The organism is Rhizobium sp. 01N447_2 (genome assembly GCF_056399245.1).
In genome coordinates, this window is sequence record NZ_JBFTQY010000003.1 from 115,096 (window position 1) to 172,766 (window position 57,671).

Genomic DNA, 57,671 nt, shown 5'->3' on the forward strand with positions numbered 1-57,671 from the left:
ATGCTTCGCATGATAAACCGGCAATGGATCCTGCCCTCCTCGCCAAGCTGACAGGCGGGCTTGGCGACAGAGGCAGAGTCGCCAAGATCTGCAGCTCCTTCGGGGAAATCTACAGCGAATTCTTTCCCGACGTCATCAAAAGCGAGACCGGCCTCGACGTGACGGTCAATTATCTCGGCTGCGAGATTGGCTACAAGAACCACCTCATCGAAGACCTGAGCGCGAACGTCACACTCGTCGACGCGACGCTGCGCAACTGGTCGCAGAACATTACGCTTGCCTGCGGCAACGGCTTCGTCATCACGCTGATGGAGCATCTGCTCGGCGCCACAGCCGATACGATCGAGGAACCGGCCGACCGGCTGCTGTCGATCATCGAGCTCGATCTGGCGGTCATGGTCTTCGACAAGATCGCCAAGGTGCTGCGCTCGGCCGTCAACGCGCCGGGCGGTTTCGAACCGAGCCTTTCGGCCCCGCACGCCCATGACATGCGCGCCCGGCCGCAGGAGGATCGTCCGGATGAATTCGCGGCCGCCATCAACATGTCGATCACGCTTGCCGGCATCGTTTCGGAATTTTCGTTGATCGTTCCGCAGACGGCTCTGCTCAAGACCAAGGTGACGCCGCCGAAGCCGAAACGCCAGGCCAGCAGCAACTCAGCGGAATGGACCGAACAGCTCGGCGACCAGGTCCGCCGCTCACATGTCACGCTCGAGGCCAAGATCAGGCTGCAGGACTTGACGCTGCGGACAATATCGAAGCTGATGGTCGGCGACGTCATTCCGTTCCGCGATCACGGCGATGTGCGCGTCGAGGTCAGCGCCAACAGCAAGGAATTGTATGTGTGCGAGTTCGGGCGTTCAGGCGAAAATTACATGGTCCGCGTCAAGGATACGATGAACTCGGATGACGAACTCATCCGTCATTTAATGAATTAATCGGTTCTCTGGCTTTTGGGCTGCAAAGGCAGTTTGAGGCAAGTTTCAACTGGAATAGTGATTTCATGGCTACGAAGAAAACACAGCAGAACAGTGACCTCTCCCAGGATCTTCCGGGCAGCGAAGCCGATCTCGACCAGGCGATCGAYGATCTGCGCGGCGTGCTGAAGCAGGATGCCGACGGCGACCTGTCGCAGTTTGGCGGCGACCTGCAGAGCGACCCCTTCGCAGCAGGAACGGACCTGGCGGCCTTTGGCGGCGAGACTTCGGAAACCCCCTTTGGCAGCGACGATTTCGGCGGCGACTTCGGCGGCGGCGATGCCAGCCCGGCTGCCGGCATGGATTTCGGCAGCAGCTCCTCCTTCGAGGCGTCGCCGGCCCCGCTCGGCAGCGCTTTGAATTCCAACTTCGACCTGATCATGGACATCCCGATCGACGTCCAGATCATGCTCGGCACCAGCCGGATGCAGGTCTCCGGCCTGATGAACCTCAATGAAGGGGCAACGATCGCCCTCGACAAGAAGATCGGCGAACCGGTCGAGATCATGGTGAATGGCCGCAGGATTGCCCGCGGCGAGATTACGGTGCTTGATAACGACGACACGCGATTCGGTGTGAAACTGATAGAAGTTTTGAGTACGAAAAAAGCCTGATCCCTGTGTGGGACGGAGAGGTTAGACCATGATGGACTTTGACGATTTCGGCGGCGCGCTAGCCGGGAAACCGTTGACCCAGGCTGAAAAGGCAGCGGCTGTTCTTCTCGCTATGGGAAAGGGAGTCGCCGGCCGGCTGTTGAAATATTTCACCCAGGCCGAACTGCAGACCATTATCTCTTCCGCCCAGTCGCTGCGCGCCATTCCGCCGGACGAGCTGCTGTTGCTCGTCTCCGAATTCGAAGACCTCTTCACCGAGGGCGCCGGACTGATGGACAATGCCAAGGCGATCGAGGCCATTCTGGAAGAAGGCCTGACGCCCGACGAGGTCGACAGCCTGCTCGGCCGCCGCACGGCATTCCAGGCCTACGAAACTTCGATCTGGGATCGCCTCAGCGAGGCGGAGCCGACATTCGTCGCACAGTTCCTACTGCGCGAACATCCGCAGACCGTCGCCTATATTCTTTCGATGATGCCCTCCTCCTTCGGCGCCAAGGTGCTGCTGCAGCTACCCGACAACCGCCGCGCCGACATCATGAACAGAACGGTCAACATGAAGGCGGTCAGCCCGAAGGCTGCGCAGATCATCGAAAACCAGGTCATGACGCTGCTTGCCGAGGTCGAGGCAGAGCGCAATRCGGCCGGTTCGACGAAGGTCGCCGATCTGATGAACGAACTCGACAAGCCGCAGGTCGACACGCTGCTCACCTCCCTCGAATCGATCAGCCGCGAGTCGGTCAACAAGGTTCGCCCGAAGATCTTCCTGTTCGAGGACCTCATGTACATGCCGCAGCGCAGCCGCGTCATGCTGCTCAACGACATCTCGACGGATGTGCTCACCGTCGCGCTGCGTGGGTCGCCGCCCGAGATCCGCGAATCGGTTCTCTCCGCCATCAGCCCACGCCAGCGCCGCATGATCGAATCGGATCTGCAGAGCGGCATGGGCGGCGTCAATCCGCGCGAGATCGCGATTGCCCGCCGCGCCGTGGCACAGGAAGCGATTCGCCTGGCCAATTCCGGCCAGATCGAGCTCAAGGAAAAGGAAGGCGACGCTTCGGCGGCCGCCTAAAGCGCGTCGCGATCTTTCAGATTCGCTCCTCACGCTTTAGGTCTCTATTTTACGCATGTCGTTGTCGCAAAACCGCTGCACACTTTTGCGCGACATGCTTTGGCTCTTCGAGACTGTTGACAAATCCGGCATGCCGAAAGGCCGCTGTTGATCGCCGTGCCACAGGCGGCTACCCTTCCCGCAACAGGCTGCGCTCTAAAGCGCGTCGCATAGAACTCGGTTCGTGCGACGCGCTTTAGGTCTTTGTTTGATGCGTGTCGTCATCCCAAAGCCGCTGCACGTTTTTGGGCGACATGCATTAGCTGCGGCCTATTTCTTTGACGGAGGGCCGCGACTTGGCAGACGATGACAAGGACAGCAAAACAGAAGCCCCAACCGCGAAAAAGCAAACCGATGCCGCGGAAAAGGGCAACGTGCCGTTTTCGCGCGAACTTTCGATCTTTGCGACGATCCTCGCTACCTTCATTTACCTCGTATTCTTCCTTCCCGACAGCGTCGGACGCATGAGTGAAACGCTGCGCGACATCTTCGAACAGCCCGACCAATGGAAGATCGAGACGGGGCCGGATGTCCTGGCCCTGTTCGGGCGGCTCGGCTGGGCAAGTGCGGCCCTGCTGGCGCCCGCGTTCATCCTGTTTATGGTGTTCGGCGTTGCCTCCTCCGTCTTCCAGAACCTGCCGACACCGGTGCTCGAACGCATCCGCCCGCAGGCCTCGCGTATCTCGCCGATCAAAGGCTGGTCGCGGCTCTTCAGCTTGCCCGGCCTCGTCGAATTCGGCAAATCGCTGTTCAAGGTGGTCATCGTCGGGGTGATCCTGTTCTTCGTGCTCAGGAGCGAATATTTCAGCTCGATCGACGCGATGTTCTCCGATCCGCAGACAATTCTCGTGCGCATGATGGCGGCGATGCGCAAGATCATCATCGTCATGCTGATCGCCACTGCGATCGTTGCAATCGCCGATCTTTTCTGGACGCGCCATCACTGGTTCACCGAGCTGAAGATGACGCGGCACGAGATAAAGGAAGAAAACAAGCAGGCGCAGGGCGACCCCTTCGTCAAGAGCCGGCAGCGCTCGCTGATGCGCGACCGGGCACGCCGGCGCATGATCGCCAACGTGCACCGTGCAACGCTGGTCATTGCCAACCCGACGCACTATGCGGTGGCGCTGCGTTACGCGCGTGAAGAGAACGACGCGCCGGTGGTGCTGGCCAAGGGTCAGGACCTCATCGCGCTCAAAATCAGGGAGATCGCCGAGAAGAACGGCATACCGGTGTTCGAAGATCCGCCCCTTGCGCGCTCCATGTTTGCGCAAGTCTCGATCGATAGTGTCATCCCGTCAGTCTTCTATAAGGCGGTTGCGGAGCTCATCCACCGGGTCTACGCTGCAGACGCCAAGAACAAACGGGTCAGATAAGCCGAATGAAAAAATGCCCTCACTCTACCCAGCGTGAAAAGATCCTCGCAGACGCGATCAGCCCGGTCGCCACTGAACTGCGCCTTCTGGATGCTTCTGACCTTATTTCACTGCTGCGCTTCGAGTATTACGGCAACCTTTCCGATCTCGTCGCTTCGGCGGCGGAGCTTTTCTTTCATCCAGGCACGGTGAATTTCGGCCTGGGCGGCAATTATACTCTGGAATGGGGCGGCAAGCCCGAAGTCGTTCTCGATCTGGAAATCAAGCCACGCGGCGTCACCGTCTACGCACAGCTCACCCTTGCCGAAGACCACGCCGGCATCGAGATCAATCATATCGCTTTCCAGGATCCCTCGGCCGATCCCGACGAGAACACCATCTTCCTCAAAAAGAGCCTTCGGGAAGCGCGCTACAGCGTGAACCAGCCGCCTCAGGCGCTGGCCGGCTGACTTTCTTCAAGGGAATCGCGCTTTCATTCGCTTTGGACTGCAAGTAAAGCGTTGCAGCGTTGCGCGTCTGTAAAGACGCGCGGCGATGTAACGGACCCTACGCGCGCGTTCAGCTGATATAGCCGAGCCGGATCGCCTTGGCGATCGCCTGAATACGGTTGACGGAATCGAGCTTGACGGTCGCCGAACCGAGATAGGCGTTCACGGTGTGCACGGACAGGCCGAGCTTGTCGGCGATCTCTTCGCTGATGCGGCCGTCGCCGGCAAGCTGCAGACAGGCGATCTCGCGCTCGCTGAGCGCCTCGGCGGCAGCCGAGCGGCGTTCGTCGAGCGAGAGCAGATCCATCATGATATGGCAGCAGCGACCGTGCAGCTCGACGATGGTATCGCTCGAGGGATCGAGCTCATCGCCGGTGAAAAGGATGAAACCATTGCCGACGGCGCCGAGCCGCACCGGAAAGGCAAGGCCGGAGAAAGGCAGAATACCGTCCTGCAGCCGCGTCATGAACGGCGCGAAGTCCGCCGGACCGGGTGCCGCACGGTCGTAACCGCCGGCCCATGACAGCGGCAGCAGCGATTTGTCGATATGGTCGAGAAGAATATCGCCATAAGCATCCGTGAAGGCCTTGCCGAAACCGGCATTGGAAGACCCCCAGTTCTCGAGCTCGCAGACAAGCCGCTGCTTTGCCGGAATGCCCGAGCCGCTGACGCGGAAGATTGCGAACCCTTGCGCATCGGCGAGCTTCTGCATCGCGATCAGCCGCGGAAAAAGATCGGACCGGCTGGAAATCCTGCTCACACGCACCATGCGCAGTTGCTCAGCACTGCTCATGGTCCTGCCTGATGGATACCCCATAGATCCCCCTATACGAGATTATTGCGGACGGCGAAGGCAATGGCCTCGGACCGGGTCTTGGTCGCCGTCTTGCGCATCACGCTGGTGATGTAGTTGTTGATGGTATTGCGAGAGATTCCGAGGATCATCGCGATCTCGTCGCTGGTCTTGCCCTCAGCGATCCAGAACAGGCATTCCAGCTCGCGGTCGGTCAATTCGAAATCGCGATCGACCTTCGTACCACCGCAGCGAAGGAAGCTCGCGACATAACCTGCAAGCAGGCCAACATCGCGCAGGCGCTCCGGTGAAAGGATGAACCCCTCGCCGAACAGGAACATGAGAGCCAGCCGCGATCGGCCGACGTTGAAGGTCACCGAACAATATTGGCGGCTGGCGCCGTCCGGAACTTCGGCACTGTCAGGCAGAAGAGCAAAATTCGGCTGGAAAACCTGCATGCATTTTTCCAACTCGGTCGAGCGGGCATAACCGCGGACCAGATCATTGGCGATATCCCTGACCAGGTCGAAGGGCCAGTCCGACGAGACGATGAAATCAAGGCCACTTTCCTGGAGGAGATCGCAGCGCGCCAGAAGGTAGTGCGAAGCACCCACGTAGTCCGTCAATGCGCGCAAGCCAGACTGCAACCTGCCGGTGCTAGCGACACCGTGGAGGCGATGGAGCAGCTCATCGCGTGGCAACAGATCCGGCACCACCGCACTCGCGAAATTCGCCATCTGCCTCTCGCCTTTGCTCGCCTGAATTACATTCATATCCATTGGCAATGTCCTGCGGCTGAGAAACGATCGAACTCGGTGCAACAGCAATTTTTCTGTAAGGGATTCAATTCAAGTCCCGCTCGAATCCCATTTCGAATCACCTAAGGGTAAGCCAGCCGATGCAAATCACCATCTCCGACTTCTAGGGATTTACTTTCGCTGTCGCCAATGCACTGATTCGATCACCCGTTCCAGCCTTCAAGATATAGGGAGGCTAAGGTGATTCTGGCGGTATCGCAACTTGCTTCGCGTTTTACGCGAGTCGATCTCATCATTTCTCCCTACAGCCGCATTTCGGTGCTCGGGTCTATCGTCTTATTCGAATTCCAGGCCCTGATTGTCGTGCCTAGTCTCTCGCAGCTCCCGTCACGGCTTTTCAGCAATGCGCGGTTAGGGAATCAAGCTTCGGTACCAACGTAAAAAAGGCCGGTTGCCCGGCCTTTCCTTTACGCTGCGTCGTCGATCGCCCATTTCCTGAGGATTTTCGCGGCGCGTTCCTCGTTGATCTCGACCATCCGGGAAAGCTTGCGTTCCGGGCCTTCCTTGACGCGCCGATTGAAGTTTCCATCGTCGTCGCCGAGACTGAGCAGGTCCTCGGTACTGTCGAAGCCGAAATCGGACCCGAAGCCGTCCATGAGAGCGCCCCCGGCAGCTCCTGATGCAGGCGCGAAGTCCGGAAGCTCGAGGCCGGCCGCTTCCGGCGTGGCGTCGCCGAAAGCCGTAGAGCTGCCGTTACCGCTGACGCTGCGCACCAGAGGCCGCAGGCCCATCCAGACGACCACGAAGGCGACCGCGACAAAGGCGAGCGAGTTGATGATGCCGGCAAGGTTGCGGCTCAGCATGTCCATGACGCGGACACCACTGGTGGCGTCTTCGAGCAGCTGGTTCTCGAGGAAGTCCATGGCCGTGACGGTGACGACGTCGCCGCGCTTGGCGTCGATGCCGGACGCCGAAGCGACGATCTTCTGCATTTCGGCAAGATAGGCATCGACCTTGGTCTGGTCGGCGGGTTCTCCGACCATCTTGGCGATGCGGCCCTTGTTGACCACCACGGCGATCGAAAGCTTCTCGACCTTGTAGCTGTTGCGGGTCGTCGCCGTCGTCTTGCTGTTGATTTCGTAGTTGGTCTGCTCTTCGCGCTTGTCGGATTTGTCCTGCGATTCAGGCCCGGCGGAACCGCCGGCCTCAGGGGCCGCCTGCGGAATGTTCTGCTCGACCGTCGTCGCGCTATCGGACTGCTTCTGCTGCGACTGCTGGGCTTCCTTCGTCGAGCGGACCGAACGTTCGACCTTGGATTCTGGATCGTAGGTCGTTTCCTGGATCTGCTGGGCGTCGGTGTTGAGATCGGCGGTGACGCTGGAGCGGAAGTTGTCCATGCCGAGGAAGGGTGCCAGCGCCTTGTCGATGTTGGATTCGACTTCCTGCTGAACGTTCTGGACGATGTTGAGCGAACGATTCAGCGAGCTGTTGCTCGCCTCGTCGCCGGAAGCGAGCAGCTGGCCGGCGGAATCGAGGATGGTCACGTCATCGACGTCAAGCCCCGGCACGGCCGAGGCGACGAGGTGGCGGATCGAGGTCGCTGCGCTGCGTCCAGTTGTGGCGCTGGCGCGAATCATGACGGAGGCAGTCGGTTTCTGCTCCGCCTTCCGGAAGTTTCCGACCTCCGGCATGACGATATGGACGCGTGCGGCCGTTATACCCGAGATCGACTGGATGGTGCGGGCGATTTCGCCTTCCAGAGCGCGAACCCGCGTCACCTCCTGCATGAAGGAGGTCAGGCCGAGGGAGCCGACATTGTCGAAGAGTTCGTAACCGGCGTTGGCGCTGTTCGGTAGGCCGCGCTCGGCAAGCATCAGCCGGGCCTTGCCCGTCATCCCCGCGGGAACGCTGATGCTGGAGCCGTCCGTGCCGACCTGGAAATCGACGTTGGCTTCGGCAAGCGCCATGCTGATCTGGTTGAGATCCGGCGAGTCCAGACCGACGTAGAGCGTTTCCTGTGCCGGCTTGTTGACGAAAAGGGCGGCCGCAAGGACGATTGCGATGGAGACGGCACCGACGCCTCCAAGAATCATCAGGCGCGTTCGGCCCAAGGCGCCGAAGTTCTTAAATATCTGAACTAATTGATTTAACAGATTCATTCTGTTCTCGCACGATCCGTCAAAGACAAAGCAGGCTTATTGCCTCATCTGACGAATAGTCGGCGAAACTTGTGCGAGCGTTTCGTGAAGCGCGTGCGGGCCGAAAAGACCCTAGAAGAAATCGAAGTCGCCGGCTGCCTTGCTCAATGGCTGGGAATGGCCGTGGCGTGTGGCGCCGCCCAATGCCTTCTGCATCTCTGCCAACTTGACGAGGCTGAGCGCGGTTGCGACGTCGACTGCCCAGCCGTGCGGGATTTCGCCGGTGATGGTATCGATAAATTCGGCAAGGCCGCGCGATTTCTGCACGGCCAGATCAATGCCCTGCATGACCTTCATGGCATCCGGCGAATTCAGGATTTCGGCGCCGCCGATTTCGAGAAGCTGCGGCTCGATGCGCTCGATGAGGTAGGCGACATCGTGCAGTTCGGACACGATGCGCATCAGGATGTCGCTCAGCGCTTCGACAGGCGCAGGCGGCTCCATCACCGGGTTAAATGTCATATGAAAATCCTCGCCATCAAAAAAATTCGATACTGGTTTCGACGGGCTTCTGCGGAGCGGCGGGGCGCTGCTCGAGAGCGACGGTTCTCTGCGTTTCGGCGCCGGTCAGGGGGTATTGCCGGGCACGACCGGAGACCGGCCAATATTCAAGCTTGCGTCCATGCTCTCCGCCGGTGCTGGAACCGACCACCGGAATGCCTTCATCCCTCAGGAACTGCACGGCGAAGGCCGCGTTCTGCTCACCGACATTGGAGAATGTCGAGATCGTCTTCGCGCCGCCGAAGATCTTTGCCTCCAGCCGGTCGCGCCGGGCGCCCTGCTTCAGGAGACCGTTGATCAGCAGTTCCATCAGATGCACGCCGTACCGCGTGGCATCGCCACCTGAAGTCGGCGACGTCGCCGAACCGGGCAGCAAAAAGTGGTTCATGCCGCCGACACCGGCGACAGGATCTCTGAGGCACGCAGCCACGCACGAACCGAGAATGGTCGAGAGGACCGCATTCGGATCGTTCAGAACCTTGTACTCGCCCTGAATGATATGCACGCGGCGGGCTGCCCCCTCAGTGATCATTTCAGGGCTCCAAACACGGCTTCGATGGCCGCTTTCATCTTCTCGATCGTGAACGGCTTGGCGAGCACGTTGTTGGCGCCGAGCTGGGCCGCCTTCTGCACCAGTGCGCGGTCGCCCTGGGCGGTGAGGATGATGAAGGCCGCCTTCTTGGTGTTCGGGTTGGTGCGCACGGCCTGAAGGAAGCCGATGCCATCCATCTTCGGCATGTTGAAATCCGAGATCACCAGGTGGTGCGGCTGCTCGGCCATGATCTTCATGCCCTGCTCGCCGTCGCCGGCCGACGTGATCTGCTTGAAACCGAGCTGGGTCAGCGCATCGCTGAGCAGCAACCGGCTCGTTACCTGATCATCGACGATCAGAACTTTGATTTTCTCCGCGATCGACATTTATTCGGTCCCTTCCTTTCGGGCGGCTGTCATTTTCAATATTTCTTCACCGATGGCAGACAGCGGAAGCTGCTGCTCAACGGCGCCAAGTTCGTGAGCAACCCTTGGCATTCCGTAAACGACACAGGTTTTTTCGTTCTGGCCGAGCGTTCTGGCGCCGGCGTGGCGCATTTTCAACAATCCAGCGGCGCCATCGCGGCCCATGCCGGTCAAAATCACGCCGACAGCGTTGCGGCCCGCCAGTTCCGCGACCGAATCGAAAAGTACGTCCACCGAGGGGCGGTGACCGTTGACCGGCGCCCGATCAATGAGACGGCAGCACGGCGCCGAGGCACCACTGACCTGCAGATGACGCTCGCCGCCGGGCGCCAGATAGATCTTGCCGATTTCGAGACGGGCACCATCGGTCGCTTCCTGCACCACCGGCGCACAGAGGCGGTTCAGCCGTTCGGCGAAGCTCTTGGTGAMGGTCGGCGGCATATGCTGGGTGATGACGGTCGGCGGGCAATTCGCCGGGAATTTCTGCAGCACGGCAATCAGCGCCTCGACGCCGCCGGTCGACGAGCCGATCGCGACGATCTTGCGGCCGACGCGGAAATCGGCGACCGAGGGCGGTGGCACGGMGGCAACAGGCTGGGAATACTGGCGTTGCGTGCGCGCGGCGGCCTTGACCTTCTCGGCGAGGTCGCCGAAGGGCCTGAGTTCGCCCGGCCCCGGCTTGCCGACGCAGTCGAACGCGCCGATCTCCAGCGCCGCAAGCGTCGCCTCGGCGCCGCGATGGGTCATTGTGGATACCATGATCACCGGCATCGGACGCAGCGTCATGATCTTTTCGAGAAAATCGAGACCATTCATGTTCGGCATCTCGATGTCGAGCGTCAGGACGTCGGGATTCAGCCGCTTGATTGCCTCGCGCGCCTCCAACGCGTCGCCGGCCTGGCCGATGACGTTGACCTCGGGGTCGGAACTCAGCACAGCGGTGATCAGGCCCCGCATCGTCGGGGAGTCGTCAACAACAAGAACCCTTGCCGGAGCGCTCATGCCTTCCTCCCGAGACCTTTGGCCGTATAGCGATAGGTCGTGATGCCGATATTGTCGAAGACGTGTTTTGCCTCACCCGAAACACGCTCGGAATGGCCGATATAGAGGTGACCGCCTTCCGGCAACAGGCCGGCGAAACGCTGCCAGATCTTCATCTGCGTCGGCTCATCGAAATAGATGACGACGTTGCGGCAGAAGATGACGTCGAACTTGCCCTTGAACGGCCATTGCGCCATCAGGTTCAGCTCGTTGTAGGTGATCAGCCGCTTGACGCGGTCGTCGACCTGGAATTTCCTGCGGCCCTGTATCTCGACTTCGCTGAACCATTGTTTGCGCATGGCAGGCGATACGGTTTCGAGCGCGCTCTCGTCATAGGCGCCAGCCCGGGCGATCGCGAGGATCTTCGGGTCGATGTCGGTTGCCAGGATCTTGAAGTCGTAGTCCGCGACATTCGGCATCAGCGACAGCACCGTCAGCGCGATCGAATAGGGTTCCTGCCCATCGGAGGAGGCGGCCGACCAGATGCGCACTCTGCCGCCCGATCTCGCCCGCTGCAGAAGTTCCGGCAGGACATGGTCGCGCAGGTGGTCGAAATGGTGGTTCTCGCGGAAGAAACGGGTAAAATTGGTGGTCAGGTGCGAAAGCATCTCGCGGCGCGGCGCGGCGCCGGCCGGTGAAGCGACGAGGTCGCAATATTCCCGAAAGCCGGACAAACCGAGATTGCGGATGTGCTTCGAAAGACGCGAATAGACGAGCGACGCCTTCGTCTCGTTGAGGAAGATGCCGGCATCCGAATAGATCATTGCGGCGATCTCCGTGAGGTCGCGGCGCGTCAGCGGATATTCTCCGCTCGCCAGGACCTCGTCGGATCCCTGTCTCTGATCTTTTGCGCCCATTACACTCATGCGGCTTCGCTTTCGGTCTCTGGAAAGAGGGATTCGAGTTCGATCAGGCAGATCATGCGCTTCTCGATCGCGAGAACGCCGCGGGCAAATTGACGCTCGAGCTCGGAGGAGATTTCGGGCGTCGGCTGGATGGTTTCGTCGGTCACCGTCAGGATATCGGAAACGGCGTCGACCAGGAGGCCAACGACCTTACGCCGGACCTGGGCGACGATGATGACATGACGGGCGGTCGGATCGGCCGGCTTCATGCCGAGCCGGGCCGCAAGATCGATGATCGGCAGCACCGCGCCGCGCAGGTTGATGACACCCAGCATATAGGTCGGCGAATGCGGCATCGCGGTCGCCGGGGTCCAGCCCCGGATTTCGCGAACCGACATGATGTTCACGCAAAATTCCTGATCCCCGATGCGGAACGCGATCAGCTCGCGATCCCCCTCGTTCAGATTTTTTACAGTGTACGACATTCCCTTATCCCACCGCTGCTAGCGACATTTCCGCTTTCAGCGACTGGCCGCGCGAAGCGCCGACAACCGCATCGACATCGAGGATGAGAGCGACGCGGCCGTCACCGAGAATGGTGGCGGCGGCAATGCCCGGCACATGGGTATAGTTCGCTTCCAGGCTCTTGATGACCACCTGGCGCTGACCCTGGATGGCATCGACCATCAGAGCGCGCTGGCCGCCGCCTTCGGATTCCACCAGAAGCGCCACGCCCTCGACCGGATTGGCCTGGGTGGCGCGGAAGTTCAGGATGCGGCCGACATCGACCAGCGGGCAGAAGCTGTTGCGGATCGAGATCAGCCGGTGGTTGGCACCGAAGGAGTGGATCGCGGCAGCTTCCGGCTGCAGGGTTTCGACGATCGCGGTCAGCGGCACGACCAGCGTCTGGCCGGCGACGGTGACCACCATGCCGTCGAGGACGGCGAGCGTCAGCGGCAGGCTCATGGTGAAGACCGAGCCGTGGCCAGGCTTCGAGGTGATGTTGATGCGGCCGCCGAGCGCCTGGATCGAGCGCTTGACGACGTCCATGCCAACGCCGCGGCCGGAGATGTCGGAGATCTTGTCGGCCGTCGAGAAACCCGGCAGGAAGATCAGGTTGTCGATTTCCTCGTCCGACAGATTGGAATCGGCCGGGATGAGGTCGTTGTCGATCGCCTTCTGGCGGACCTTCTCGCGGTTGATGCCGGCGCCGTCGTCGGCAAGCTCGATCAGGATGCGTCCCGAACGATGCTTGGCGGTGAGGCGGACAGTGCCTTCGGTGTTCTTCCCGGCTGCGGCACGCTTTTCGGGCGTTTCGATGCCGTGGTCGACGGCGTTGCGGATCATGTGGGTCAGCGGCTCGGCCAGCTTGTCGATGACCGTCTTGTCGACTTCAGTGTTTTCACCTTCGGTGATCAGGCGGATCGACTTGCCGGTCATGTCGGCGATTTCGCGGACGATACGCGACATGCGCTGGAAGACCGGCTTTACCGGCTGCGCGCGGATCGCCATGACCGAGTCCTGAATCTCGCGGGTGAGCTGCTGCAGCTCCTCGAGGCCCATATTGATCGAGGAGGTGCCGGTCGTGTCATTCTCGATGACGCTCTGCGACAGCATCGCCTGGTTGATGACCAATTCGCCGACGAGGTTGATCAGGCGGTCGACACGGTCGAGATCGACGCGGATCGTCTGGCCGGCGCCAGCGGCATTGTTCTGGGCGGCAGCACTTGCTGCGGCCGCTGCGGCGGCGGCCGATTCCTTCTTCTCGACGCGGGCGGCGACCATCTGCGTGACGTTGGAGGCGGTCTCCGCGGCGGCAACGGCGGCGGCCGTCTCTTCGGCGCGCGCGTCTGAGGCGGAAACCTCTTCCGTTGCGCCCGTTTCGTCCAGGATCGACAGATCGAAGGGAACCGGCACCATCGGCAGTTCGTCGTTGCTGGTCGCGTCGGCCCTTGCTTCTTCGACCGGCTTCACCGTCAGTTCGCAATCCCACTCGGCGAATTCGAAGACGGTGCGAATGGCGTCCTCGCCCTTGTCCGTCTTGATCGTGACGTTCCAGAAGAAATAAGCGCCTTCCGGATCGAGTTCCTCGAGGCCCGGCAGGTCATCCGTGTTGCAATAGATCGTCATTTCACCGAGGCGCGAGAGGTCACGCAGCAGCAGGGTGGCGTCATTGCCCTTGGAATAGAGTTCGTAGCGCGGCTTGAAGATGACTTCATAGGTCGGCATGTCGCCCGCATCGCCCTCGCCGCCGAAATCGTCGAAGGAAAAGGGGACTGGCTGGAAGCCGCTGTCGTCCGTCGGCTTGGGGGTCGGCGCCGGAGCGGCCTTTGCGGCGGCCCTCGGCGCAGGCGCCTCGACTGAGGCCGAGGGAGACGGCATCTCACCGTTGGCCAGCGCCTCGAGCTCCTTGACGAGGCCGCGGCTGCGGCTTTCATCGWCACTGCCGCCGTCGCGCGCAGCGTTCGTCAGGTCGGCGAGCACGTCGGCCGACTTCAGCATCACCTTCAGGACATCCTGGTTCGGCTCAAGCTTGTTGGATCGAACGCAATCGAGAGTGGTCTCGAAGACATGGGCGAAGGCCACCAGATCGTCAAGGCCGAAGGCGCCGGCGCCACCCTTGATCGAATGCACGGCACGGAACACCGCATTGACGGTTTCCGGATCGCGATCGCCATCATTCATTTTCAGAAGACCGGATTCCAGCTCGGCGAGCTGTTCCTCGCACTCCTGGAAAAAGATCTCTTTGATTTCGTTCATATCCATAGGAGCAAATCCTGGGTTTAAGCGGTTACACGCTCAATGGCATCGATCAGCTTGGCCGGGTCAAAAGGCTTGACGATCCAGCCCGTGGCACCGGCCTGGCGGGCACGGTTCTTCTTTTCCGCGTCGCTTTCGGTGGTCAGAACCAGGATCGGGATCGCCCGATATTTCTCGTTGCGGCGAACACCTTCGATGAAGCCGAAACCATCGAGGCGCGGCATGTTGATGTCGGTCACGATGACGTCAGGATTGGACTCTTCGAGAACCTCGAGGCCCTCGATGCCGTCTTCCGCCTGGATCGTCTCGAAGCCGGCATTGTTCAGCGTCACGAGAAGCATGTTTCGGATGGTGCGGGAATCATCCACGGTCAGCACTTTTTTCTTCATTGCCGAATCTCCTTGGCAAGCAGGTGGTCAATATTGACGCCAACCAGCTGCATGGTTTTCTGAAATGCGTCGGACACCTTGGAGAAGGTGAACGGCTGCTTGTCCTGCTCCCAGGTCTTCTCGGCGGACATCAGAACCTGGGCGCAAAGAGCACCGATCCGTTCAACGCCGGAAGCGTCTATCGAAAGACCGCTACCCCTGAGAGAGAGGAGTTTATCGCGCAAGGCGGAAGCCTCGTTGAGGTCGAGCACCGCTGTCAAATCCAGCGTCTTGCCACTCTTCTTTGCTGCCATCAGCTTTTCCTTGTCCCCTTATCCCCGGCCCGAGAAGACGAGCTGAGGCGATCATCCGATAGGTTAGTAAACATTCCGCCCACCTCCGACGCTTGCGAAGGGCTGCGGAAGGCCAAAATCGTCATTTTCGTATCCGTCCTCGGTGAGTGCCGGACGGGCGGCGACCTCGATGGCGCGCGGCGGCGTCACGCGAACCGGCGCAGGGCGCCCGGCAGTCGCGTTTTCCCGGGCGATGCGGAATTCGCGAATCGTCTGGCCGAGCTCGAGAATGACGGTGTGGAGGTGGTCGGCGCCTTCAGCCGAACGCTCCGCAAGGCCGGCACTGTCMGCCACCTCGCCACCCAGGCCCTTGACGTCTGATGTCACGCTGTCGAGGCTTGCGGCATGTTCGCCGGTTCGGGTGGCGATGCCGGCGATGGCGGCGTTGATGTCGGTGACCTGACGTACGATGCTGCCGATCGAATCCTGTGTGCGGCCGACCATCTGCACGCCGGCATCGACCTGCGCCTTGGTCGTCGTCACCAGCGTCTTGATCTCGCGGGCGGCCTCGGCCGAGCGCTGGGCAAGGGCGCGGACTTCCTGGGCGACGACGGCAAAACCGCGGCCGGAATCGCCGGCGCGAGCAGCTTCGATGCCGGCATTCAGCGCCAGGAGATTGGTCTGGAAGGCGATCTCGTCGATCGCACCGATGATCTGGCCGATCTTTTCGGCCGACTGCTCGATATCGGCCATGGCGCTGATCGCGCGGCCGACGACCTCGCCGCTTTCCTCGACCGCAGCGCGCGTCGTGGCGGCCGCTTGTTCGGCAGCGCGGCTGTCGGCGGCGCCATCGCGGACGCTACCGGCGATGCCGGCAAGGGCCGCGGCGGAAAGCTGCAGCCGGTCGGCCTGGCCAGAAGCCGTGCCAGCAAACTGCCGCGACAGACCGGCAAGCGAGCCCGTCGCCGCTTCGGCCTTGACCGTGCGCTCGGTAATGGCGGTGAACTCGGCCTGGAGGCCATCCAATGCACCGTTCAGCGCGACGGCGATCCCGCCATAGGCGCCATCGCCGTCGACAGGCGCGCGTCGCGTCAGGTCGCGTGCGGACAGGCCTTCGATGACATCGCCGAAGATCCGGGCGATCTCGGCCTCGTTGTCGGCGCGCTGATCGGCGAGCGCGCGCTGCTCCCCGGCGCGCAGCGCATTGAAGCGGAGCGAGACGGCAATTTCCACATCGACCATGACGATGCGGATGATCGCTGTCATCAGATCGGAGATTTCGCGGGTCCGGCGTTTGGCCGACGGCAGCAGCGGACGGCCGGCGATCTGCTCGGCAAGGCCGGAAACGACATGTTCCAGCATGACGCCATGGCCGGCCACGTGCCAGCGCGGGTCGAGGCCCATCTTGCTTTCAGTATCGGAGAGAACCTTGACGCGCTCGGCATAGAGGCTGTCGAACCGCGCATCCGTCAGCACGTCCCAATGCGAGGACTGCAGATCGTGCAGGCGCTCGACCTGGCGCTCGCTCTCGAAATTGCGCGAGGCGTCGGGGAATGACTGGAACCTGTGGAAGAGATCCCTGAGGCCTGCCTTCAGATGTGCTTCGAGGGCCGGCCGGTTGCGGCGCACCAGCTCGCACTGGTCGGCATCGAGACCGGCAAAGCGCAGACGGTCGCGCAAGCTACCTGCCTGCGCGCCACGAGCCTGATCTGATGGCATGTCCTGCCTCAACGCCTGTCCCCAACCACTTTCCGGGCGAACGCCCGGCCAAAAACTTGCGCAGCATCCGTTGAACGCGAAGCGTTGAGACGGTCCTCACCACCGGTTACAACCGGCGGATCGAGCCCCCTGATCAGCTATGTTTCGGAGCTGTCTGAAGAGATGGATACCGGATCAACCCGGTACGGCGGGACGGCGTCATGCCTGGTGGGAACGAGTGCATCTTCCCATTCCGACGTGTAAACCAATGTTTATGGTTAATTCCTTGCTTGAAGGTTAATAAGCCTTTCGCGGTGCAGGCTTTTGAAGCAATTCAAGGCCGTTCACAACAAATACTGCTGCGGAGTTGCACGGCTGCTACAAGGCACACGCAAGCTCCGTGTTATATGCCGGTCGATAACCAAGACATGACGTCGACAAGGACAGAGCAATGATTGTTCTCGGATTGGGTTCCTGCTTGATTGCAATGACGCTGCTTGCCGCCGTCGCCCGTCTCGATTTTCTCGCTGCAAACCGCGATCTCCGCGCACTTCGGGTGTTCTAAAGCGCGTCGCGATCTTTCAGAAACGCTCTTCGCGCTTTATTTTACATTTACGCATGTCGGTACCGCAGCTGCACAGTTTTGCGCGACATGCTTTAGACTGATCTCCACCCTTCCCCGTTGGCAGTCCGGCACCTTTGGTGTATCGCACTCGCGCCTTTCATGTCAGCGGAACTATCGGTTCATGTCCCCCAGATCTGGTCTCCTCATCGTTCTTGGCTTCACGCTCTGGCGCGTCGTCACGCTCAATTTCGATGCGACGGACCTTTTCGTCGACGAGGCGCAGTACTGGTTCTGGTCGCAGAATCTCGATCTCGGCTATTATTCCAAGCCGCCAATGATTGCCTGGGTGATCCGGGCGATGACCGAGCTTTCCGGCTCCAACGCCATCTACTGGATCAGGCTGCTCGGACCGCTGATCCACATGGCGGCGGCACTGGTGCTGATGAAGACGGCAAAACGTTTCGTCGGGCCGGAGATCGAAGGCTGGACGGGCGCCACCTACATCACGCTCCCCGGCGTCGCGCTTTCTTCGGTGTTCTTCTCGACCGACGTGATCCTGCTATTCTTCATCGCGATCGCGCTGCTTGCCTATTTCGGCCTGACGCAGCGACGCTCGGTCGGGCTGGCGCTCGTCATGGGCCTTAGCGTCGGCCTCGCCTTCCTGACGAAATATGCCGTGCTGTTCGTCGTTCCGGGCGGCGCGCTTGCCCTCCTCCTCATTCCGGCGGCACGCATCGCCATCCGGGATTTCATCATCGCGGTCGCGGTCGCGGCGGTCGTCGCCTTGCCGAACCTCTGGTGGAACCTGCAGCACGACAACACAACGGTGCGGCATACGCAGGATATTGCCCATTGGAGCGAACTCGGTATCAGTGTCCGCCGCGGGCTTGAATTTTTCTCCGCCCAGTTCGGCGTCGTCGGGCCGATCATCTTCTTTGCAATGCTCTGGGCGGTCTATCGCATGATCAAGGGTAGGAGCGACGATCGGGAAAAGATGCTGGTCTGGCTGTCGATGCCGGTGGTGGTGCTGATCACGCTGCAGGCAACGGTCGCCAAGGCCTATGCCAACTGGGCGGTCACTGCCTATGTCGCAGGCACCATCCTTGCCGTCTGGCTGCTTTCCCTGAAGTGGCCGAAGGGGCTCAGGTCGTCGCTGACCATCAACGGCATCGCCAGCCTGCTCTTTCCGCTGGCGACGATCTTTCCGCATCAGTTGCTGCTGCCGAACGGCGACGCGCTGATGAAGCGCTATCTCGGCCGTGCCGAAGTCAGCCGCGAGGCGGCCGCTCTCGCAGCTCAGGCGGGCACGGACATCATCGTCACCGACAATCGCGACATGGTCGCCGATCTTTTCTATACGCTCCGCGATACATCCTACCGGATCTATGCGCGGGCGCCCGCAGGCCTTCCGAAGAGCTATTACGAGCAGGAATTCGCTCTGCCGGCCGACATCACCGGCAAGGTGGTTTTCCTGACGGACGGACCCTTCACCTGCGCCACCGAGACGCCCGAGGTACTGAAGAACTGGCAGCCGACGGAAGGCAACTACAAGGGCAAGGCGCTTTCAGCCTACAAGGTCTCTGCCGCCTGCCTGGCGCCTGAGCCGGTTCAGCCTGCCCGATGACAGAGCCACGCGTCTTTTCGAGAGACGCAGAGGGCACTGTAACCCTTTGAATTATGCAGTGGGCAGGCAGAGGCCGGTGCCCGCCCCTTCGATCTCCACGAATTTGACGCCGCCTTCCTCGAAGGCGAGGCGCAGCTGCGCCTCCGTCGCGCGATGGATGTCGTGGTGCCGGCCTTCATAATCGCGGATGGTGCTGCGCGAGACGGCGGCCCTCTCGGCAAGATCGGTCTGGGTCCAGTCGAGCAGGCCACGCGCCGCGCGACAGAGAGCAGGAGTGAGAATTGTTTCCCTTGCGCCTTGACCCATGATTTCAAGTTGCCCATATTGGTCGATATAAACCATATATGTCATATTACGAACGGGATTTCCAGATCGGGAGACAGCGATGCCACACGATACGCCGTTGATTTCGACAATCGTCGGCGGCCTCGTGCTGGCTTTCATTTTCGGCGCCTTCGCCCATCGGCTGCGGATGCCGCCGCTCGTCGGTTATCTAATAGCCGGTGTGCTTGTGGGGCCACATACGCCAGGTTATGTGGCGGATCAGAACCTTGCGCCGGAGTTGGCCGAAATCGGTGTCATCCTGCTGATGTTCGGCGTCGGGCTGCATTTCTCCCTGAAAGACCTGCTGTCGGTGCGTGGCATCGCCGTGCCCGGCGCGATCGTGCAGATCGCCTTTGCGACACTGCTCGGCTGGGGGCTCGGCGCCTTCATGGGCTGGCCGACCGGCGGCAGCCTGGTCTTCGGCCTGGCGCTCTCGGTCGCCTCAACCGTGGTGCTCTTGAAAGCGCTGCAGGAGCGGCGTCTCGTCGAGACCGAGCGCGGCAGGATCGCCGTCGGCTGGCTGATCGTCGAGGATCTCGCCATGGTGCTGGCGCTGGTGCTGATCCCGGCCGCAGCCAGCATCGGCGGTGAGGGTCACGCTCCTGTCGAACCGCTCTCGGCCGGGTTGAACCGCCTGTTCGGCCTCGATCTCGGCATCGGCGGCATGATCGCCATGACGCTGGTGAAGGTGGCGCTGTTCGTGGCACTGATGCTGGTTTTCGGCCGCAAGCTCATTCCCTGGACGATGCACCGCATCGCCCATACCGGTTCGCGCGAGCTCTTCCGGCTCGGCGTGCTGGCGATCGCGCTCGGCGTCGCCTTCGGCGCGGCGAAGCTCTTTGGCGTGTCGCTGGCGCTCGGCGCCTTCTTCGCCGGCATGGTGCTTGCCGAAAGCGAGCTCAGCCATCGCGCCGCGCAGGAAAGCCTGCCGCTGCGCGACGCCTTTGCCGTGCTCTTCTTCGTCTCGGTCGGCATGCTGTTCGATCCGAACATCCTGATCGACAGGCCGCTGCCGATCCTCGCCACCATCTTCATCATCGTCATCGGCAAGTCCGTCGCCGCGCTCCTAATCGTGCTCGCCTTCAAGAAGCCGCTCGGCACGGCGCTGACGATTTCGGCCAGCCTCGGCCAGATCGGCGAATTCTCCTTCATCCTCGCCGCTCTCGGCGTCGAACTCGGGCTGCTGCCGGAGGAAGGCCGCGATCTGATCCTTGCCGGCGCCATCATCTCGATCATCCTCAATCCGCTGCTGTTCTTCCTCTGCGACCGCATGCGGCCGCTGCTGGATGGTGCAAAGCGCGAAGACGTCGTGGCGGACCCTGCTCCCGATGCAGATGCGATAGCAGCGCAGGAGGAGATGCCGCCTGAAGACGACGAGGTGCACCCGACCGCCCTCAGTGGCCACGCCATTCTCGTCGGCTACGGGCGGGTTGGCAGCATCGTCGGACAGAATCTCAAGTCGTCGGCCACGCCCTTCCTGGTCATCGAGGATTCCGACAAGCGCATCGGCGAGCCGAAGGCGCAGGGTATCGAAACCCTGGCGGGCAATGCGGTGATGCGGGAAACGCTCGACCTTGCCAATCTTTCTGGCGCCCGCAGCATTGCCATCGCCATCCCCAACGCCTTCGAGGCCTGCCGCATCGCCGAGCAGGCGCGTAGCGTCAATCCATCGATCCTCATCGTCGCCCGCGCCCATTCCGACGCCGAGGTCGATGAGTTGACGCACTATGGCGCCGACACTGTCATCATGGGCGAACGCGAAATCGCGCTGGGCATGGTTGACCGGCTCGCCCAAGTGCATCATGAGAGTGTGCCCTATGAAGACAGGCATGGGCCTGATACAATTATGCCGACGGATGACCCTCCGCCGGAAAGAGAATGAGAGATTGGCGCGCTTTTGAGCCGATACGGGAGTGACATCGCCGGGACGGAGAAGATGGAGCTGGACCAGCGCCGTCTGACGAGCCGTATCGCCGCCTCCCTCCTCGTCGCCATCCTTGCCTATCTCGGCCTGCTTTTCGGCGGCAACCTGGTGATGTCGCCGGCCGCCGCCGTCAATACGCTTTCCTCTTCCGGTCGAGATCCGCAGCCGCCGCAGCTGACTGCGCGTGATGCCGTGCGCGGGCTGCTTGCCACGGAGCGCAAGCTTGCACCGAAGCAGGCGGCGCATGACGCCGGACCGCTTGCCCTTGCCGCCGCCCCGGTTGTCGATTTTTCCGGCTGGACCATGGCCGCGCCTTTTCCGGCATTTGAAGCTTCGCTTCATGCCGCAGTCTCCAGGACCTATCAGCCGCGCGCACCGCCGGTCGCTGCCTGACGCTCGCGCCGATCGGCGCTTCCGACCATTGACGACATGCCGCCAGCGCCCGAGCGCCGGCCCTCGATATCAAGGAATACAACATGCGTACTTCACGATGGCTGGTGGTCACCTATACGGTGATCATCCTACTCGGCCTATTGATCGCCCTGCCGAACGTCCTGCCGCAATCCGTCCTCCAGCGCGTGCCGGCCTGGCTGCCGCATGAGCAGGTGTCACTCGGCCTCGACCTTCGCGGCGGTTCGCACCTCGTTCTGGAAGTCGACGAAGCCGACCTGACCAAGGAGCGGCTGCAGTCGCTGCTTCAGGACGCGCGGCGCGTGCTGCGCGAAAAGGGCATCCAGCCGAAAGCCGTGGTCCGCAGCCAGAACCAGATCGTCGTGACGCTTGCCGATGCCGCGCAGAGCGATGCTGCCGTCACCGAACTCAAGACGCTTGCCAACCCGATCAGCACCGGCCTCAGCGCCGGCCAGTCGGATCTGGCCGTCACTGCGAACGGCGCCACCATCACCGTCGGCTTCTCGCCGGCCGGCATCTCCGCCAATGTCGACAATGCCGTCCAGCAAAGCCTTGAAGTCATCCGCCAGCGCGTCGACCAGGTCGGCGTCTCCGAGCCGACCATCCAGCGCATCGGCGCCAATCGCGTGCTCGTCCAGCTTCCGGGCGCGCAGGATCCGTCACGCCTGCGCGAACTGCTCGGCTCCACCGCCAAGATGTCGTTCCACATGCTGTCGCCGAACAATGCGCCCGGACCCGGCGTGACCATGCTGAAGGACGATGAAGGCAGGTCGTATCCGGTCCTCGACCGCGTCGAAATCTCCGGCGACCGCCTTTCGGATGCCCGCGTCAGCTTCGACTCGAACACGCATGAGCCGATCGTCAGCTTCCGCTTCGACAGCGCCGGCGCCAGCCGCTTTGCCGAGATCACCCGCCAGAACGTCGGCAATCCCTTCGCCATCGTCCTCGACGACAAGGTGCTGAGCGCGCCTGTTATCCGCGAGCCGATCACCGGCGGTTCAGGCCAGATCTCCGGCAGTTTCTCGGCCGATAGCGCCACGACGCTGGCCGCCATGTTGCGCGCCGGCGCCCTGCCCGCGAAGCTGACGGTCATCGAAGAGCGCACCGTCGGCGCCGACCTCGGAGCCGATGCCATCAAGATGGGCATTTATTCCGGCATCGTCGGCTTTGTGCTCGTCGCAGCCTTCATCTTCGTTCTCTATGGCACCTGGGGCTTCCTGGCGAATATCGCGCTGTTGATCCACACGATCCTGACCTTCTCGGCGCTAACGCTGGTTGGTGCGACGCTGACGCTACCGGGCATTGCCGGTGTCGTTCTCGGCATCGGCCTTGCGGTCGACGCCAACGTTCTCATCAACGAGCGCATCCGCGAAGAAACGCGCAAGGGAAGGAGCGCCTTCGCCGCCATCGACACCGGCTTCCGCCGTGCCTATTCGACCATTATCGACGGCAACATGACGGCCCTGATCGCTGCGGCCATCCTGTTCTTTTTCGGCTCCGGACCGGTTCGCGGCTTTGCCGTGACCATGGCGCTCGGCCTGATCATCTCGATGTTCACATCGGTCGCCTTCGTGCGTGTCGCGATGATCGAGATCACCCGCCGCAGCAAGCTCAAGGTGCTGAACATCCGGCCGTTGATCCCGTTCAGCCCCTATGACAAGCACATCCAGTTCATGAAGGCGCGCTTCTTCGGCATCGCCGTTTCGGCGCTGCTTTCGATTGCCTCCGTCGTGCTCTTCATTCATCCGGGCCTCAACTACGGCGTCGATTTCCGCGGCGGCATCCAGATGGCCGTCAGGACCACCGGCCCGGCCGATCTCGGGACGTTCCGTGAAGGCTTGAACACGCTTGGTCTCGGCGAAATCTCGCTGCAGTCCTTCGGCGACAAGAACAGCATTCTCGTTCGCGCTCAACGGCAGGAAGGCGGCGAAGAGGCACAGACGACAGCGGTAACCAAGCTGAAGGCCGAAGTCGCCAAGATCGATCCGACCGCCACCATCGAAGGCACCGACGTCATCGGTCCGAAGGTCAGCGGCGAGCTTGCCTGGGCCGGTATCCTGTCGGTGGTGATCGCAAGCTTCGCGATGCTCATCTACATCTGGGTGCGGTTCGAATGGCCGTTTGCCGTCGGCGCCATCGTCACGCTGGTGCTCGATGTCACCAAGGCGATCGGCTTCTTCGCGATCACCGGCCTCGACTTCAATTTGACGGCGATCGCCGCCATCCTGACGCTCGTCGGTTACTCGGTGAACGACAAAGTCGTCGTATATGACCGCATGCGCGAAAACATGCGGCTCTATAAGTCGATGCCGCTGCGCGAAATCATCGACAAGTCGATCAACGAGACCCTGGCGCGAAGCCTTTACACCAATGCGACGGCCTTCCTCGCGCTGGTGCCGATGGCGATCTGGGGCGGCAGCGCGGTCTCGAGCTTCGCGATCCCGATGGTCTTCGGCATTCTCGTGGCCGGCGCCTCGTCGATCTTCATCGCGGCACCCATCCTGCTCTTCCTCGGCGACTGGCGCCGCCGCCATGCCAAGGCAGCGGCAACCGATACGGCAGTCGAGATCATCCCCCCGGAACAGGGTCGCCCGCGCAAGTCCGCGAGCTAGCGCATAACCCCGAAAATCGGAATCGATTTTCGGAAAGGATTATGCGCAATTCAAAGTGATAGAGCGTCCTTTGCGCGTCTCAAAAGACGCGCGGCGCTGCAATTGAGATCGGGGAAACCGCTAGATGTCATCCAACCCGACAAGACCGCCGGAAACCACCGTTGCCGGAGACAGCGAGGAGCGCATCAAGCGTTTTCTCGCGACCGCTTCGCACGACCTGCAATCACCGCTCCGCCATATCGCCATGTATGCCGAGTTGCTGCTCGATGATCTCGAGGAGACGCTCGACGGCGAACAGCTTCAGAGCCTCCGGATGATCCTGGAAAAGGCGCAGACGGCGCAGCGGCTCACCAAGGCGTTGATGAGCCTTGCCGGCGGCACACCTCAGGTGACGCCTGAAGAGGTCGATCTGCAGGCGCTGGCCGAAAATGTCTGGGGCGAACTGACCGACGAGGCGGCCGTCCGTGAGGCAACGCTTGAAAGCGACGGCCTGCCTTCCATCCGGACCGACCCTGCCCTCTTCGGTCTGGTGCTGCGGCATCTTTTGACCAATGCCCTCACCTATCGCAGCGAAGCGTCGCCGCATGTCGCCATTGCTGCGGAGCGCGAGGGGACGGACTGGTTCATCCGGATTTCCGACAATGGGACGGGCATCGATCCGGCTTATCGGGAGCGAATATTCGAGCCGTTCTGGAAATTGCCGAAGGCGGGAGCGGTCCAGGGCGCTGGTCTCGGATTGACGACGGCGCGAGAGTTTCTAACGGCGCTTGGCGGCGATATCAGCCTCGAACATTCGGATGCGAGCGGCAGCTGTTTCATCATCTGCCTTCCCATCGCTTGATGGTTAGATGCTGTAATCGTCCTTCCAGAAATCCGGAACGTCATAGGTTACATATTCGCGGATGATGTGCTGCAGCGTCTGGGCATCGATTTCGTCCTTGCCGATGCGGAAATCGACGCCGTAATCCGGGAATTCCTGAAAATAGCCACCCGATATATCGGTCGAGACGACGCCGATCGGGCCGGTGTAACCGATGCCGCGCAACTCCGGCACCGTTTCGCGGAAATCGGCATTTGGCAGCAGGCGGTTGTCGAGCAGGATGAGATCGAAGCGCGCCAAGCGGATCTTTTCCAGCGCGTCACCGATCGATGGCGAATATTCAACCTCGACGGCCGGCTCGGAGAGATCGGCGATCTTCTTCTTGAGCGCGCGGAATTCGATGAATTCGTCATCGACAAAGAGAACTTTGACGGTGTTCCTCCGGCTCGTTTCGGTGATCATCGTCTCATTTCCCCAATCCCGAAACCATCTTCACGAAACCAAACCATTCCTCAAGGCGATCGCCACCATATGAACGCGGTTGACAGCGTCAAGTTTGCGCGCGGCCGCGGTGATGTGCGAATTGACCGTATGTTCGGAGAGACCGAGAATGATGGCGATTTCCGCCGACGTCTTGCCTTCGCTCGTCCATTTGACGATTTCCGATTCGCGCTGGGTCAGCCGTCCGGACATTTCCGGCGTCAGGATTTCCTCGTAGAGCTTGTCGAAAATGCGCATGGCGTCGAGAAGCATGTCGGCGATCTCACTCTGATCCGGCTCCGGACGCTCGCCGCTGAGCACGAGGCAATATCGCCGCCCTTCCGGCGTAAACAGCGGGATGAAGAGAAAGACGCCACCCAGGAATTCGTTGAAAACAAGATCGGACGGATAAACTTCCGGCTGTGCGCTCCTGCCATGGACCGGCGTTGCCAGGAACTGGGCGGTCTTTGCCCGGACGGTTCCCAGCGCTTCCTTCAACGTCGTGATGAAAAGGCCGACACGCCGGTCGGCGACATTGGTGATGACGATATCGCGTTCACCGAAAGGGGCCGAAGCCTCGGAAATGCGGGCAAGCGCGAAATTGTCGAAGTTGTAATGCTGCGCCGCCGACTTCAGCAGGCGGAAAAAATCGGTGCGGTTGATCGCCCGGCTAAGCTCCGGTCCGGCATGAAAGGGAATTGCCGGGGCATTGCTCATTCCCACTCTTCCTCTCCTCCCGCCGATACCTCTAATCCCGAAATCTTGGGATATACGTCTTAAACGCGAAGAGCTACAAAAATTGCGAGACGGTTGATGAGAGATATCGAAAACGGGGACTTTCGATATGTAAGGCGGAAATCATCAATTATCTCAACGACAGGTGATGCACGGGCAGATTTTACTGAGGGGCAGTAGTTCTTACCTGGGTATCGTATTCTTCCTGCATTCAACATCCATGAATGCGAGAAGGCAGTGCCAGACGTAAGCGCGAGAGAGCCGAAGACCCATTCAGCTAAGGGGTTGGCTGATGTTCGTGGCGGCGAACGCGGGTTGATCGGTTCTCTCAGCGCTTATTTTTGCGTTCCATATTCTTCGCTCCGGTTGCATCTTGTGATGCGTCCTCGACCTTGTCAATTGCGGTTTGTCATATGGCTTGGACGAATGAGAGAGAATAGGTCATACGGCTCTCGCCGTTTTCTACATCTCAAGATTGAGAATGATCGTGGCAAGGTCAAGTGGCTTTTCCAGATAGACATCGGCGCCGGCATCGAGTGAGCGTGCGCGGTCCTCGGCAGCATCCGATCCGCTGCAGATAGCAAGCCGCATCGCCTTGAAACGATCATCCAGGCGCAACCGAGTGATGAGGCTGATGCCGCTGTCGAGTGGCATGTAGAGATCGGCGACCAGCAGGTCAGGCGGGGCCTTGCCTTCCGCCGCGCGCGTCTCCAGCGCCTCCAGCGCCATTTCGGCCATGGAGAAACAGAATAGATCGACGTAAATCTGCTGCTTTCTGCAGATATAGTCGAGATAGAAGAGGTCATCCTTACTGTCGTCAACATAAAATAGGGTGGTCATCTAGCACCGTAATTTGGATATTGTTCGAATGAACCTCGCTGTCCTTCGACATCACCATATCGCGGTTCCACTGAAATTCGATATACCTTATCGCAGATCATTTCGCAAAAAGCATGGCACCGCCCTGCCTTGCCTATTGAGTATTCCTCGATTTCGGAAAAGATGGCCGCGCGAACCGAAGGAGGACACACGGGTGCAGGATCAGGGCAACGTGGACCTGCAGGACCAGCCAAGGCGGCACTACCGTGCCTTTGCGATTGGGGTCGGCTTCATGATGTTCCTTCTCGGCGTGACTGCCCTTGCCGGCTGGCTGCTGCAGGTCGAGATTGTCATTTCGCTGGTTCCCGGCTTTCCGTCGATGGCCTTCAACACCGCGCTCTGCTTCGTGCTTTCCGGCGTGGGGCTTGCCGCCTCGACACTGGCGGCCCGCCGTTTTCGCATAACGGCAACGATCACGGCGGGGCTTGCGGCGGCGATCGCTGCGGCCCGGCTCGTGGAAATCGTCACAATCGGGCGGACTTTTCACAATGTCGACATGTTGATCACGCGTTTCCTGGTTCCGCCCGATTTCATCGCCAAGATCGGCGGCGGCATGGGGCCGAACACCGCTTTGGTCTTCCTGATCGCCAATCTTTCGGTACTGCTCTCGCTCCACGTGGAGAAGAAAAGCCAGGTCGTGCAGGAACTGACGAGCTATGTCGTTATCACGCTCGGCATGATCGCGCTGGCCGGCTATGTCACCGATGCCGAACAGGGTTACCGCTGGGGACCCTATGCGGCGATGGCGCTGCATACGGCGATCGGCATTGTGATCTTCGGCTCGGGGCTTCTCGCCCGCTCCTGGTGGATGCAGCCGACAAACCGGGCACAGATCCCGCTGTGGATCCCGGCTGCAGTCTGCTTCACCGGCATTCTCGTCGATCTCTACACGCCGCTGGGTGTCGCCAACGGCATTCTCTATGTGCCGCTGGTGTTGACGGCGCTCTGGTTCGGCAACAGAAATGCGCCGCTTTTCTTCGCCTTTGCCTGCACCGTGCTCCTGATGCTCGGCTTTTTCGCCGTCAGGCACGACGAAGCGGCGTTCTGGCAGGAGATCGCCAACCGCACTATTACAGCTGCCACGCTCTGGCTGATCGCGATTCTCGTCTTCTATTTCATGCGCAACAATTATAACCTGGAAAGCGAGCGCGTCCGCTTCGGCGCGCTGGTGCGTGGCACCCCTGATGCCGTCGTCGTCATCGACGAGCGTGGAACGATCAAGAATTTCAATCCGGCGGCTGAAAGCATGTTCGGTTACTCCCTGCAGGAGACGATCGGCCGCAACATCAAGATGCTGATGCCCGAACCCTACCATTCCGAGCACGACGGCTATCTCGGCCATTACCGGCAGACCGGCGAGGAGCGCATCATCGGTACGACGCGCATGGTCTCCGGGCGACGCAAGAACGGCATCGTCTTTCCGATCGATGTTTCCATCAGCGCCGTCGTCACCGGCCATACAAAAACCTTCGTCGGTATCGTGCGCGACATCAGCGAGCGCGTCCGGCAGGAAGAACGGATGAAAACGACGCTTTCCCAGCTCGAGGCTTATACGGCCGAGCTCGAGCGCAGCAACCACGACCTCGATGAATTCGCCTATATCGCCTCGCATGACCTCAAGGAACCGCTACGCGGCCTGCACAACCATTCCCGCTTCCTCTTGGAGGACTATGAAGACAAGCTCGACCAGGACGGCGTGCGCCGGCTGAACCGGCTCGTGCGCCTCAGCCAGCGCATGGAGAAACTCGTCAACGACCTTCTTTATTTCTCTCGGCTCGGGCGGCAGCAACTGGCGGTCAAACGCACCGATATCGGCCTGATCGTCAAGGATGTCGTCGCGACGATGGAGCTGTTGCTGGAGGAACGGCATGCCAAGGTCATCATCGACGGCCGGCTGCCGGAGGTGGTCTGCGACGCGCCGCGGCTGACCGAAGTGTTCCGCAATCTCATCACCAATGCGATCAAATACAACGACAAGCCGGCGCCGCTCGTCTCGATCGGTTACCTCGATCGGTTCGTCGGTCAGGACGGCACGGTTGCCCGCAACGTGTTTTTCGTTAAGGATAACGGCAAGGGCATTCCGCAGGAATTCCACGAGGATATTTTCCGCATTTTCAAGCGGCTGGAAAAGTCGCAGGATTCCGACGACGGCACCGGAGCAGGCCTTACCTTCGTCCGCAAGATCATCGCGCGGCACAATGGCGATATCTGGCTGGAATCCGAGGTCGGCACCGGCACGACATTTTATTTCACCCTGGGAAAAAAGCGCGAGGGGCAGAATGCAGCAGCGTGACACGCAACCGATCCTGATCGTCGAGGACAGCGAGGACGATTTCGAAGCGACGATGCGCGCCTTCAAACGCACCAACCTGCGCAACTCGATCCGCTGGGCGGCCTCCGGTCAGGAAGCGCTCGACATGCTCGGCTCGATGGTGCCGAAACCGGGACTGATCCTGCTCGATCTCAACATGCCGGGCCTTGACGGCCGCAAGACGCTGGAGGCGATCAAGTCGAACGCCGGCTGGCGCAAGATCCCGGTGGTGATCCTCACGACCTCCGACGACGAGCGCGATATCGAAGGCTGCTATGCGCTCGGCGCCAATACCTATGTGCAGAAGCCGGTCGATCTCGACGGGCTCTTCGCCGCGATCCAGCGGCTGAAGGAATACTGGTTCGAAATCGCGATCCTGCCGCTCGAGGACTGACAGATTGGCGGAACACTGCTCCATTCTCATCATCGACGACAACATCGACGATCGCGAGGTCTATCGCCGCATACTGGGCCGCGTTTCCAGCACCGCCTATACCGTCGTGGAGGCGGAGACGGGCGAAGAGGGCCTTGCACTGAACGGCCGGAAACGGCCGGACTGCATCCTGCTCGACTATTCGCTGCCGGGTCGCGACGGGCTCGGCGTTCTTGCCGATATCCTGGAGAGTGATCCCGCCGCCAACGTCATCATGCTGACCGGCCAGGGCAACGAAACCGTCGCCGTCGAGGTGATGAAGAGCGGAGCGCGCGACTATCTGACAAAGGATTCGCTTTCGCCTGAAACACTGCATCGCTGCATCCAGAATGCCATCATGCACGGCATGCTGGAAGCAAAGCTGGAGCAGAAGCGGCAATCGCTTGAGATCTTCACCCGCGCCATGGCCCATGATTTGAAAGAGCCGCTCCGGACGATCAAATCCTTCAGCCGCATCCTGCACGGTTCTGCCGCGCTTCCAGCCGAAGACCGGGAATTGCTCGATTACGTGCTCAGCGCCGCCGACCATATGGAAGACCTGATCGTCAAGGTCTCGGGTTTCACCAAGCTCGAGGCCTACGGCGGGCTGGAGCTCAGGCCGGTCTCGCTATCTGATGTGCTCGACCAGGTGGAGGACAATCTGCGTCAGCAGACCGAAAGCCGCGGCGCCGTCATCATCCGCGGGGCGCTGCCGGAGGTCATGGGCGATGCGACGCTGCTGACCCAGCTCCTGCAGAACCTGGTGTCGAATGCCATCCGCTATTGCGAGCAGAAGGTTCCGGAGATCAGCATCACAGGCGAAGCGCAGGGCGATATCTGCCGCCTCACCGTGCGTGACAACGGGCCTGGCATCGATCCTGAGCATCGCGAGCTGATCTTCCAGCCGTTCAAGCGCCTCGTCGGCCGCGGCATCGAAGGCACCGGGCTCGGCCTTGCCATCTGCCGCCGCATCGCGCAGATGCATGGCGGCTCTATCTGGTGCGAGGCAGAAAATGGGCCGGGCGCCACCTTCATTCTCGAAGTGCCGCTCGCCGAGACTAGGTCCACGCCGCCTGCCGCATCGGCCATCCCGCACAGCGCCAGGCCGGCGGAGCAGCCAGGCGAAGGTTCGGGTAGGCTGGCCGAAGTGCTGCTGGTGGAAGACAGCCCGGCCGACATCCAGATTCTGAAGATCAAGCTGATGCGGCGGGAGAAGGTGAATTTCAACCTGCATGTCGCCACCAACGGACGCGAGGCAATGCGGCTGCTCGAAGAACGCGCTGGCATCGCCGATGTGCCGCAGATCGACTTGATGCTGCTCGACATCAACATGCCGATCATGGACGGCTTCGAGGTGCTGCATGCGCTTTCAGCCGACGTCCGCCTCAAGCAAATTCCCGTCTGCATTCTCAGCACGTCAAGCGACGAGAGCGACATGCGACGGGCCAGAAATCTCGGCGCGCGCGCCTATATGGTCAAGCCGCCAACCTTGCAGCAACTGGAAGAGGCACTCGAAGATGTCGAACATTTGGAGTTGTTGCAGCGCGGCGATTCGCTTGCGCTTTGTGCGGAACAAAACTAAGCGATCGTCATTGGCAACGGTATGACCTTCGCAGCTCTCATACTCGCGCTCCTGACGACGCCGCTTCAATCAGGACTGCTCTCGATGGTATCAGGCATACATCACGTCACGGCCGTCACCCGAAAGGTGCAGGCGAACGTGGACTTCTACGCGGGATTTCTCGGCATGCGGCTCGTCAAGCAGACAGCCGGTTACGAGGACGCGACCCAACTTCATCTTTTCTATGGCGATGCGGCAGGGACACCAGGGTCGCTCCTGACCTTCCTCGCCTGGGAAGATGGTGCGCCCGGCCGGGCCGGCTATGGCCAGATCAGCGAAATATCGCTGTCGATCGACCCCGCCAGCATCGGCTACTGGCTGACGCGCGCGATGAGCTTCGGCCTGCGCTCGGAGGGACCAGCCGACGAATTCGGCGAGCCTGTCCTGCGGCTGAAGGACCCTGACAACATCATCCTCAAGCTCGCAGGCGCAAAGAACCTGGTATCGCCGGCCGCCTGGGACGGTGCCTCGATCCCGGTCGAGCATGCCATCCAGCGGGTGCGCGGCGCGACCATGCTGACGGAGAAGCCCGCCGCAAGCCGCAGCTTCCTTGAGAGCCATTTTGGTTACCGTTTCCAGGCCAGCCGCGGCACGATCGACAGGCTGGTTTCGCAATCCGGCGACATCATCGACGTGCGCGATGCGCGCGGCTTCTGGTCCGGCGCGCCGGGCACCGGCACGGTCGATCACGTCGCCTTCCGCGCCGCCGACGAGGAGACGCTGCTTTCGGTGCGCAAGGCGCTGGAAGCGACTGACGCGTCACCGACCAACATGCACGACCGCAAATATTTCCGCTCGCTCTACGCTCGTGAGCCCGGCGGCACGCTGGTGGAGCTCGCGACCGACAAACCCGGCATGACCGTGGACGAAGAGCACGCCGCCCTCGGGGGCAAGCTCTTCGCGCCACCCGAAGCCATCACCAATCTCCATGACCTGAAGGTGATGCTGCCGCAATTTTCAATGCCCGGCCAGCCGCGCATCAATTATCGCGAGCTGCCATTCGTCCATCGCTTCTATACGCCCCCAGACCCAGACGGCAGCGTCTTCGTGCTCCTGCACGGCTCCGGCGGCAATGAGACGACGCTGATGCCGCTCTTGAACAAGGTGGCGCCGCGGGCAACGCTGCTCGGCGTGCGCGGCCGGGCGACGGAGGAAGGTTTTCCGCGCTGGTACAAGCGCATTACCCCCTTCTCCTTCGACCAGAACGACATCAAGACCGAGGCCGAGGCCTTTGCGGCCTTCATCGAGGGGGCCGTCAAATCCTACGGGCTCGACCCTCAGAAAGTCGTCTATGTCGGCTACTCCAATGGCGCCAACCTTTTGAACTCGCTGCTCTACCTGCATCCGAACCTGGTTCATAAGGCGGTGCTGCTGCGCTCCATGCCTGTTCTCAGCGACTTTCCGCATGCCGATCTGAAGGGCACGGACCTGCTCGTCATCAGCGGCAAGACGGATGCCTACGGCAAATATGCGAGCGAGTTGGAAGAGAGGCTGAAGAGTTCGGGCGCCACCGTCGATTCCGACGTCATCGCCGGCGGCCACGATCTCGGCGATGCCGACGTGCCGATCATCCAGAAATGGCTGCTGCAGGAAAATCGCTGACGATCAGCCGCGGCGGGCAACCATGATGCCGGCAAGCACGACGGCGCCGCCGAGCGCCTGCATCGTCCCGATCGCCTCGTTAAGCAGCGCCCAGGCAAGAATTGCCGCGACGACCGGCTGCAACAGCAGCGTCAGAGAGGAAAAGGCCGCCGGCAGATAGGCGAGCGCATAGGTGATCGCCACCTGCCCGCCGGCATGGCTGATAAAGGCGAGGCCGAAAACGATCGACCAGCCATAGACGGTCGCGGGCAGCATATGGCCCTCGTAGATCAGGCCAATCGGAAAGATGAAGGCGGCAGCCGATGCCGTGCTCCACAACATGATGCGGATCGTATCGAAGCGGCTGCGCAGCCTGCCGATCGCAAGGATGTAGCAGGCATAGAAGAAGGCGGCGATCATCGCGATGCCGTCGCCGCTGAGGTCGCCATTGCCGACGGCTGCTGGTCCGCCCTTCAGAACGACGACGCCTGACAGCGCCAGGACAAGCCCGAGCAGGAAGACGCGGCTGATCCTCGCGCTGAAAAAGGCGAAGGCGATCAGCGTGACGAAAACTGGTGCGAGGTTGGCAAGCAGCGTCGCATTGGCGACCGACGTCATGGTGAGCGAAAGGTGCCAGGCGCCGAGGTCGAGCGCCAACATGACGCCTGGGAGAATGAGCATGGCATAGTCGGAAAGGCTTTGCGGCTTCGGTCCCCTTTCCTTCTTCAGCAGCGAGACGATGACGATCGGGATCAGCGCCAGCGCCACGCGCCAGAAGGCCGTCGCCATCGGGCCGACTTCGGACAGCCTGACGAAGATCGGCGAGCCGCCGATTGCCGCCCCGCCGAGAAGGAGCGCCGCAAGGGCGAAACGATTGGAAGGCGAGGCTTCGGAAAGGGTGGAGGCAGCCTGCGACATGGTCTCGATATTTCTGCTCGCCCGAATGATGGGTCAGCGGGATGTTGATGGCCGAGGAACTATCAGAAGTCGATCACCGGGGACAGTCGAAGAGCGACATATTGGTGGAAAATCAGGCAGGATGCCTATTCGTCGAGCTCGTCCGTAGCTTTTCGGCGATCTCGCCGGCGACGAAAAAGGCATGCTCGGTCACCTGCGGCAGTCCCATCAGCTCGCCGAATGTGCCGCGCGCCAGCGGGCCGGAGATCAGCAGCGAAGGATCTGCCTTTCCCGTCGGGCCGATCGCCTCGGAACGATCGGTGCAGGCAAGGCCGAGGCCTGTGGGATCAAGCGACARGTGGTCGCTTGCCGCAAGTGCCGCGAGCCAGGACTGGGTTTCGAGAATACCTCCATGCGCTGGGCCGGTGGTGACGACGACGGCGTCATAGCGCCGCTCCAACGGCTGGCGCAGATGACGCGGCTGCAGGGTGCAAAGAATGAACTCGCCTTCAATGCTCGCATCGGCGACCGAGCCGGCCAGGATATCGAGGCGGCCGGAGGCAATCGCCGCGTCGAGCACGGCCTCGACCTGCGGGGCGATACGGAAACGGTGGACATCCCAATAGGGACGCAGATGGCGGACGAGGCGGCGTCGTTCGGCAACCGGCAGCGCCTGCCAGAGATCGTATCCCTGCGCCCGCACCTGGTCGATCACGCCATGCCAGCTTATGCCCTCCGCCTTCGCCGCTTTTATCGCAGTGCGGATCCCTGTCAGCAGCGACACGGCGGAATGGGTCGCATCGGAGACGAAATCGCCGAAGAGCTGCTGCGGCACCGGCGCATGCCCGCGAGACCGCAGCCCGCGGCGCGAGATCGCCGTTACCGGACCGTCATGCCCGCGCTCAGCAAGCGAGGCAATGACATCAGCGGCCGTCAGGCCGTTGCCGATGACCAGCACCTGGTCATGCGGGCGGATCACGTCGAGCGCGCCGGGCTTGGTGGTATCGGCGACGAAACGGGGATGGGCCGCAAGCCGGCTCGCAAGCCGGCCGGGGGCTGCCGGCGGCGGATGGCTGGTGGCGATCGCGACGATATCGGCCTCCGTCACGCCGCCTCTGTCGTCGAGGATCGACCAGCGGCCGGCACGGCGCTCGACACCGGTCACTGCGGCGCGGCAATGACGCACTGCACCGTCTTCCAGCAACGGCTTCAGCAGGGAGGCGACATAATCGCCGAACAGCTGGCGCCGGGGGAAGAGCAGGCCCTCGGGCTGTTTGGCCTCAGGGTCGTCGGCGACGGCGTCGCGGGCTTCGATCCAGGCCTGGAACTCCCCCAGATCGTCGGGCTGCAGGCTCATCTTGGCGGCTGGAACATTGATGCGGTGGGCCGGATCGGCCGTGTCATAGGCAAGGCCGCGGCCAAGCTCGGCGCGCGGCTCGAAGACCACGATGACAGGGCGCTCGCCGCAGCTGGCTCTCGCGAGATGATAGGCGACGCCGGCGCCGGAGACACCGCCGCCGATGATGGCGACGACGGGCTGTTCAGACGTCGGGAGAGGCTTGGGCTGCATGGTGGCCGGGATCATTGCTTTCGATGCCCGAGCATAGAAGCGGGGCAATGGTCACGCAATCCTCCTCCCCCAATTGTCTATAATTATTATGTAGATTTAGCCTTACCCCGATACCGTTGTCGAGAACTCGGGATCGCCGCGGACCGTGTTGCTCACCGTGCAGATCTCGTCTTCCGCGGCATGGGCTATATTCCGGCGGGTTTCCTCGTCGATATCGCCCTTGATCGAGAAGGCAATATTGAACTTCGCAACGCGCGAAAGCCCTTCCGCCGCCTTCTCGCCGGTGACGTCGGCGGTGATTTCGCTGATCTTGTCGAGGACGCCCATCTGGCTGGCGGCGATGYGGGCGCTGAGCACCAGACAGGCCGAGAGCGAGGAATAGAGCAGATCGAGCGGATTGAAGCCCGGCTGCGACGGCGTGGTGACGATATCGATCTCGCCTCCGGTGGCGGAGGTGACATGCGGAAAACCGGTGCGGCCGAGAACGGCGGTGGCGCCGGTTGGACGGGGACGAGCTTTGAGATCGGCCATGATGAAACCCTCCAACGAATATCCTTCAAATAGTGTTCTCCGCCTCCGGCGGCAATGGCGCTGCTGCCATCGGTTTCGGAACCTTTCCACCCGTCATCGGTTGAATACATCTGAACGAAATCAGCGACAAAGGTGAGTTGCAATGCGCAATGTCCGCAGCATGGATCACCAGGGCCGGCGGATGGATGCTCGCGATCGACTGATCGTTGCGCTCTATGCGCAGCTGAAGGCCGAGCGGGCAACGCGCGAAACGCTGGAATGGGCCATCCGAAACGGCGCGGTCTCACAGGACGTGCTGGAAGCCATCGCTGCCGATCCGGTTCCTGTCGTCACCAGCGAGGATATCGCATCGTTGGAGAAGATCATTGCGCTCGACGAACGGCGCAAACCAAATCGGAAGTAGAACATGATGCCGAAAACCGTGAGCGGTTTTCGGCATCATGTTCACTGTTGAATAAAAGAGGAGATCCGAAATGGCCGATATCACCTATCAGGTCGTGCCGCATGACAATGGTTGGGCCTATAAGCTCGGCGACACACTTTCGGAGACCTATGCGACTGTGGATGAAGCGATTGTCCATGCCAAGGACGCCGCGTCGCGCCAGAAGATCGGCAATGGCGATGCGCTGCTCGCCTATCCCTCACCCGACGGTGGCTGGGAATTCCAACCGCTCGAAACCGACAAGAGCGGCAGCCGGCTCTGATTTGCGACGGAGGATGGAATGGCCGCTCGGGCAAGCTGGAAAGGTCATCTGAAGGTGGGCGACCTTACATGCGCCGTCGGACTCTACACCGCCGTTTCCTTCTCCGACCGCGTCTCCTTACACATCATCAACCGCAGAACCGGCCACCGGGTGGAACGGCAGTTCGTCGACAGCGAGACCGGCAAACCGGTCGAGCGGGACGACCAGGTCAAGGGCTACCGGATGGAGAATGGCGACTACATCGTCATCGAGGGCGACGAGATCGCCGAAATCATGCCGGAAAGCGACAAGGTCCTTGATGTGAAGGCCTTCATTGCCAGCGACGATATCGACAAGCTTTATTTCGACCGCCCTTACTACCTCGCACCCCTGGACGAGCATGACGAAGAGGCGCTGTCGCTGATCGCCAGGGGCATGCGTGACGGCAAGGTCGCGGCGCTGGCCGAAGCCGTGCTTTTCCGGCGCAACCGAACGCTGCTGATCCGCCCTCATGACGACTACATCGTCGCGACGATGCTGAATTTCGACTACGAGGTGCGCTCGGCCGACACCGTCTTCAAGGACATTCCAGACATCAAGTTCGACAAGGAGATGCTCGAACTCGCAGGCCATATCCTGGAGACCAAGCGTGGCAGCTTCGAACCGAGCGAATACGAAGATCGCTACGAGGCTGCCCTTGTCGAACTGGTGAAGGCGAAGATCGAGGGCTGGGCACCACCGAAGAAGAAGCAGCCGCCGGAACGCAAGGTCGTCGACCTGATGGAAGCGCTGCGTCAGAGCGCGAAGATGGGTGGCAAGGCCCCAACAAAGAAGGCCCTGGCGAAGAAGACGGCGCCGGCGCGCAGCGACAGCCACAGCAAGAAGGCAAGCTGATATGGCCTCGACCCCTGGCGGGCGATAGGCAATCTCAGGCGCACCCGACCTCGCGCGAATGCATCGGTTTGTCGCGCCGGCGAAGCCGCTGGACCTGAAGCGCGTCAAAGTGGATTCCCGCGGTGCGTCTTAAGTCTTTGATTTATGTATGTCGTTTCCCCAAAACTGCTGGCCGTTTTTTCATTGGCGCGACTTCTGGCCGCCTTCCGCGGCCAGGCTCTTTTTCAGCGCATCCATGATATTGATGACATTGCCCGTCGATTTCACCGGTGCGGATTTTTTCGCGGGCGCGGCCTTCTTCAGGCTCTTCTGCTTGCCGCGGATCATCGACTTCAGGCGTTTCTGGATCGGGTCCTGCACCATGGTGGGGCTCCAATCCTTCGTCTCTTCCTTCACAAGTTGCGTCATCAGCGTCAGCAGCTTGCTGTCGATCTCGGTCTTATCGTCGAGTTCGGCCACGGGTTCACGCACCTCGTCGCCGTAGCGCAGGGTCCAAAGAACGATGCCTTTGCCTTGCGGCTCCAGCAGCACGGCACGCTCACGACGATAAAGGACAAGCCGGGCGATGCCGACGACATCATTCGCCTTCATCGCCTCGCGGATGACGCAGAAGGCTTCCAGCCCGACCTTGTCCTCGGGCACCAGAAAATGCGGTTTGTCGTACCAGATCCAATCGATCGAGCCGCGCTGCACGAAACTGTCGATCTCGATGGTGCGGGTGCTTTCGAGCCCGACTTCCTCGATCTCCTCATCTTCGAGAAGAACATAGTCGTCCTCGCCGCGCGGATAGCCCTTCACCTGGTCCCGCTCGGCCACCGGTTTATGGGTGACGCTGTCGACATAGCGGCTTTCGATGCGGTTCTTCGTCTGGCGATTGAGGACATGGAAACGGACCTTGTTGCTTTCGGTCGTCGCCGGCGTCAGCGAGACGGCGGCAGTGACGAGCGAGAGCTTGAGATAACCTTTCCAGAATGTCTGACGTGCCATGTCTGTCCTGTCTCCCGGACACGGTGGGGCATGGCAATCAACGGGCGGGTTCGGCYTTTGGTTCCGGCAATTGAAGACTTCGTTGATCAGATGCGGTCAGTAATCTCCATTTCATGGATCGGCTGCCAACGGGGCCGAGCATTGCGGGCGGAGAGGCCAGAGCCACTCTTTCCTTGCCACCGCCATTTTCCTCTTCAATAATGAAAGCCCCAAGACGTCAGGATATCGGTAATCTGAATGTTGCGACTTTTCGCCAACCTCGTCATCGTCCTCGCATGCAATTTCTTTCTCATCGTCGGCAATGCTGGCCCGTCCTTCGCACAGGAATGCCCCGACCCTGCAAAAGTGTCGAATGCCTCGGCCCAACAAAAACAGGCAAGCAAGCGATATGATCGCGCTCTTCCCAGCTATCGCGACAAATCAGCCCGATACAATCTGGCTCTTGTCGGCGATTCGCTCATCGAGCTCTGGCAGCCCTGGATCAAGGACAGCTTTCCCACGCGCCCAGTGATGAACCTCGGGGTCGCTGGGGATACCACGCAAAATGCATTGTACCGCCTCGATGGTCTAAACCTTCCGGATTTCCATCCCGCCGATGTCGTCGTGCTTATCGGCACGAACAATCTGGGTGCGAAAACTGCGCCATGCGCCGTGGCAGCTGGTGTCGTCGCTGTTGTCAGCAAGGTTCGCGCTCTTTGGCCAGGCGCCCATATTTATGCGTTGTCCATACCGCCTCGGGGCAAGCGCTATGCCTTTTACGAGGATGTACGAATTCCGGCCAACCAGCTTGTAGCATCGTCATTGGCTGAAATGCCGGGTGTCACGTTTGTTCAAATGAACGATGATATGTTGCGGTGCGGTAAGCCAAGCGATAAAGAATGTTCCAACTACAAGCCTGACCATCTTCATTTTAATGAAGGGGCATACAAGCTGATCACGAGCTTCCTCGCCGCAGCGGGTCTACAGCTTTGATTTTTGCCGCTCAGGTGGTTACCAAAACGTAAGGCGGAATGTCATGAGCACCTCATTTGACAGCTACCAACCGATTGGCCTGCAAAGACATAGACCCAGAGCTCGCGCGCAATATCGCATTCGGCGTGAAACCTTCGTGCGGATCGTCCTCTCGGCGATATTTTATATTTCCCTCTGGCGAGCCACCGGCATGTGGTATGGGCTGCCGGCCGACTTCCAGGAGGGCGTCGGCAAAGACCCCATGCCGATGCGACTGTTGCTGATGTCGCTCGTTCCACTCATTGGCCTCTACTGCATCCTGGAGCCCAGGCGAATCTTTGAATTGATTCGCAGCGCCTCGCCGCTGGTCGGCATAGTTTGCTTATGCGTCTTTCTCTCGATTGCTTTTTCCGTCAGCGTCGGAGCCTCGCTTCGGGCCCTCGTTGCGGTCGCATTGCTGACAGCTGGACCCATTCTTTACCGGGCCCGTTACGGAGCCGTTGACACATTTGAAAGCCTGGCGAAATTTGCGATTGCAACGGCTTTCATCAATATTCTTTACACCGCAGCCTTTCCACGGTTCGCCGTGATGAGAGGCAGTTATGCCGGGATGGTGAAAGGGGCATTTTACCACAAAAACATGCTCGGCCAGTTTTCGGCAACAAACTTCATCTTGCTGCTGCCGGCCCTGCCGATGTGGCGTCTGCGCTACTATGATCTCCTGCGATGGGCGGCAATGCTGCTCTACCTCGTGCTCATCGTGCTGGCGAAATCATCGACGGCGATCATCCTGCTTTCGATCGGAATAGCCGTATTCTACGGAATGAGCTGGATTCAGCGCTTTCCAGGCCGCATCTTCAGGTCCTTCGTCGTTCTTCTTGCATTCGCTCTGCTGGGCTTTGTCGTCTCCGTCGCGTTGATGGGTGTGGCACAGGCGATTGCCGAGTCATTCGGGAAAGACCTTACGCTCAGCGGACGTACGAATGTTTGGGAACAGTTGCTGCCGCTGATCTTCGAGCGGCCCCTTACAGGCTGGGGATTTGCCTTGTTCCGACAGCCCGAAATCATGGAGCAATATGTTCGCCTTACCTGGGACGCTCAATCCACCCACAACACCTATATCGAACTTGCGCTGAACATGGGCATACCCGCCACCATCATCTGGACGTCGTTTGTCGTAGTGCGGCTCGTGGCGAAGATGACCTCGTCGCCCCTAAATCAAGCGCTGGCCATTACGAAGAGGAAGGAGGTTGTCATTATCCTCCTGATCTTGATCGGCGCGTTCACCGAAGCCGGAATGATGCTGGCCCCCTTCATCCTATGGCCCCATACCGTGATCGCGCTTACGAGCCTTGGCCCGGAGTTCCTGTCCCGCTTCCGCAAACCGACCCAGGCAGGCGCGCAACATGCATCAGGCTAAAAAGATGACTTCAAATAATCGTAGACTGGTTGGCCTCGATGGGATTCGTGGCCTGGCGGCTATTTGTGTGGCAGTGCATCATACCGAAGGGTTTGTCGGATTTGATGCAGCACCTGCTGCATACCTCGCCGTCGACCTGTTTTTTTGTCTCAGCGGGTTCGTGATTGGCCACGCCTATGAGAAGAAACTCATTCAAGAGTCTTCGCTCTCCGCCAATGATTTCGCCATCAAGCGTCTCATCCGCTTATATCCCCTCTATCTGCTCGGTTTGTTGCTCGGCGTACTCGCATATGCAGGCATGTCGCTCAGCAGAAATCAGCAAATGGATCCCATGCTATTTGCCACCTCGTTGATTGCCTCGATGTTCTTCATGCCGGCGATCGGTGGGACGTCGCTGAAGGCGCCGAACCTGTTCCCCTTCAACGGTCCGTCATGGTCGCTATTCCTGGAGATCGTGATCAACCTCGCCTACGGCTATGCGGCGAGAATGCTGTCCAGCGGCGTGCTCGCCATCATCCTGCTTGCGTCATGGGTTTGGCTGGCGGCGCAAACGCTGGCCCATGGAAGCGCCGACCTGATCCCGCTCGACGGCGCTTTGCTCTCCGGATTTCCCCGCGTTCTCTTTTCCTTCACCCTCGGCATCTTGATGTACCGCTACCGTGAGCGGCTTTCCCCTTCAGGCATCGGAAAAGCAGCCGCAGTGGCAGTCATCGTCGTCGCGACTGCTCTTCTCGTCTTCCAGGCGCCAGCCGCCTTGGTTGGCATAAAGGACCTGATTGTCATCACTGCTTTATTTCCTCTCGCCGTGCTTGTCCTTTACACAGCCAACTTCGATGGCGTGCTGCGACAGCCGCTTCTTATTGCGGGAGAGGCATCTTACGCGCTCTATGCAATTCACGTTCCGCTGCTGGGCTTGCTGTTGGGAGCCTGGAAGGCCGCTGGCCTGGGACAACCGCCGGCCTGGGCGATCTTTGCCATCGTTCTTCCACTGATCGTCCTATTGGCCATTATCGTCACCCGCCTCTACGATGAGCCGGTTCGCAAAGCGCTCAGTGCAGGTAAGGCCATGAAGCTTGGCTGGCGTCGATCCTGATTTTGACGCGACCGCTAAAGCATGTCGCAATCTTTCAGATTCGCTCCTCGCGCTTTACATGTCGTTGTCACAAAACCGCTGCAGAGTTTTGCGCGACATGCTTAAATCGAGAGATAGCGCTTCTGCCAAGGCAGCCTGTGTTCCTGCCATGCGCGCGGCGTGAAGTCGTCATAGGCAGTCTCAGCGATCGCCAGCATCCAGTTCTGCGCCTTGCGGGCCAGCAAGACGCATGACAATTCCATGCCAGGCTCAACCGCAATGGAAGGCCGATTGGCGCCTGGGATATCGATCCCCTTATCACGCCACTGGATGCGGATTTCGTCGGGCTCGGATGTCCACTCTCCGGAGGAAACGGAAGCCTTGCCGTCAGGCTTCAAGCGAAGCGGCGGCGGGGTGACGTTCAGAAAGCTGCCATCGTTGCGATAGTTGCCATCGATATCACCCGCAGTCGCTTTGCCGTTTCTCTCGAGAACGATGTCCTGCTCGCACCGCAGGAATATGTTGCGCCGAAAGCTGCCGGACCACCGACGGTTGGCGAAGAACGCGATGTCGCATTGGCTGATGACGTTGTCGTGGATATCGATGTCTTTGCGAAATGCCAGCTCCTGATCCGAAAACCCGCTCAGGCTGACACCACGATTGGTGTTCTCGATCCAGTTGTCATAAACGTGATGTCCGGCGTGGTCGGCCTTGTCGCCGACGCCGTAGCCGAAGGAATAATCATTCATCCTGCCATCGCGCATGATGTTGCTGCGCACCACCGCGTCATCCCCAATCGACGAAAAGGAGAAATTCTTGCCGCCGATGAAATTGTACTCGACCAGGTATTTTCGCGTTTTGTCGCAGACCAGCGCGCCCTTGTTCGATGCGCTCGCCGGCGACTGCAGGAAGAGGTTGCCGCGGATCACGATATCGGAGCTGATATTGTCGTCGCTGTTTTGATAGGCGAACTGGCAGCAGTCTGCTCCCTCGCCCGGTGCCGCGCCGATGCGATTATTCTCCAGCAACACGTGCGTCGTCTTCGTCAGGTAGATGCCGTCGCCGTTCACATTCTCCGTTTCACAGCGCCTGACGGTGAGATTCTTGCCATTGTGAAATTTGAAGCCGCGAGGGGAATTCTTGACGATAACATCTTCGATCACCGTATCGGAAAACACCTGATAGGCGACGCCGACATCGGGCGCACCATCGATGATCTGTCCGCGTGTAGACGCGCCGTGAACTTTCTTTCGCAGGATGGCGGTCATTACAGTTCCTTCGATACCGGTGCCGCGGGGAATTAAGCAGAGGGCATGTGGCGGATGTTTGAATATGTGGAAATTCAGCTTGTAAACCGCCCATCTTGCAGAAACGACAGGGTCTCGCTCCACATCGTCTTGTTGACGGGCAAGAAAGTGTGGTTTGCCGGTATGACGATATGCGCCGACGCGCCGTCGAGACGGGTGCTCTCCACCGAAACCTTTCCATCATTCGGAACCCTGAGGCCGATGATAAGGGAGGAGACCGGGTCGATGGTCCGATTCCCGGCGATGATGCCAAGTTCGTAATCGACCGTGCCGAACAGCTCGGTCATTGCGGCTTGATCGGTAATCAGCTGCTGTCCTGCCGGTCCATAGACCTTCCTGTATAAGGGCCAGTTCTTGAGGAAATCGGCAATCTGACTGCCGTTGTTCGGCGTTCCGACCATCACAACTCTCCCCAGGTTGGCTGGGCGATAGCGCCTGAGAAACGCGCGGATGATCAGCCCACCCATCGAATAACCGACGAAATGGACCCGGCCGTCGCCTGCCTGCTTCGCAGCGCCGTCGATCTCAGGTCGGATGATGTCGACGAGGTMGCTGATCGAATACTTGGTGGAGGGGTAACCGACATTCACAACCCGATAACCGTGACCGGACAGGAAGCCTGCGAGCTTCGCCATGCTTTTCTTCGTCCGGGCAATGCCGTGAAACAGGAGGACAGTGTCGTTCATCATGTGTCCGCTCAACGGGGCTGCTATCGATCAGGCTCCTATCCTGTAGCTCCAAGCCTAGGCTCGCTATTGCCCGGTCACAATCGGAATCCGAGGCTCATCCTCGCTGCCTTGGAGGCGGCTGGCGAGGGCAACGGTCAGCGCCTGCGCCAGACACATCGGAGCAGCGAGCGAGCGTGAAAACGTATATTCATGCTCGGGAACCGGGAAGAGAACCGTCGCGGACTTGGCCAGAGGCGAAAGCGTGCTGTCGGAAATGGCAACGATAGAAATCCCCCGAGCGGCGGCATCTTCGACCACATTCACGACTTCCGTTGCATAAAAGCGAAATGACACGGCAAGCAGAAGATCGGTGTCCTTCATCGTGCGTGCCATATAGGTGGCAAGCCCGCCACCCGGGTCGAGCAGGACACATCGCTTTCCAAGCATGGTAAGAACGTAGCGCAACAGTTCGACCACCGGGGCCGAACGCAGCTGGCCGATCAAGAAGATCGTCTCGCTTTTCTCCAGGAGGTCGACAGCCGTAGCTAGGTCCTCACCGGAGATTTGCGCGAGTAGATCCTGCAGGGACGCAATATCTCGCACCACAAGGTCGCGGAGAAATCCGGCCTCGCTTCTGTCGGTTCGCGCTCCGAGTTCCGTTTCGAGAGCTTTCTTTCGCGCTTCGAAACCGGGAGCAGCGGTCGAGAGACGACGCTGAAACAGGCCTTGCAGATCCTTGAAGCCCTCATAACCCAAGGATTGTGCGAAACGCACGAAACTGGATGCGTGGATGCCGCAGCGTTCTGCGATCGCATTGACAGAAAGAACCGCCACATCATTGGGGCTCTGGGTTAGGTAAACCGAGATCTTCTGATAGGTCTTGCTCATCCCGTCGTAACGGTCATGGACCAGACGGATGAACTCCTCATAATCGCGCGGTGGGTCGATCTCTGCCATTTCCTAAACCTGCAAATTTCATTGCATCATGCGCTGAACAGCAAAAGAATGGCAATGTCAAATCGGCTAGAGCCTTTCCGGGTTAGATTGCAGCATTCTGTTGGCTGAAACGGGCCGGATGGTCGACCGGCCGGCGCGCGTCGTAGCCCAGCTCTACGGCCAAGCCGGCCGGTCGATCAGCCGGCCCGTTTCAGCCAACCCGAAGGGCCGGGGCTCGACGTGGCGCAAGATCAAAACGACTGTTGTCCGGTCAGCTTTTCAATGATCTTGTCTATGGAAACGGCGAGAACCAGAAGCAGGCCGGTGACGATCAGACGAACTTCGTTCTCCACACCCATGAGATTGAGACCGTTTTGAACCGTGCCGATCACCAAGGCTCCCAGGAGCGCCGCGTGGATAGCACCGCGGCCACCGAACAGGCTCACACCGCCGATCACCGCTGCGGCGATTGATTCCAGCAGCAGCGTTCCGCCGCCGACCCCGCCGCCGGAGAAGACACCGACACCGAGGGTTCTCGACGATGCAACGATGCCGGCGATTGCTGCAACACCACCTGCAATCGCAAAGGCTGCCATGCGGATGAATGGCACTTTGATACCGGCGCGCCGCGCCGCTTCATCATTGTTTCCGACGGCATAAAGATAAAGACCAAACTGGGTCTCGTTCAAGACATAGCCGCCTATGCCAAGGAGAAAAACGAAGATCAGAACGGGCAATGGAATGCCCTGACTGGCATTGAGAACCAGCACCACGACAGCACCCAGAATGCCAGCCCCGACAAGAGGAAGGACCACGCTGTGAAGGGTCGACACGTCAAGTCCTGCTCGCCGCCGCCGTGCGACGCCGGAAAAGATCAGGCCTGACAGCAGCGCAAGTCCCACAAGCCACGTGACCCAGGCGCCGGCGCCGGCGATGGTGGTCTGCGCGATGTATTCGACACCCGTGCCCATCAAGGCATAGCGGGCGGTGGCGGGAAGCAGAAGCAACTGAATACCGTTAAGTGCAAGTCCCAGCCCCAGGGTCACAACGAATGACGGGACCCCGACCCAGTTCACCCAGCGAGCCGAACAGGATCCGATCGCGGCACCGATCAAGACCGCCATCGGAAGTGCCAGCCAGGGCGAGAACCCATAATCGACGATCAGCTTTGCGCTGAAGACCGATGTGACGCCATGTATCGCCGCGATCGAAAGATCGATCTCCTTGACCAGAAGAACAAACATCAAACCAAGCGCCATAATTCCGACGACGGTCGATTGCTGGAGCAGATTTGACAGGTTTCGCGGCGTGAGGAAGATGTCGCTTTGAATGGCAAAGAAGATCCACAATGCGACCAGCGCGATGACGACCGGCAGAGCCCTGAGATCGCTGTTGAGAAGCTCTCCGAAAGTGCGCCGCTTCGGCGCAGCGGTTGTGGAGATGGAAACCATGGCATTCATTCCTCAAACATGGAAAAGTTCTGATCAGCCGGCAAGATTGACGCCCTCGTTGCCGCCGACCATCGCGTTGACGACCATCTCGCCCGTTACATCCTTGGAGCGAAAGCTCGCCGCATTCGCGCCAAGCCGCATGACTTCGATCCGGTCGGTTGAGTTCACGACGAAATGATGGATGTCGTGACTGACAATGACGATACCCAGCCCATCATCGGCCAGGCCGCGGATAAGGTCCGCGACCTGTTGGGCGGCCGAGTGGCTAAGAGCGGCGGTTGGCTCGTCGAGAATGACGACCTTGGGCGTCCATAGAATGGATCTTGCGATAGCGATGTTCTGACGTTGACCACCGGACATGGCGCCCACGGGCCTTGTCAGCGAAAGATTGCCCAGACGCATTCTCGTCATCACTTCACGAGCCCGCACCTCACATTCGGCACGACGAATGCGGCGGCCGAAAATGCCCGAGCCAGTCAATTCACGGCCGAGGAAAAGGTTCTGGACGGCGTCCAGATTGTTACAGAGAGCGAGATCCTGATAGACGGTCGCAATGCCATGCGCGGTCGCATCGGCGGGCGTTCGGATGCTCGCCGGCTTGCCCTCGATTTCGTACTCTCCAGAGTCGGCGGCGTAAACGCCCGCCATCACCTTCACGAGTGTCGATTTACCCGCGCCGTTGTCGCCGACGAGCGCGACGATTTCGCCGGCATGGACTTCAACGGAAGCTCCTCGCAGGGCATGAACCGAGCCGAACGACTTCTGAATGTTGCGCATCGAAATCAGCGGCACGGATTTTTTGATTGAAAAGGCCCTGTCCTCTAAACGGCCTGAATCGGTCGCGGTCATGTCATCCTCAAGAGCGGTCGTGACCCTGCGAGCGGAGGAAAGCGGCCGTACCGCCTCCTCCGCAGCAAGCGATCAGATTAAAGGTTCTTCTTGCAGACGTCGGTCGTTTCGATGCCTTTGCAGATTTCTGCCCAGGTCCAAACGCCCTTCGAGACGACGTCGCCAAGATTGTCCTTCGTGATGTTGCTGACCGGCAGGAATACGGCCGGGACGTCCATGAAGGTGTTGTTGACCTCGCCGTTGACCAGGTCTTTCGGCACCCCCTTGCCTGCAACAATCGATGCGACGACATCGGCGGCTTCTGTTGCCTGAACCTTCAGGTCCTTGAGAACGGAGTTGTCTTGCCACCCTTGTGCGATGTAACGCAGCGCTTCCACAGTGGCATCCTGGCCGCCGGTGACAAGCTTGTCGCCAGGCTTGACCCCTTGCGAGATCAGCGCCGCAACAGAGCCGCCCGTGGTGCCGTCATTCATGCCGAGAAAGACGTCGACATCGCCACCATTCTTCGTGAGGCAATCCTCGGCGAAGTTCTGCGCCAACACCGGATCCCAGTTCTGGGTGTACTGCTCGCAAACGACTTTGACTTTGCCGGAGTCGATCAGTGGCTGAAGAAATTCGTTCTGTCCTTTTTCGTATTGGCCGGTGCCGTACTCACCTTGATTACCCTTGACGCGGGCGACCTTGACCGGCGACTTCGGCATGGCCTTGATCAATTCGGCTGCGCGTTTGCCCTGCGCCTGGCCAACTGCCAGCGAGTCGAAGACGATATGGGCTTCGGCTTTGCCGCCAACGGCGTCATGATCGTAAAGCACGACAGGAACGTTCGCCTTCGCCGCTGCGGCAAGCTCACCGGCGGCAAGGTTTGCGTCTGCGGACGTGAGCAGGATTACCTTTGCGCCCTGGGCGATCGCATCCTCGACCTGAGCCTGCTGCTTATTGGGATCGCCCTGCGCGTTCTGAACCACGACTTCGACGTCGGGTGCCTTTTCCTTCATCGCCTGAACGAAGAACGGCGCGTCGCGGCTCTCAAAACGAATTGTCGTTTGATTTGGCAACAGAAAAAAGACCTTCGCCTTGTCCTGCGCGACTGCCGCCCCGCCCATTGCGGCTGCGATAACTGTTGTGGCCAAAAGGCCGCGTATCAAACGTTCCATCTCTCTTTACCTCCCATGAAACACAGTGAATTCCGGTACCGCCAGATTTCCGCGGAGGGCACCTCCCAGCACCACACCTCTGTCAGCCCATGATTGCCGCCGATTTTCAAATTGCAACAATCATTGCAAATTAGACTAAACAGCAATAAATGCTGAGTCAAAGCATATTTTCAATGTTTAATGCCATTTATTTCATTGGCAATTTTTATTGTCATTTTTGACCGAACGCGCGCTCACACGCGGTGGACGCCACGCTCTTGGAGCAGTTCGATCGGTTTCGGAGACTTAGTTCGCTGGCAACTGATCAGCGTTCACGACTAAGCTCGGGTCAATTTTGCCAGCAAAAAAATCAAGCACGTTTTGCACGGACGCGACGGCCATGCGTTCACCGCATTCACGCGTCAATCCGGCAATATGCGGCGACAGCACCACCTGATCGAAGGCCAGAAGCCGGCAATCTTCGAATGGCGGTTCGTCGTCAAAAACGTCGAGCCCCGCCGCACCAAGATGTTCGGATTGCAACGCTTCGATCAAAGCCGCTTCATCGACAACGCCGCCGCGCGCTGTGTTGACGAGTATGGCGCCAGGCTTCATCGCCGCGAGTTCGTATTTGCCGATTATTGGCCGATCGGCCTTTGGAACATTGATCGAGACGACATCTGCCCACTGAAGCCCTTTCAGAAGGTCATCCGCGCGCAAGACCGGCCCCTTAGGCCAGCCCTGAGCCTGCAGATAAGGATCGAAAGCTCTGATCTCCATGCCAAAGCCCATGGCCATGCGTGATAGGTGACGCCCAATGCGACCAAACCCGATGATCAGCAGGCGTTTTCCCGAAATCTCTTCCGCTTCCAGGCGGTTACGCCATCCCCATTCCGATGGATTGCGCACAGCGCGATCACCGCGAAGAACCCGCTTCGCCGCTGACAGGATCAACATCATGGCATGCTCAGCCACCGAAACCGAATTGACATCACCGACAACGGTGAGCGCGATGCCTCTTTCGTTGAGCGATGCCACATGGACGGCGTCGTATCCAACGCCATGGCGTGAGACGACTTTCAGGCGATTTGCGTTCGCGACAGTCGACGCCGACAAGGGCTGGGTGCGTAGCACCAGCGCGTCAGCCTTGCCGATGAATGGATGATAGGATTGTTCGGAGACTTCTTCCACATAGTCGAACGTTACGCCTGGAGTGCTTTTCAAAAGTGCCACCCCGGACGGATGCAACTTTCCAGCAACGAGAATATGCGGCATCAGTAGGCCCCCTTTTCAGCCGAGCCCGAGATCTGCCCGACGAGGTCGCGAAACTTCGTGACGCTCGCCGCTGCTGCCGCCGCCAAGAGCCGGGTATCGCCTGACACGGTCGTCATATCGAAGCCCCACTGAATGGCGCGGGCGGCATATTCCGGCGTGCCGCAATGGAGAGCGGCACGAATTCTGTTCTTCTTGCAGGCAGCGACGATGCGCTGGAGGGCCTCGATCATTTCCGGCTCCTCACGATCGAAGGCCGGCGCAAGCCGGCCATCCGTCAGACTGAAGGTCAGATCGGCGGGGCCGACGTAAATGCCGTCCAACCCCGGGGTTGCGGCAATCGCATCGAGGTTCTCCATCGCTTGCTTGGTTTCGACCATGGCGAAGGCAAGGATTTCTTCATTCGCCTCACCCGCATAATTCGGCCCAGCGGCAAAGCTGACGCGTGTCGGCCCAAAACTGCGCTGACCGTAAGGCGGATAGCGGAGATAGCTGACGAATTCGGCGGCCTGCACGGCAGTATTGACCATCGGGCAGATCACACCATAGGCGCCTGCATCCAGCACCTTCATGATAATTCCGGGCTCCAGCCAGGGCACGCGCGCCATTGGCACGACACCAGAGGCGCGCATAGCTTGAAACATCGGCAGTACCGAATTGTAGTCCAAAGCCCCATGCTGGATGTCGATCGAGACGGAATCGTAGCCCTGCGCCGCCATGATCTCCGCGGTGAAGGCATTGCCGATTGACAGCCAGCCATTGATCGACGGCCGGCCCTCAGCCCAGATTTCTTTCAATTTGTTCTTGATCATATCAGCCGCCCTCAGAACACGATCTGGGCAAGCTTGGTGTCGAGATAGTCGCTGATCCCTTCGATCCCCCCCTCTCGGCCCATGCCGGAATGGTTGGTGCCACCAAAGGGTGCCTCGGACGCGGCCAGCGCAAAGCTGTTTATACCAACCATCCCTGCCTTCAACGTCGATACTGTCCGCCGGGCGCGATCCGGCGAGCGGGTAAAAGCATAGGCCGACAGTCCCATGTCGGAAGCATTGGCGCGGGACAGAACTTCATCCTCCTCGTTAAACCGCGCGATCGCGGCAATGGGACCGAAATTCTCCTCGGCGAAAACTTTCATATCGTCGGTGACATCGGTCAGAACGGTTGGCTTGTAGAAATGACCAGCGTTGAATTCCGAGGCGCGTTCGCCCCCGGCCGCAACTTGCGCGCCTGCTTTCACGGCGTCCGAGACGATCGACTCGATCTCCGAAAGGCGACCGCCATTGATCAAGGGTCCCATTTGTACGGAAGGATCGAGACCGTCGCCGAGTTTCAGCGCGTTGGCCCGGGAAACGAACCCATCCACGAAGGCGTCATACAGACGTTCATGCACGAAGAAGCGATCCGGCGTTACGCAAACCTGGCCGGCATTTGCGAACTTCGTCGGCACCGACATATTCAGTGCAAGCTCGAGGTCGGCGTCATCATAGACGATCAGCGGGGCGTTGCCGCCGAGCTCCATCGAGACTTTCTTCACCGTATCAGCGGCATCTCGGATCATCTGCTGACCAACGCGGGTCGAGCCGGTCAAGGAGACCTTGCGCACCCATTTGTCGGCCATGATCGGCGTATAGGTGGTCGCGGTCGGACCGACGACCAGATTGACGGCACCATCGGGCAGGTTGCCCGCCCGCATGCAATCAACCATGACCATGGCAACGCCCGGTGTCTGGCTCGAAGGGCGGAGAATGATTGCGCAACCCGCCGCCAGCGCGGGTGCTGCCTTGCGGGCGACGAGTGCCGCCGGAAAATTCCAGGCAGTGAAGGCGCCGACGATGCCGACAGGCTCACGCGACACCTCGAAGCGGCCGCCGGGTACGCGCGATTCGATGATCCGGCCGTAGATGCGGCGTGCCTCTTCCGCAAACCAACGAAACTGGTCGATGGACAATCCCCATTCGCGCTCCGACTGCGCAATTGGCTTGCCGGTCTCCGCCGAAATCATGCTTTTTGCCTCGTCCGTGCGGCGGAGCATCTCGTCGGCGATCCGGTGCAGCGCGTCGGCGCGCGCGAAGGCCGCCGTTGTCCGCCACGCAGCAAAACCCTTGCCGGCCGCCACAAGGGCTTCCTGCGTGTCAGCGGTCGTCGCCACCGGAACAGCACCAAGAGCACTTTGCGTGACAGGGCTTAGGACGTCGGCCATTGTTCCGCCGGTGGCACCACGCCACTTGCCGTCGATATAGAGTCCAAAATTCTGGTACATGGTTCACCCGATTTCGCTGGTTTTTACAATGCGGCCCTCGGCCGCCGATTTGATCGCTGCCTCGGCCAGGATCAGGGCCTGGCGACCGTCCTCGAACCCGACCTCTGGAGGCGTGCCGGCGTCGATCGCATCGACGAAGGCACTGATTTCGGCCATGAAGGCCTCGGCGTAACGGTCGATAAAGAAGTTCAGGAGCGGCGCGCCCTTGCCGGTGAAATCCGCACCGTGCAGCGTCGTCATGTTGGGACGGCGATTTTCGGAGACGACCATTCCCTTCGTCCCGAGCGCTTCAACGCGCTGGTCATAACCGTAGACTGCCTGGCGAGAATTGTTGATGATGCACTGCTTGCCCGATGCCGTCTTCAGCACGACCGTCACGGTATCGTAGTCGTTCAAGCGCTGCATGAGAGCCGGATCGACGAGACGGCTACCCACCGCCGAAACCTCGATCACCTCTTCGCCGAGCATGAAGCGCGCCATATCGAAGTCGTGGATGGTCATGTCGCGGAAGATGCCACCCGATGCTTCGGTGTAGGCCACCGGTGGCATGCCGGGATCGCGCGATGTTATGACGACCTGATGCAAGTCGCCGATATCGCCTGCGCCGATCGCGTCACGAGCCGCCCTGTGACCGGGATCGAAGCGCCGGACAAAACCGAGCATGATCGGCACTTTCGTCGCGCCAATCGTTTCTGCACAACGCTGGACGCGTGCGAAGCTCAGATCGATAGGTTTTTCGCATAAGATCGGTTTGCCGGCCATGACCGCTTTCTCGATGAAGTCGGCATGTGTCGGCGTCGACGTGGCGATCAGGACCGCATCGACATCGCTGTTGGAGAACAAAAGCTCGGCGGAATCGAACACCGTCACGCCAAGCTTGCTCCCGACATCGTCGGCGGCAGGGCGATGAACGTCGAAGACGCCAGCAAGCGTTGCCCGCGGATGGGCAGCGATGTTTTCGGCGTGCATGCGGCCAATGCGACCACAGCCGAGAACGGCGATTTTCAACATAAGGATCCTCCCATTTCAATTTTTGCAATGATTGTTGCTGAACTATTGCTTTGTCAATTAATATTTCGTAACGTCCGGAAAACATGAACCCTGGGAGGAAACCGGATGTCCCGGAAGACTGTACGCTTGACAATGGCGCAGGCGCTTGTGCGCTATTTGTGCAATCAATTCACGGAGATCGATGGTGAGCGTCTCCCGCTTTTTGCGGGCGTGTTCGGTATTTTCGGTCACGGCAACGTGACGTGCTTGTCGGAGGCGCTTGAGGCGGCACAGGATCAATTGCCGACATGGCGTGGTCAAAACGAGCAATCGATGGCGCTCGCTGCGGTCGCGTTTGCCAAAGCCAAGCGCCGACGCCAACTGATGATCGCGGCGACCTCGATCGGGCCAGGCGCAGCCAACATGGTGACGGCGGCGGGCACCGCCCATACCAACCGCCTGCCGGTGCTCCTGATTGCTGGAGATACCTTCGCCAACCGAATTCCCGATCCGGTCATGCAGCAGGTCGAGCACTTCAACGATCCGACTGTGACGGTCAATGACTCGTTCAAACCGGTCACCCGATATTGGGATCGCATCGTTTTGCCGGAACAGATCATCACATCCTTGCCGCAGGCAATTGCGGCTATGCTGGATCCGGCAGATTGCGGCCCCGCCTTCATTGGTCTGTCACAGGATACCCAGGAGGTCGCCTTCGACTATCCAGCCGCCTTCTTCGAGCCTACCGTGTGGTCCATACCCCGCCCGCGCGCCGACAGAAGAAAGCTGGCGGAAGCAGTTGCATTGCTCAAGTCCGCCAAGAAGCCGCTGATCATTTCGGGAGGCGGTGTCCGCTATTCGCTGGCCGAAGAGAAGGTCGCGGAATTTGCCGTCAAACGCGGCATCCCGATCGTCGAAACGATTGCCGGCAAAGGCGCGTTGACTCACAACCATCCCGCTCACGCCGGCCCGATCGGGATCGTCGGATCGACGTCCGCCAATGCGCTCGCCGGCGAGGCGGACGTTATTCTGGCGGTCGGGACGCGACTGCAGGACTTCACGACCGGTTCATGGACCGTGTTTCACCAGGACGCAAAGTTCATTTCGATCAACGCCGCGCGCTTTGACGCGGTCAAACATCGGGCGCTTGCCGTCGTCGGCGACGCTCTTGAAACGGTGATCGAGCTAGACGGCGCACTCGGTGATTGGAAGGCGGATCCCGAACTGCTTGCGAAGGCTCAATCGTTATTTGCCGACTGGAACAAGCTCCTCGATCAGCACCAGGCTGTTACGAACGGACCGATCCCCACCTACGCGCAGGTGATCGGCATCGTCAACGAAACCGCAACCCCGAACGATACGCTGATTGCAGCGGCAGGCGGCACGCCTGGCGAGGTCACCAAAGGCTGGCGCGTCAAGAATCCGAACACATTCGACTGCGAATTCGGCTTCAGTTGCATGGGATACGAGATCGCCGCGGGTTGGGGCCATGCAATGGCGAAAGCAGGTGACGGCACACCGATCGTGATGATTGGCGACGGCACCTATATGATGATGAACTCCGATATCTATTCGACGGTTCTGTCGGGCCACAAGATGATCGTCGTCGTTTGTGACAACGGCGGTTATGCGGTCATCAATCGTCTGCAGCAGTTCAAGGGCGTGCCCGGCTTCAACAATCTCATCAAGGATTGCCGCGTGAAGGAGCCCTTTGCCGTCGATTTCGTGAAGCATGCCGAATCCATGGGCGCGCTTGCCCGTCGCTGCGATAGCCTTGCCGATCTGAAGACGGCGATGGAGTGGGCGCAGACGACGGACCGGACGACGATCGTCACACTGGTTACCGACGCCTACGCCTGGGTGCCAGGCGATGCCGACTGGGACGTCGGCGTTCCAGAAGTTTCTGAGCGTGAATCTGTTCAAAAGGCGCGCGCTGATCAGGAAAAGATCCGCGCCAAGCAGCGTGTAGGCGTTTGAGATGAACAGCATCGACGGAAAGATCGCCGTTGTCACTGGTGGTACCCAGGGGCTGGGCGCAGCGATTGCGCGGCTTTTCGCCAAGGCGGGTGCCGCCGGCATTGTCATCTGCGGGCGCAATGCCGGAAAAGGCAGCACCGTTGCTGCTTCGATAACGAGCGAAACCGGAGTGCCGGTGACGTTTGCACCGGCGGATCTTGAAAGGGTCGAAGATTGCCGATCGGTCCTGGCCAGAACGGATAGTGAATTCGGCAGGGTCGATATTCTGGTCAATGCCGCCGGCCTCACGGACCGTGGTAATCTCTTGAATTCGTCGCCGGACCTTTTCGACCGGATGTTCGCTATCAATGTGCGTGCGCCATTCTTTCTCATGCAAGACGCGGCGAAGCTGATGATCCGTGACGGCGTCAAGGGCAGCATGGTCAATATCGGCTCGACATCGGAGCATGCGGGACAGCCGTTTCTTTCCCCCTACTCTGCTTCGAAGGGTGCGCTGGCGACGCTCACCCGAAACTCAGGCTATGCCCTGATGCGCAACCAGATCAGAGTGAACCAGCTCGATATCGGTTGGATGGCGTCCGATGGAGAAGACCGCGTCCAGCGCGAATATCACGGAGCCGAGCCGGACTGGCTGGCAAAGGCCGCAGCGGCGCAACCCTTCGGCCGCATCCTGGCACCGGGGGAAGTTGCCCGAGCCGTCCTCTTCCTCGCATCCGACGATTCAGGGATGATGACGGGCTCTGTCGTCCATTTCGATCAATCGGTCTGGGGAGCCTATGACGGCGGTCCCCCTGCGCCGGCAGCAGCCTTATCCGCATAAGGGAGAAAACATGAAAACGATCAAGGGACCGGGCATCTATCTCGCCCAATTCGCGGCTGAAGAGGCCCCGTACAATTCTCTTCCGAGCCTCTCGAGATGGGTCGCTGCGAGAGGCTTCGCCGGCGTTCAGATACCGACGTGGGACAATCGCCTGATCGACATGAAGATGGCGGCCGAAAGCAAGACATATTGTGATGATCTCAAGGGGGTACTTGCGGAAAGTGGGCTTGAGGTGACCGAGCTAGGTTCGCATATCACCGGCCAGCTCGTGGCCGTTCACCCCGCTCATGACCGGATCATGGACAGCTTCGCCCCTGCGCATGTCCACAACAATCCAGCCGGCCGGCGCGCCTGGGCGGAAGAGCAGATGCGTTTTGCCGCCCGCGCCTCGCGCAATCTCGGCATCGATCGCCATGTCAGCTTCACCGGGTCCCTGCTTTGGCCTTACCTCTATCCCTATCCCCAATGGCCAGAGGGCCTAGTGGACGAAGCTTTCGACGAGTTGGCAAAACGCTGGTTGCCGATCCTGAACGACTTCGATGAACAGGGCGTCGATCTATGCTTCGAGATCCACCCTTGCGAGGATGTCCACGACGGCCTGACCTTCGAGATGTTTCTCGAGCGTGTTGGCAATCATCGCCGCTGCAACATTCTCTACGATCCGAGCCACTTCGTCCTCCAGGCGCTCGACTATCTGGAATTCATCGATCACTACCACGAGCGGATCAAGATGTTCCATGTCAAGGATGCCGAGTTCCGGCCGAACGGCAAAACGGGCGCCTATGGCGGCTTCCAGCCTTGGTCGAAACGCGCCGGCCGCTTCCGCTCGCTCGGCGACGGTCAGGTCGATTTCGGCGCGATCTTCACCAAACTGGCGACCTATGATTTCGACGGTTGGGCAGTGCTGGAGTGGGAGTGCTTCATTAAACATCCGGAGGATGGCGCCGCTGAGGGCGCGAAGTTCATCCGCGACCACATCATCCGGGTCGCGGACCGCGCATTCGATGATTTCGTGAAATCCGGCGCCAACAAAGACGCCAATCGTGCCATGCTCGGACTTGATTGAGGATTACCATGACGTCAGATTCTTCTTCGCAAATGCCGCTGCGCCTCGGAATGGTGGGTGGCGGCAACGGTGCTTATATCGGCAACATTCATCGTATCGCCGCGCGGCAGGACAGAGCCTGGAAACTGGTGGCAGGCGCATTCGACGTTGATGCTGCTCGTGGTCACGCTTTCGCCGCGAGCGAGGGTCTGGATCAGACACGCTCCTATGACGACTTCAGGGCTATGATCGCTGGCGAGAGCGCTCGCGAGGATCGCATCGACGCCGTCGCTATCTGCACGCCGAACTTTACGCATTTCCCGATCGCCAAGGCCTTCCTGGAGGCGGGCTTCGACGTCATCTGCGAAAAACCTTTGACCGCGACCTTGGAAGATGCAGTCGCGCTCGAAAAATTGGTTCGCGATAGTGGCCGGTTCATGGGTGTCACATATACCTATTCGGGCTATCCGATGATCCATGAAGCCAAGCATATGGTCGCGACGGGCCAGCTCGGAAAAATCCGCACCGTCCAGGCGGAGTACCCACTGGAATGGATGGCAACCGCTATTGAGACCGAAGGTAATGCACAGGCCGCCTGGCGCACCGATCCAAAGAAAAACGGTCGCGGTGGCTCGATCGGCGATATCGGCACGCATGCCTATCATCTGGCCGGCTTCGTCTCAGGCCTCAAGCTTCAATCGCTGACTGCGGATCTCGCCACCTTCGTCGAAGGACGCGCCCTGGATGACAATGCCCATGTCATGCTGCGCTATGAAGGCGGCGCCCGCGGGCTTCTCTGGTCCTCACAGGTAGCACTTGGATCATCAAATGGCGTGCGACTGCGGGTGTTTGGAGATAAAGCCTCGCTGACATGGTTTCAGGAG

Annotated in this window: 55 protein-coding genes (2 of these 55 only partly in view); 24 read left to right on the forward strand and 31 right to left on the reverse strand. The window is 60.2% G+C overall.

Annotated elements, in window-relative coordinates; genetic code table 11:
* The 5 genes from AC1ECN_RS03060 to AC1ECN_RS03080 all read left to right on the forward strand — a co-directional run.
* A protein-coding gene (locus AC1ECN_RS03060; RefSeq protein WP_018072562.1) for a FliM/FliN family flagellar motor switch protein crosses the window boundary here: on the forward strand, positions 1-938 show its 3' portion. The gene continues 13 nt to the left of window position 1, outside the view; the window shows 938 of its 951 coding nt (coding positions 14-951); the start codon falls outside the window, past its left edge; it ends in the stop codon at positions 936-938.
* 65 nt (positions 939-1,003) lie between these two features.
* Complete coding sequence (fliN, locus tag AC1ECN_RS03065; RefSeq protein WP_018072561.1) at positions 1,004-1,591, forward strand: flagellar motor switch protein FliN; 588 nt, start codon at positions 1,004-1,006, stop codon at positions 1,589-1,591.
* 28 nt (positions 1,592-1,619) lie between these two features.
* Positions 1,620-2,660: a flagellar motor switch protein FliG gene (gene fliG / locus AC1ECN_RS03070; RefSeq protein ID WP_477952164.1), complete on the forward strand. Its 1,041-nt coding sequence runs from the start codon at positions 1,620-1,622 to the stop codon at positions 2,658-2,660.
* Positions 2,661-2,995: 335 nt separating this feature from the next.
* Positions 2,996-4,075: a flagellar biosynthesis protein FlhB gene (gene flhB, locus AC1ECN_RS03075; protein ID WP_024320945.1), complete on the forward strand. Its 1,080-nt coding sequence runs from the start codon at positions 2,996-2,998 to the stop codon at positions 4,073-4,075.
* A gap of 5 nt (positions 4,076-4,080) precedes the next feature.
* Entirely contained in the window at positions 4,081-4,524 is a 444-nt protein-coding gene (locus AC1ECN_RS03080) for a hypothetical protein (protein WP_018072559.1), read from the forward strand.
* Between the two features lie 109 nt (positions 4,525-4,633).
* Here the strand turns inward: AC1ECN_RS03080 and visR are convergent, their stop codons facing one another.
* The 13 genes from visR to AC1ECN_RS03145 all read right to left on the reverse strand — a co-directional run bounded on the left by visR (position 4,634) and on the right by AC1ECN_RS03145 (position 16,796).
* A complete protein-coding gene (gene visR, locus AC1ECN_RS03085; RefSeq protein WP_130671959.1) occupies positions 4,634-5,380 on the reverse strand; it encodes a transcriptional regulator VisR in 747 nt (248 codons plus the stop codon).
* 8 nt (positions 5,381-5,388) lie between these two features.
* Complete coding sequence (gene visN / locus AC1ECN_RS03090; protein WP_026238486.1) at positions 5,389-6,135, reverse strand: transcriptional regulator VisN; 747 nt, start codon at positions 6,133-6,135, stop codon at positions 5,389-5,391.
* Positions 6,136-6,581: 446 nt separating this feature from the next.
* Positions 6,582-8,273: a flagellar basal-body MS-ring/collar protein FliF gene (gene fliF / locus AC1ECN_RS03095; RefSeq protein WP_130671958.1), complete on the reverse strand. Its 1,692-nt coding sequence runs from the start codon at positions 8,271-8,273 to the stop codon at positions 6,582-6,584.
* Between the two features lie 111 nt (positions 8,274-8,384).
* Positions 8,385-8,774 carry a chemotaxis protein CheT gene (cheT, locus tag AC1ECN_RS03100; protein WP_018072555.1) on the reverse strand — a complete coding sequence of 130 codons (390 nt, stop codon included), beginning with the start codon at positions 8,772-8,774 and terminating at the stop codon, positions 8,385-8,387.
* Between the two features lie 16 nt (positions 8,775-8,790).
* Positions 8,791-9,345, reverse strand: coding sequence for a chemoreceptor glutamine deamidase CheD (gene cheD / locus AC1ECN_RS03105; RefSeq protein ID WP_003545509.1), 555 nt, complete (start codon positions 9,343-9,345; stop codon positions 8,791-8,793).
* Positions 9,342-9,731, reverse strand: coding sequence for a response regulator (locus AC1ECN_RS03110; RefSeq protein WP_003556488.1), 390 nt, complete (start codon positions 9,729-9,731; stop codon positions 9,342-9,344). Before AC1ECN_RS03110 ends, cheD begins: the two co-directional genes overlap by 4 nt.
* Entirely contained in the window at positions 9,732-10,772 is a 1,041-nt protein-coding gene (gene cheB, locus AC1ECN_RS03115; protein ID WP_477952170.1) for a protein-glutamate O-methylesterase CheB, read from the reverse strand.
* On the reverse strand, positions 10,769-11,677 hold the full coding sequence (gene cheR, locus AC1ECN_RS03120; RefSeq protein ID WP_017992932.1) for a protein-glutamate O-methyltransferase CheR: 909 nt from the start codon (positions 11,675-11,677) through the stop codon (positions 10,769-10,771). Before cheR ends, cheB begins: the two co-directional genes overlap by 4 nt.
* Positions 11,674-12,141: a chemotaxis protein CheW gene (locus tag AC1ECN_RS03125; protein WP_018072552.1), complete on the reverse strand. Its 468-nt coding sequence runs from the start codon at positions 12,139-12,141 to the stop codon at positions 11,674-11,676. The genes cheR and AC1ECN_RS03125 overlap by 4 nt, the downstream gene beginning before the upstream one ends.
* 4 nt (positions 12,142-12,145) lie before the next feature.
* Entirely contained in the window at positions 12,146-14,422 is a 2,277-nt protein-coding gene (locus AC1ECN_RS03130) for a chemotaxis protein CheA (RefSeq protein WP_477952172.1), read from the reverse strand.
* 17 nt (positions 14,423-14,439) lie between these two features.
* On the reverse strand, positions 14,440-14,805 hold the full coding sequence (gene cheY1, locus AC1ECN_RS03135) for a chemotaxis response regulator CheY1 (RefSeq protein ID WP_003545492.1): 366 nt from the start codon (positions 14,803-14,805) through the stop codon (positions 14,440-14,442).
* Entirely contained in the window at positions 14,802-15,098 is a 297-nt protein-coding gene (locus tag AC1ECN_RS03140; RefSeq protein WP_003545491.1) for an STAS domain-containing protein, read from the reverse strand. Before AC1ECN_RS03140 ends, cheY1 begins: the two co-directional genes overlap by 4 nt.
* A gap of 63 nt (positions 15,099-15,161) precedes the next feature.
* Positions 15,162-16,796, reverse strand: a complete 1,635-nt coding sequence (locus AC1ECN_RS03145; RefSeq protein ID WP_075224311.1) for a globin-coupled sensor protein — start codon at positions 16,794-16,796, stop codon at positions 15,162-15,164.
* Between the two features lie 725 nt (positions 16,797-17,521).
* On the opposite strand from AC1ECN_RS03145, the gene AC1ECN_RS03150 reads away from it, so the two are divergent.
* Positions 17,522-18,964 carry an ArnT family glycosyltransferase gene (locus AC1ECN_RS03150; RefSeq protein WP_130671957.1) on the forward strand — a complete coding sequence of 481 codons (1,443 nt, stop codon included), beginning with the start codon at positions 17,522-17,524 and terminating at the stop codon, positions 18,962-18,964.
* Positions 18,965-19,015: 51 nt separating this feature from the next.
* Here AC1ECN_RS03150 and AC1ECN_RS03155 read toward each other — a convergent pair whose 3' ends face one another.
* On the reverse strand, positions 19,016-19,315 hold the full coding sequence (locus AC1ECN_RS03155) for a helix-turn-helix transcriptional regulator (RefSeq protein WP_017990271.1): 300 nt from the start codon (positions 19,313-19,315) through the stop codon (positions 19,016-19,018).
* Positions 19,316-19,349: 34 nt separating this feature from the next.
* On the opposite strand from AC1ECN_RS03155, the gene ybaL reads away from it, so the two are divergent.
* The 4 genes from ybaL to AC1ECN_RS03175 all read left to right on the forward strand — a co-directional run bounded on the left by ybaL (position 19,350) and on the right by AC1ECN_RS03175 (position 25,076).
* Positions 19,350-21,170: a YbaL family putative K(+) efflux transporter gene (ybaL, locus tag AC1ECN_RS03160; RefSeq protein ID WP_477952174.1), complete on the forward strand. Its 1,821-nt coding sequence runs from the start codon at positions 19,350-19,352 to the stop codon at positions 21,168-21,170.
* 54 nt (positions 21,171-21,224) lie between these two features.
* Positions 21,225-21,605, forward strand: coding sequence for a hypothetical protein (locus AC1ECN_RS03165; protein WP_130671956.1), 381 nt, complete (start codon positions 21,225-21,227; stop codon positions 21,603-21,605).
* Positions 21,606-21,688: 83 nt separating this feature from the next.
* Positions 21,689-24,235, forward strand: a complete 2,547-nt coding sequence (secD, locus tag AC1ECN_RS03170) for a protein translocase subunit SecD (protein WP_130671955.1) — start codon at positions 21,689-21,691, stop codon at positions 24,233-24,235.
* Positions 24,236-24,359: 124 nt separating this feature from the next.
* Entirely contained in the window at positions 24,360-25,076 is a 717-nt protein-coding gene (locus AC1ECN_RS03175) for a sensor histidine kinase (protein WP_130671954.1), read from the forward strand.
* Positions 25,077-25,079: 3 nt separating this feature from the next.
* Here the strand turns inward: AC1ECN_RS03175 and AC1ECN_RS03180 are convergent, their stop codons facing one another.
* The 3 genes from AC1ECN_RS03180 to AC1ECN_RS03190 form a co-directional block, all read right to left on the reverse strand.
* Positions 25,080-25,517 (reverse strand): response regulator, encoded by a 438-nt coding sequence (locus AC1ECN_RS03180; RefSeq protein ID WP_018072544.1) that lies wholly within the window; start codon positions 25,515-25,517, stop codon positions 25,080-25,082.
* A gap of 30 nt (positions 25,518-25,547) precedes the next feature.
* The gene (locus AC1ECN_RS03185; protein WP_018072543.1) at positions 25,548-26,252 is read right to left on the reverse strand and encodes a helix-turn-helix transcriptional regulator; all 705 of its coding nucleotides are present in this window, start codon (positions 26,250-26,252) and stop codon (positions 25,548-25,550) included.
* A gap of 480 nt (positions 26,253-26,732) precedes the next feature.
* Positions 26,733-27,110, reverse strand: coding sequence for a response regulator (locus AC1ECN_RS03190; RefSeq protein WP_130671953.1), 378 nt, complete (start codon positions 27,108-27,110; stop codon positions 26,733-26,735).
* A gap of 28 nt (positions 27,111-27,138) precedes the next feature.
* On the opposite strand from AC1ECN_RS03190, the gene AC1ECN_RS03195 reads away from it, so the two are divergent.
* Genes AC1ECN_RS03195 through AC1ECN_RS03210 form a run of 4 tightly spaced genes read left to right on the forward strand, consistent with a single transcriptional unit; the run spans position 27,139 to position 33,095 of the window.
* Complete coding sequence (locus AC1ECN_RS03195) at positions 27,139-29,442, forward strand: sensor histidine kinase (protein WP_018072541.1); 2,304 nt, start codon at positions 27,139-27,141, stop codon at positions 29,440-29,442.
* Entirely contained in the window at positions 29,429-29,854 is a 426-nt protein-coding gene (locus AC1ECN_RS03200; protein ID WP_018072540.1) for a response regulator, read from the forward strand. The genes AC1ECN_RS03195 and AC1ECN_RS03200 overlap by 14 nt, the downstream gene beginning before the upstream one ends.
* A gap of 4 nt (positions 29,855-29,858) precedes the next feature.
* Entirely contained in the window at positions 29,859-31,454 is a 1,596-nt protein-coding gene (locus AC1ECN_RS03205; RefSeq protein WP_130654604.1) for a response regulator, read from the forward strand.
* 21 nt (positions 31,455-31,475) lie between these two features.
* Positions 31,476-33,095 carry a VOC family protein gene (locus tag AC1ECN_RS03210; RefSeq protein WP_174826518.1) on the forward strand — a complete coding sequence of 540 codons (1,620 nt, stop codon included), beginning with the start codon at positions 31,476-31,478 and terminating at the stop codon, positions 33,093-33,095.
* Positions 33,096-33,098: 3 nt separating this feature from the next.
* On the opposite strand, the gene AC1ECN_RS03215 is transcribed toward AC1ECN_RS03210, so the two are convergent.
* From AC1ECN_RS03215 to AC1ECN_RS03225, 3 genes are all read right to left on the reverse strand, one after another.
* On the reverse strand, positions 33,099-33,992 hold the full coding sequence (locus AC1ECN_RS03215) for a DMT family transporter (protein WP_075224306.1): 894 nt from the start codon (positions 33,990-33,992) through the stop codon (positions 33,099-33,101).
* A gap of 112 nt (positions 33,993-34,104) precedes the next feature.
* Complete coding sequence (locus tag AC1ECN_RS03220; protein ID WP_029767798.1) at positions 34,105-35,556, reverse strand: FAD/NAD(P)-binding protein; 1,452 nt, start codon at positions 35,554-35,556, stop codon at positions 34,105-34,107.
* Positions 35,557-35,643: 87 nt separating this feature from the next.
* Positions 35,644-36,072: an OsmC family protein gene (locus AC1ECN_RS03225; protein ID WP_477952181.1), complete on the reverse strand. Its 429-nt coding sequence runs from the start codon at positions 36,070-36,072 to the stop codon at positions 35,644-35,646.
* A gap of 142 nt (positions 36,073-36,214) precedes the next feature.
* Between AC1ECN_RS03225 and AC1ECN_RS03230 the strand changes: the two genes are divergently transcribed.
* The 3 genes from AC1ECN_RS03230 (at position 36,215) to ku (AC1ECN_RS03240) (ending at position 37,649) form a co-directional block, all read left to right on the forward strand.
* Positions 36,215-36,475 (forward strand): hypothetical protein, encoded by a 261-nt coding sequence (locus tag AC1ECN_RS03230; RefSeq protein WP_018072534.1) that lies wholly within the window; start codon positions 36,215-36,217, stop codon positions 36,473-36,475.
* Between the two features lie 70 nt (positions 36,476-36,545).
* The gene (locus AC1ECN_RS03235) at positions 36,546-36,776 is read left to right on the forward strand and encodes a DUF2188 domain-containing protein (protein ID WP_130671952.1); all 231 of its coding nucleotides are present in this window, start codon (positions 36,546-36,548) and stop codon (positions 36,774-36,776) included.
* 18 nt (positions 36,777-36,794) lie between these two features.
* Complete coding sequence (gene ku / locus AC1ECN_RS03240) at positions 36,795-37,649, forward strand: non-homologous end joining protein Ku (protein ID WP_130671951.1); 855 nt, start codon at positions 36,795-36,797, stop codon at positions 37,647-37,649.
* A 180-nt stretch (positions 37,650-37,829) separates the two neighbouring features.
* Here ku (AC1ECN_RS03240) and ku (AC1ECN_RS03245) read toward each other — a convergent pair whose 3' ends face one another.
* Positions 37,830-38,636, reverse strand: coding sequence for a non-homologous end joining protein Ku (gene ku, locus AC1ECN_RS03245; protein ID WP_018072531.1), 807 nt, complete (start codon positions 38,634-38,636; stop codon positions 37,830-37,832).
* Positions 38,637-38,873: 237 nt separating this feature from the next.
* Between ku (AC1ECN_RS03245) and AC1ECN_RS03250 the strand changes: the two genes are divergently transcribed.
* Genes AC1ECN_RS03250 through AC1ECN_RS03260 form a run of 3 tightly spaced genes read left to right on the forward strand, consistent with a single transcriptional unit; the run spans position 38,874 to position 42,100 of the window.
* Positions 38,874-39,608 carry a GDSL-type esterase/lipase family protein gene (locus tag AC1ECN_RS03250; RefSeq protein ID WP_130660923.1) on the forward strand — a complete coding sequence of 245 codons (735 nt, stop codon included), beginning with the start codon at positions 38,874-38,876 and terminating at the stop codon, positions 39,606-39,608.
* Positions 39,609-39,651: 43 nt separating this feature from the next.
* A complete protein-coding gene (locus tag AC1ECN_RS03255) occupies positions 39,652-41,007 on the forward strand; it encodes an O-antigen ligase family protein (RefSeq protein ID WP_130671950.1) in 1,356 nt (451 codons plus the stop codon).
* Positions 40,994-42,100 carry an acyltransferase family protein gene (locus tag AC1ECN_RS03260; RefSeq protein ID WP_080634397.1) on the forward strand — a complete coding sequence of 369 codons (1,107 nt, stop codon included), beginning with the start codon at positions 40,994-40,996 and terminating at the stop codon, positions 42,098-42,100. The genes AC1ECN_RS03255 and AC1ECN_RS03260 overlap by 14 nt, the downstream gene beginning before the upstream one ends.
* A 101-nt stretch (positions 42,101-42,201) precedes the next feature.
* Here the strand turns inward: AC1ECN_RS03260 and AC1ECN_RS03265 are convergent, their stop codons facing one another.
* The 10 genes from AC1ECN_RS03265 to iolG all read right to left on the reverse strand — a co-directional run bounded on the left by AC1ECN_RS03265 (position 42,202) and on the right by iolG (position 52,966).
* Positions 42,202-43,347: a right-handed parallel beta-helix repeat-containing protein gene (locus tag AC1ECN_RS03265; RefSeq protein WP_130671949.1), complete on the reverse strand. Its 1,146-nt coding sequence runs from the start codon at positions 43,345-43,347 to the stop codon at positions 42,202-42,204.
* A gap of 74 nt (positions 43,348-43,421) precedes the next feature.
* Positions 43,422-44,072 (reverse strand): lipase family alpha/beta hydrolase, encoded by a 651-nt coding sequence (locus AC1ECN_RS03270; protein WP_477952186.1) that lies wholly within the window; start codon positions 44,070-44,072, stop codon positions 43,422-43,424.
* Positions 44,073-44,138: 66 nt separating this feature from the next.
* Positions 44,139-45,011 (reverse strand): MurR/RpiR family transcriptional regulator, encoded by an 873-nt coding sequence (locus tag AC1ECN_RS03275; protein ID WP_130660921.1) that lies wholly within the window; start codon positions 45,009-45,011, stop codon positions 44,139-44,141.
* Between the two features lie 230 nt (positions 45,012-45,241).
* Entirely contained in the window at positions 45,242-46,339 is a 1,098-nt protein-coding gene (locus AC1ECN_RS03280) for a sugar ABC transporter permease (protein ID WP_245484705.1), read from the reverse strand.
* A gap of 135 nt (positions 46,340-46,474) precedes the next feature.
* Positions 46,475-47,290 (reverse strand): ATP-binding cassette domain-containing protein, encoded by an 816-nt coding sequence (locus AC1ECN_RS03285; protein ID WP_130660919.1) that lies wholly within the window; start codon positions 47,288-47,290, stop codon positions 46,475-46,477.
* A gap of 77 nt (positions 47,291-47,367) precedes the next feature.
* Entirely contained in the window at positions 47,368-48,444 is a 1,077-nt protein-coding gene (locus AC1ECN_RS03290) for an ABC transporter substrate-binding protein (protein WP_130671946.1), read from the reverse strand.
* A gap of 285 nt (positions 48,445-48,729) precedes the next feature.
* Entirely contained in the window at positions 48,730-49,698 is a 969-nt protein-coding gene (locus tag AC1ECN_RS03295) for a hydroxyacid dehydrogenase (RefSeq protein ID WP_477952190.1), read from the reverse strand.
* Positions 49,698-50,507, reverse strand: coding sequence for an HpcH/HpaI aldolase family protein (locus tag AC1ECN_RS03300; RefSeq protein WP_130660916.1), 810 nt, complete (start codon positions 50,505-50,507; stop codon positions 49,698-49,700). Before AC1ECN_RS03300 ends, AC1ECN_RS03295 begins: the two co-directional genes overlap by 1 nt.
* Before the next feature lie 11 nt (positions 50,508-50,518).
* Positions 50,519-51,955, reverse strand: coding sequence for an NAD-dependent succinate-semialdehyde dehydrogenase (locus AC1ECN_RS03305; RefSeq protein ID WP_130671944.1), 1,437 nt, complete (start codon positions 51,953-51,955; stop codon positions 50,519-50,521).
* Positions 51,956-51,958: 3 nt separating this feature from the next.
* Entirely contained in the window at positions 51,959-52,966 is a 1,008-nt protein-coding gene (gene iolG / locus AC1ECN_RS03310; RefSeq protein WP_130660914.1) for an inositol 2-dehydrogenase, read from the reverse strand.
* Positions 52,967-53,071: 105 nt separating this feature from the next.
* Between iolG and iolD the strand changes: the two genes are divergently transcribed.
* The 4 genes in view from iolD to AC1ECN_RS03330 are tightly spaced (at most 50 nt apart) and all read left to right on the forward strand, a layout consistent with a single transcriptional unit that may run on beyond the window.
* On the forward strand, positions 53,072-54,922 hold the full coding sequence (gene iolD / locus AC1ECN_RS03315) for a 3D-(3,5/4)-trihydroxycyclohexane-1,2-dione acylhydrolase (decyclizing) (protein ID WP_130671943.1): 1,851 nt from the start codon (positions 53,072-53,074) through the stop codon (positions 54,920-54,922).
* Between the two features lies 1 nt (position 54,923).
* A complete protein-coding gene (locus AC1ECN_RS03320; protein WP_130671942.1) occupies positions 54,924-55,742 on the forward strand; it encodes an SDR family oxidoreductase in 819 nt (272 codons plus the stop codon).
* A gap of 10 nt (positions 55,743-55,752) precedes the next feature.
* Positions 55,753-56,808 carry a sugar phosphate isomerase/epimerase family protein gene (locus tag AC1ECN_RS03325; protein ID WP_130660911.1) on the forward strand — a complete coding sequence of 352 codons (1,056 nt, stop codon included), beginning with the start codon at positions 55,753-55,755 and terminating at the stop codon, positions 56,806-56,808.
* A gap of 50 nt (positions 56,809-56,858) precedes the next feature.
* On the forward strand, positions 56,859-57,671 hold the 5' portion of the coding sequence (locus tag AC1ECN_RS03330) for a Gfo/Idh/MocA family protein (RefSeq protein ID WP_130673481.1). It continues 321 nt past the right edge of the window; the window shows 813 of its 1,134 coding nt (coding positions 1-813); the start codon lies at positions 56,859-56,861; the stop codon falls past the right edge of the window.

Coding starts and splice junctions, on each gene's coding strand:
- AC1ECN_RS03235 (WP_130671952.1), top strand. CDS start 36,546: ATGGCCGATATCACCTATCAGGTCGTGCCGCATGACAATGGTTGGGCC.
- iolD (WP_130671943.1), top strand. CDS start 53,072: ATGTCCCGGAAGACTGTACGCTTGACAATGGCGCAGGCGCTTGTGCGC.
- AC1ECN_RS03255 (WP_130671950.1), top strand. CDS start 39,652: ATGAGCACCTCATTTGACAGCTACCAACCGATTGGCCTGCAAAGACAT.
- AC1ECN_RS03295 (WP_477952190.1), bottom strand. CDS start 49,698: ATGCCGCATATTCTCGTTGCTGGAAAGTTGCATCCGTCCGGGGTGGCA.
- visN (WP_026238486.1), bottom strand. CDS start 6,135: ATGGATATGAATGTAATTCAGGCGAGCAAAGGCGAGAGGCAGATGGCG.
- AC1ECN_RS03325 (WP_130660911.1), top strand. CDS start 55,753: ATGAAAACGATCAAGGGACCGGGCATCTATCTCGCCCAATTCGCGGCT.
- AC1ECN_RS03110 (WP_003556488.1), bottom strand. CDS start 9,731: ATGTCGATCGCGGAGAAAATCAAAGTTCTGATCGTCGATGATCAGGTA.
- AC1ECN_RS03260 (WP_080634397.1), top strand. CDS start 40,994: ATGCATCAGGCTAAAAAGATGACTTCAAATAATCGTAGACTGGTTGGC.
- AC1ECN_RS03125 (WP_018072552.1), bottom strand. CDS start 12,141: ATGTCGTACACTGTAAAAAATCTGAACGAGGGGGATCGCGAGCTGATC.
- ybaL (WP_477952174.1), top strand. CDS start 19,350: ATGCCACACGATACGCCGTTGATTTCGACAATCGTCGGCGGCCTCGTG.
- AC1ECN_RS03285 (WP_130660919.1), bottom strand. CDS start 47,290: ATGACCGCGACCGATTCAGGCCGTTTAGAGGACAGGGCCTTTTCAATC.
- cheY1 (WP_003545492.1), bottom strand. CDS start 14,805: ATGAAGAAAAAAGTGCTGACCGTGGATGATTCCCGCACCATCCGAAAC.
- AC1ECN_RS03300 (WP_130660916.1), bottom strand. CDS start 50,507: ATGATCAAGAACAAATTGAAAGAAATCTGGGCTGAGGGCCGGCCGTCG.
- AC1ECN_RS03290 (WP_130671946.1), bottom strand. CDS start 48,444: ATGGAACGTTTGATACGCGGCCTTTTGGCCACAACAGTTATCGCAGCC.
- AC1ECN_RS03185 (WP_018072543.1), bottom strand. CDS start 26,252: ATGAGCAATGCCCCGGCAATTCCCTTTCATGCCGGACCGGAGCTTAGC.
- AC1ECN_RS03230 (WP_018072534.1), top strand. CDS start 36,215: ATGCGCAATGTCCGCAGCATGGATCACCAGGGCCGGCGGATGGATGCT.
- visR (WP_130671959.1), bottom strand. CDS start 5,380: ATGGGGTATCCATCAGGCAGGACCATGAGCAGTGCTGAGCAACTGCGC.
- iolG (WP_130660914.1), bottom strand. CDS start 52,966: ATGTTGAAAATCGCCGTTCTCGGCTGTGGTCGCATTGGCCGCATGCAC.
- AC1ECN_RS03250 (WP_130660923.1), top strand. CDS start 38,874: ATGTTGCGACTTTTCGCCAACCTCGTCATCGTCCTCGCATGCAATTTC.
- AC1ECN_RS03175 (WP_130671954.1), top strand. CDS start 24,360: ATGTCATCCAACCCGACAAGACCGCCGGAAACCACCGTTGCCGGAGAC.
- AC1ECN_RS03080 (WP_018072559.1), top strand. CDS start 4,081: ATGAAAAAATGCCCTCACTCTACCCAGCGTGAAAAGATCCTCGCAGAC.
- AC1ECN_RS03215 (WP_075224306.1), bottom strand. CDS start 33,992: ATGTCGCAGGCTGCCTCCACCCTTTCCGAAGCCTCGCCTTCCAATCGT.
- AC1ECN_RS03210 (WP_174826518.1), top strand. CDS start 31,476: ATGACCTTCGCAGCTCTCATACTCGCGCTCCTGACGACGCCGCTTCAA.
- ku (WP_130671951.1), top strand. CDS start 36,795: ATGGCCGCTCGGGCAAGCTGGAAAGGTCATCTGAAGGTGGGCGACCTT.
- AC1ECN_RS03165 (WP_130671956.1), top strand. CDS start 21,225: ATGGAGCTGGACCAGCGCCGTCTGACGAGCCGTATCGCCGCCTCCCTC.
- AC1ECN_RS03140 (WP_003545491.1), bottom strand. CDS start 15,098: ATGGCAGCAAAGAAGAGTGGCAAGACGCTGGATTTGACAGCGGTGCTC.
- AC1ECN_RS03190 (WP_130671953.1), bottom strand. CDS start 27,110: ATGACCACCCTATTTTATGTTGACGACAGTAAGGATGACCTCTTCTAT.
- AC1ECN_RS03200 (WP_018072540.1), top strand. CDS start 29,429: ATGCAGCAGCGTGACACGCAACCGATCCTGATCGTCGAGGACAGCGAG.
- AC1ECN_RS03150 (WP_130671957.1), top strand. CDS start 17,522: ATGTCCCCCAGATCTGGTCTCCTCATCGTTCTTGGCTTCACGCTCTGG.
- fliF (WP_130671958.1), bottom strand. CDS start 8,273: ATGAATCTGTTAAATCAATTAGTTCAGATATTTAAGAACTTCGGCGCC.
- AC1ECN_RS03275 (WP_130660921.1), bottom strand. CDS start 45,011: ATGGCAGAGATCGACCCACCGCGCGATTATGAGGAGTTCATCCGTCTG.
- AC1ECN_RS03195 (WP_018072541.1), top strand. CDS start 27,139: ATGAACCTCGCTGTCCTTCGACATCACCATATCGCGGTTCCACTGAAA.
- AC1ECN_RS03320 (WP_130671942.1), top strand. CDS start 54,924: ATGAACAGCATCGACGGAAAGATCGCCGTTGTCACTGGTGGTACCCAG.
- secD (WP_130671955.1), top strand. CDS start 21,689: ATGCGTACTTCACGATGGCTGGTGGTCACCTATACGGTGATCATCCTA.
- cheT (WP_018072555.1), bottom strand. CDS start 8,774: ATGACATTTAACCCGGTGATGGAGCCGCCTGCGCCTGTCGAAGCGCTG.
- AC1ECN_RS03180 (WP_018072544.1), bottom strand. CDS start 25,517: ATGATCACCGAAACGAGCCGGAGGAACACCGTCAAAGTTCTCTTTGTC.
- ku (WP_018072531.1), bottom strand. CDS start 38,636: ATGGCACGTCAGACATTCTGGAAAGGTTATCTCAAGCTCTCGCTCGTC.
- cheD (WP_003545509.1), bottom strand. CDS start 9,345: ATGATCACTGAGGGGGCAGCCCGCCGCGTGCATATCATTCAGGGCGAG.
- AC1ECN_RS03155 (WP_017990271.1), bottom strand. CDS start 19,315: ATGACATATATGGTTTATATCGACCAATATGGGCAACTTGAAATCATG.
- AC1ECN_RS03305 (WP_130671944.1), bottom strand. CDS start 51,955: ATGTACCAGAATTTTGGACTCTATATCGACGGCAAGTGGCGTGGTGCC.
- AC1ECN_RS03265 (WP_130671949.1), bottom strand. CDS start 43,347: ATGACCGCCATCCTGCGAAAGAAAGTTCACGGCGCGTCTACACGCGGA.
- cheR (WP_017992932.1), bottom strand. CDS start 11,677: ATGAGTGTAATGGGCGCAAAAGATCAGAGACAGGGATCCGACGAGGTC.